This is a genomic window from Glutamicibacter sp. X7 (genome assembly GCF_054889245.1).
Map to the genome: position 1 here is coordinate 1 of NZ_CM142678.1, position 56,324 is coordinate 56,324.

The window sequence follows — 56,324 nt, forward strand, 5'->3', positions numbered from 1 at the left end:
GTGAGCAGCGATGAGACCAACAGCATCGGTAGCTCATGGCGCCAGGTGATTCGGCGCATCGAAGACAACGACCGGGTTTCGGCACGAAACCGGCCCTTTGTGTCCCTGGCTAAGCCCCAGGGGCTCATCGGAAAGACGCTCCTAGTTGCCGTTCCGAACGAGTTCACCCGAGACATTCTGCAAGGTCAGCTGCGCGAGCCTCTTGATGAAGCACTCCGTGAAGTGTTCCAGGATGAGATCTCCTGCGCAGTCAGCGTGGACTTGTCGTTAGCTTCCTCTGAGGACGAGCGAACTATCGAAGCGGCTCAGCCAAAGCAAAGTGCAGCTGAGGAAGAAATTGCCGAACCTGCACCCGGGCCGCGACTTCAGCCGGCACCTCAGCCGACTCCCCCGTCGAATTCACAAGAGTTCGGGCGTCTAAATCCGAAATACATCTTCGATACGTTCGTTATCGGCTCGTCGAACCGTTTTGCACATGCAGCAGCCGTAGCCGTTGCCGAAGCGCCGGCAAAGGCCTATAACCCTCTCTTCATTTATGGCGACTCCGGTCTCGGAAAAACTCACTTGTTGCATGCCATCGGCCACTACGCCCGCCACCTCTACAAGGGCATCCGTGTCCGATACGTCAACTCGGAAGAGTTCACCAACGACTTCATCAACTCAATTCGAGATGACGAAGGTGCGAGCTTCAAGCAGACCTATCGAAACGTTGACATCCTGCTCATTGACGATATTCAGTTCTTGGCTAACAAGGATGCGACGCAGGAAGAGTTCTTCCACACTTTCAATGCGTTGCACAACCACAACAAGCAAGTAGTCATCACCTCGGATCTGCCCCCGAAGCAATTGCAAGGATTTGAGGATCGTATGCGATCCCGCTTCGAATGGGGCCTGCTAACGGATATTCAGCCTCCCGAGCTCGAGACCCGCATTGCGATTTTGCGTAAGAAAGCTGATGCGGAGAATTTGTCCGCACCTAGCGACGTGATGGAGTACATCGCTTCCCGCATCTCAACGAATATTCGCGAGTTGGAGGGGGCGCTCATTCGTGTCACCGCTTTTGCGTCCCTCAATAATCAAAGCGTCGATCTCGCCCTAGCTGAGACTGTCCTCAAGGACCTGATCAGTGAGGATGGCGCCCAGGAAATCACCCCGTCGACCATCATCAAGCAAACCGCGGAATACTTTGGGCTGTCTATCGACGAACTGAATAGCAAGTCACGCACGCGCACGCTTGTTACTGCTCGGCAAATTGCGATGTATCTCCTGCGCGAGCTGACCGATATGTCACTGCCGAAAATTGGTGCCGAGCTCGGCGGACGTGATCACACCACGGTCATCCATGCAGATCGAAAGATTCGCGAGCTCATGGCAGAACGACGTGCGATCTTCAATCAGGTCACCGAGCTTACCAATCGCATCAAACAGAGCCAGCGCGAACTTTAATGCGATAACCACACCTGTGGATAATTTTGTGGATGATCTGGTGAGTACCTGCGGATAAACCTCAAACTCCGTGTGGATGGTCGTTAGGGTGAAACTGAGTATCAACACGCTCGTGAGACTCAGTCCCACTTTCGATCACAGATTGTTCACATGCACAATCGAGCTCGGATATGGGCTTTAACCGCTTCTCCACAGATTCCACAGGGGTTATTAACACTCCCACCTTTTAACCTTTTGCCTGCCAAATAACGAGACCACCACCTCGCGTGCCCGTTTCGAACGCCTCATGAGCTAACAACTCGTTAGCAAAACCACGTCTCGGCCACTTGCTGGAGCCATCAGGACAAAACACGAATCATCCAATGAGCCAATTGGCACACAGTTTGGGAACCAGAAGGATCAGCTACTCAACGCCCATGGCAAGATTGGATGAGTGGAGTCATTCGTATCTGCTCTATGCTTAAGAACTTGCCGGTGTGCTACTTATCGGCATTGACAACGACCAAAGGTTCCGAAAGGCGGATTGTTCGTGAAGTTCAGCGTTGAAAAGGATGTACTGGCCGATGCCGTATCCTGGACCGCTAAATCATTGGCACAGCGTCCGCCATCGCCCGTACTTGCTGGAATTCTGATTACGACCCATAACGGAGTCGTTCAGCTCGAAGGCTTTGATTACGAGATCTCATCTCATATTGAATTTGCAGCTGACATTGCCGAACAAGGTTCCATCTTGGTTTCGGGCAAGCTACTTGCAGAGATCACCCGCAGCTTGCCAAACTCCACAGTTACGTTGGAAACCGAAGGTGCCAAAGTCTTTCTGAGCTGTGGACGTTCACGCTTCAACTTGGCCACCATGCCCGTTGATGAATATCCTTCGCTACCTTCATTGCCCGAAGTATCTGGACGTGTCGATGGGCAAGTCTTTGCCGAGGCTGTAAGCCAAGTTATCGTTGCTGCGTCCAAGGATGACACGCTGCCCGTTCTCACCGGTATCAAGGTAGAGATCGAGAATGACCTCATTACCTTCCTGGCAACTGACCGCTATCGGCTAGCTATGCGCGAACTTCACTGGACTCCGAATAATCCAGAAATTTCTACCAGCTTCCTGATTAAAGCCAAGACGCTAAATGATGTTGCCAAGTCCTTGTCCAGCGCCGGTGATCTGGAGATCGCCATCAGCCAGAACGGTGAACTTGTCGGCTTCCAAAGCGCCAACCGCCGCACTACTTCCCTGTTGGTCAACGGAGATTACCCCAAGATCCGATCGTTGTTCCCCGATTCAACCCCAATCCACGCAACCGTTCGTACAAGCGAACTAATTGAAGCGGTCCGACGCGTTTCTGTTGTCGCTGAACGAAACACTCCAGTTCGATTGGCATTTGTCGACGGTCAAGTAACCCTCGATGCTGGCACCGGTGATGATGCCCAAGCTGAAGAGTCGATTGTTGCTGCCCTCCGCGGTGAAGACATCACTGTTGCTTTCAATCCGACCTACCTCAGCGAGGGTTTGGGAACCTTCAACACCGATTACGTTCGGTTCTCGTTCACTAGTGCACCGAAGCCTGCGATGTTGACCGGCCAGAAACAGATCGATGAAGACGATCAAAGCGAGTACCGCTATCTGGTCATGCCAGTTCGACTTCCAAACTCCAACTAACTAGTGGCCGCGGCAGTAATTGCGTACTGCCGCGGCACTTCAGGAATCTAAGGTGTTCATTTCTCAGCTGTCCTTGACGAGCTTCCGCTCTTATCAGCACGCCGAAGTGCAGCTAGTCGATGGCACAAACATTCTGATCGGGCCTAATGGAGTCGGTAAAACTAATATCGTCGAAGCCATTGGATATCTGGCGAATCTCTCTTCTCATCGCGTCAGCAATGATGCCCCACTGCTAAATTTCGGGGCACAGCGAGCACTTGTCCGCGGTACGGTTCACCGTGGTTCTCAACAAACGACGCTCGAGGTTGAGATCACCACAGGCAAGATCAATCGCGCACGGATCAACCGTGGTAACCCGGTCCGAGCCCGTGAAATTCTAGGGATTGTTCGCACAGTTCTGTTCGCACCCGAAGACCTAGCATTGGTTAAAGGAGACCCAGGTAATCGTCGACGCTTCCTTGACGAACTCTTAGTTTCTCTTCGCCCTGTCGAAGCAACAACCCGAAATGACTACGAGCGAATCGTGAAGCAGCGAAACGCCTTGCTCAAATCAGTTCGTGGGAAGTCGAAGCTCACTGCCTCGCAAGAAAATACCCTCACGGCTTGGGATCTGCAGCTAGCCTCCTGTGGCGCTCGGCTGATCCGAGGGAGGCTTGATGTTTTAGACAAGCTACAACCGTATCTCCAGGCGGCATATGCCGATCTTGCTGATGGCTCGAAACTAGCCAGCGCAAGCTATCGCAGTTCCTTGGTCGAGGAGAATTCAGAGAACTTGGCGCAAGATCTCAACACTCTCGATCAAAATCAGATCGAAGAGTTACTTCTTGAGGCACTCGAATCGAATCGATCCCGCGAACTGGACCGAGGCATCACCCTGTTCGGCCCACACCGTGATGATTTAGGTTTGCAGCTAGGGCTCACACCAGCCAAAGGTTATGCCTCACACGGCGAAACCTGGTCATTCGCTCTCGCCTTGCGTCTAGCTGCTTATCGGGTTTTCTGTGACGATGATCCGCGTCCCGGCTCGGGTCCAATTCTGATTCTCGACGACGTTTTTGCCGAACTCGATGCCACACGTCGAGCTCGACTGGCCCGAATCGTAGCCGGTGCTGAGCAGGTGATCGTCACCGCCGCGGTTCCCGAAGATGTTCCCGAAACACTTCAGGGACACTATTTCCAGGTCAGTCCGGGACAGGTCGCCGATGTTTGAGCAGGAACTTGATCCCGCGCAGGCATTGCTGAACCGGATGCGGAAACTAGCCGAAGAACGTGGTGAAACCCGTATGGACGCGGCGCGTTTAGCCCGGGTTCAAGCGCGGAAAAAACAGCGCGGCGGCCAACAATCAGGTTCGAGCAAAGATTCAAATGCTCCGGACCGGGATCCGCGAGCCATCGGTGATGTGGTGTCCCGCCTGTCCAAGTCTCGCGGGTGGAATACTCAGGTCGCGGTCGGATCCGTATTGGGTCGCTGGGCGGAACTTGTCGGAACCAACGTGGCCGAGCACTGCAAACCCGAATCCTTTGAGGATACGGTGGTTGTTGTCCGTTGTGATTCAACTTCGTGGGCTACGCAAATGCGCCTACTCAGCCACGAAATTCTCAAGAAATTTGATGCCGAGTTGGGACCGGGGATCGTGACGGTAATCCGGGTGCTTGGACCTAACGCTCCATCGTGGCGCCACGGTGGTCGTTCGGTTGCTGGCCGCGGCCCCCGCGATACCTACGGGTAGAAATCGCTGACGCTGCCTACGCCGCGTGAACGCCCCTGTCGGGTGCATCCCCCCTCAGCGACCAAGCGAGAAGCTCTCAGATCATGGTTTCTGTGCGTTCTATCCGGTGTTTTAGCTCGCCAGATCCGTGAAAAATACACATGACACGGTAGACTTAAGGTTACGTGTATTGTCGCAGCCTGAGCTCCGCTCGGGCGCATAGCACCCGATATTGGCAATCCTTAGGGGCCGCACTCTGGCACCGCGGGGATGTCGCGCGCAAATTTTGAGGAGTTCGTAGCACCAGTGTCTACTGAAAACACTTCGCCGCAGGAACCCGGGCAGCCCACAGAAACGGCCGACTCGATGACTTCAAAGGTCGAACATACCTATGGAGCCGAAGACATCACGGTGCTGGAAGGGCTCGAAGCCGTTCGCAAGCGTCCTGGCATGTACATCGGCTCTACCGGGCCGCGTGGTTTGCACCATCTGGTCTACGAGGTCGTAGATAACTCGGTTGACGAGGCGCTGGCAGGATACTGCGACACCATCGATGTGACCCTACAGGCCGACGGCGGCGTTCGCGTCGAAGATAACGGCCGAGGAATCCCCACCGATATGCACGCAACCGAAGGCAAGCCCGCGGTAGAGGTCGTGATGACGATCCTGCACGCCGGTGGTAAATTCGGCGGCGGCGGTTACGCCGTCTCCGGTGGCCTGCACGGCGTGGGTATTTCCGTGGTGAACGCGTTGTCGCGCCGTGTCGATACCGTGGTCCGACAAAAGGGGCATGCCTGGCGCATCTCGTTCGCCGACGGTGGCCGCACCACGATGCCGCTGACCAAGGGCGAGGAAACTCAGGCCACCGGCACCACGCAGACCTTCTATCCGGATCCGGAAATTTTCGAGACCGTCGAGTTCGATTTTGAGACGCTACGCGCGCGCTTCCAGCAGATGGCCTTCCTGAACAAGGGCCTACGCATTCGCCTGACCGATGAGCGTACTCATGAGCAGCCCGAGGTCGAGGTAGAGGACCAGGACGAGAAGGCAATTAAGCCTCGCGTTGTGGACTACCTCTACAAGGACGGTCTGCTCGACTACGTCAAGCACCTGAATGCTGCCAAGAAGGTCGAACTCGTCCACCCCGAGGTCATCGCGTTCGAATCCGAAGATAACGACCGCGGGATCAGCGTGGAAATCGCCATGCAGTGGACCACCGCTTACGCAGAGTCCGTGCATACCTACGCGAACACCATTAACACCCATGAGGGCGGTACCCACGAAGAAGGGTTCCGTGCCGCACTGACCGGCCTGCTCAACCGCTATGCCCGTGAGAACAAAATCCTGCGCGACAAGGACGATAACCTCACCGGCGACGACGTGCGCGAGGGTCTCACCGCCGTCATCTCGGTTAAGCTTTCCGAGCCGCAGTTCGAGGGCCAGACCAAGACCAAGCTTGGTAACTCCGTGGCGCGTGGCTTCGTGCAGGGCGTGGTCAACGACGAACTCGGTGACTGGCTCGGGCGTAATCCGATTCACGCCAAGGACATCATCCGCAAGGCACAGTTGGCCTCACAGGCACGCATGGCCGCGCGCAAGGCGCGAGACAACGCCCGCCGCAAGTCGCCGATGGAGTCCTTCGGCATGCCGGGCAAGCTCTCGGACTGCTCCTCGAAGAACCCCATCGAGTGCGAAATCTTCATGGTGGAGGGTGACTCCGCAGGTGGTTCGGCAAAGCGCGGACGCGATCCGCGCACCCAAGCGATCCTGCCGCTACGCGGCAAGATCCTGAACGTGGAACGTGCACGTTTGGACCGCGCGCTGGGTAACGCCGAAGTGCAGTCGATGATCACCGCCTTTGGCACGGGTATCGGCGAAGAGTTCGATATGTCCAAGCTGCGCTACCACAAGATCGTGTTGATGGCCGATGCCGACGTCGATGGACAGCACATCACCACGCTGCTGTTGACCCTGATCTTCCGCTTCATGCGGCCGTTGATCGAACATGGATACGTCTACTTGGCCTCGCCGCCGCTGTACCGCATCAAGTGGTCCAACGCAGCCCACGAATACGTCTTCACCGACCGCGAGCGCGATGAGGCTCTGGTTCGTGGGCAGGCAGCCAACAAGCGTCTTCCCAAGGAAAACGGCATCCAGCGTTACAAGGGTCTGGGCGAGATGGACTACTCGGAACTGTGGGACACCACCATGGATCCCTCGCACCGCACGCTGCGCCAGGTGGCGATGGACGATGCGGCCGCGGCCGACGAGGTCTTCTCGGTGCTCATGGGCGAGGATGTCGAATCCCGCCGCACCTTCATCCAGCAAAACGCCAAGGACGTCCGGTTCCTGGACATCTAGCCTCGACTTAGGGAAATAATGAGCGACGAGCAGAATCCGCAAGACAACCTAGAACCACAGGACGTAACCGCAGACGGGCCGGTGCTGGACCGCATCGATCAGGTGGACCTGCAGACCGAAATGCAGCGTTCCTACCTGGACTATGCAATGGCCGTGATCGTCGGCCGTGCACTGCCCGACGTGCGTGACGGCCTGAAGCCGGTGCACCGCCGCGTGATCTACGCAATGTACGACGGTGGCTACCGCCCGGACCGGTCCTACAACAAGTGCGCCCGCGTGGTCGGCGAAGTGATGGGTCAGTACCACCCGCACGGTGACTCGGCCATTTACGATGCGCTGGTCCGCCTCATCCAGGACTGGGTGATGCGCTACCCGCTGGCCCTGGGCCAGGGTAACTTCGGTTCGCCGGGTAACGACGGCGCGGCCGCACAGCGTTACACCGAGACCAAAATGGCCCCGCTGGCCATGGAAATGGTCCGCGACATCAACGAAGACACCGTTGATTTCCAGGACAACTACGACGGCAAGAACCAGGAACCGACGGTGCTGCCGGCGCGTTTCCCGAACCTCTTGGTCAACGGTTCCTCCGGTATCGCCGTGGGTATGGCCACCAACATTCCGCCGCATAACCTGCGCGAAGTGGCCGAGGGCGTGCAGTGGGCCCTCGAACACCCAGAGGCTAGCCGCGAAGAGCTGCTGGCCGCACTGATGCAGCGCATCAAGGGCCCCGATTTCCCGTCGGGCGCCATGATTCTGGGCACCAAGGGCATCGCCGACGCCTACCGGACCGGTCGCGGCTCGATCACCATGCGTGCGGTGGTCAACGTCGAGGAAATTCAAGGCCGCACCTGCCTCGTGGTGACCGAGCTACCGTACATGGCCAACCCGGATAACCTTGCGGTGAAGATTGCCGAACTTGTCCGCGACGGCAAGATCTCGGGCATCGCCGATATGCGCGATGAAACCTCGGGCCGTACCGGCCAGCGCCTGGTCATCGTGCTTAAGCGCGATGCCGTGGCCAAGGTCGTGCTGAACAACCTGTACAAGCACACGCAGCTGCAGGAGAACTTCTCGGCCAACATGTTGGCCATTGTGGACGGCGTGCCGCGCACCCTGCCGCTGGATGGGTTCATCCGTCACTGGATTACCCACCAGATCGAGGTCATTGTTCGGCGCACCAAGTTCCGCCTGAAGAAGGCCGAGGACGAGGCCCACATCCTCGAGGGCCTGCTCAAGGCACTCGATGCGTTGGATGAGGTCATCGCCTTGATTCGCGCCTCGGCCACGGTCGAAGATGCTCGCGAGGGACTGAAGAGCCTGCTGGAGATCGACGACGATCAGGCGCGCGCCATCCTCGATATGCAGCTGCGTAAGCTCGCCGCGCTGGAACGCCAGAAGATTCTCGACGATTACGACCGCCTGATGGCGATGATCACCGAGTTCAAGGCGATCCTGGCCTCCGAATCGCGACAGCGTGAGATCGTTTCCGAGGAACTGGCCGAGATCGTCGAGAAGCACGGGGACGAGCGCCGCACCAAGATTCTCATGGGCTTCGACGGTGACATGAGCGTCGAGGACCTCATTCCAGAAGAGGAAATGGTCGTCACCATTACCCGCGGCGGCTACGTGAAGCGCACCCGGATCGATAACTACCGCTCGCAAGCGCGCGGCGGTAAGGGCATCAAGGGCGCTTCCCTGCGCGGGGACGACGTGGTGGAGCACTTCTTCGTCACCTCAACGCACAACTGGCTGCTGTTCTTCACCAACCACGGCCGCGTCTACCGCGCCAAGTGCTACGAACTGGCCGAGGCCGGTCGCGACGCCAAGGGGCAACACGTGGCCAACGTGATGGCCTTCCAGCCGGATGAGCACATCGCCCAAGTGCTGGACCTGCGTACCTACCAGGACGCCGAGTACCTGATGCTGGCCACCCGCAATGGTCTGGTGAAGAAAACCCGCCTGGCGGATTACGATACGAACCGCACCGCCGGTTTGATCGCGATCAACCTGCGCGAGGACGATGAACTGGTCTCTGCGCAGCTGTTGCACCCTACCGATGATGTGATGCTTGTCTCGCGCAAGGGTCAGTCGGTGCGCTTTACGGCTACCGATACCGCGATGCGCCCGATGGGTCGTGCGACCTCCGGTGTGACGGGCATGAAATTCCGTGACGACGACACCCTGCTGGCCGCCGACGTGGTACGCGAAGACTCCTACGTTTTCACCGTCACCCACGAAGGCTACGCCAAGCGCACCGAGGTGGCCGAATACCGCGTTCAGTCCCGTGGTGGTCTGGGCATTAAGGTCGCCAAGCTGGCCGAAGAGCGCGGCGAATTGGTCGGTGCACTGATCGTCGAGGAGACCGACGAAGTGCTCGTGGTCATGGAGTCGGGCAAGGTTGTTCGCTCCTCGGTGAGCCAGGTTCCTTCCAAGGGCCGCGACACCATGGGCGTGATCTTCGCGAAGCCGGATAAGAAGGATCGCATCATCGCCGTCGCTAAGAATTCGGAGACGGGGCTCGAAGAGAACTCCGAGGAAGATGGCGTAACGTTAAACGAAGAAAATACGACCACTGAATCATCTGACGTACCGGCAACACCAGTTCAGACTGCGACGGATGAAACCAACGACGGAGGTAACGCATGAGTACGCCCTCGACGCCTCGCCCAAACGGTAATCCGCCCCAGGCAGGTGCCCCGCGCGCAACTCAGGTGAAGCGCCCAACCACCCCTGCGGGTAACAACCCGCGTCCGGCAGGCGCCTCGGGTGCACGTCCGGCCGGGGCACGTCCCGCCGGCGCGCAGCGCCCGGCCGGATCCTCCGCACGTCCGACCGGAAGCCAGCAGCGCCCGTCCGGCAACCAGGAGCGCCTGGTGCGCCCTGCCCCGAAGGCTAAGGTGCGTAAGGCACGCCTGCTGGTATCCAAGGTCGAGCCCTTCTCAGTGCTCAAGCTTGCCTTCCTGCTTTCGGTCGGCTTTGGTGTGCTGACCGTGGTGGCCGGCGTGGCGATCTGGGGCGTGCTGGATCTGACCGGCACCTTCGATGTGTTCAACCAGCTGATGCGTGACGCGATTGGTGCGGACAGTAGTTTCGATCTGCGCACCGCCATGTCGCTGGGTCAGGTTGCTTCGTACTCGACCATCATTGCCGTGGTGAACGTCGTGGTCATTTCCGTGCTTTCGATGCTCGGTGCGGTGCTATACAACATCGCAGCCTCGCTGGTCGGCGGTATCGGCGTGACCCTGACCGACGACTAATAGTCACTGGTCGAGCCCGGGAAAAGTGCTGTGACGCATGACACCCGGGCTCGATTTGTGTCTGTAGCCAATCACCGGTAAAGTTTTATTTCGTTCCAAAGAGAACGGAACAGGTAAGGGCGTATAGCTCAGGCGGTTAGAGCGCTTCGCTGATAACGAAGAGGTCCCAAGTTCAAGTCTTGGTACGCCCACGGAAACCTTGCCTAATGGAAGGGATGGAAGAATGAAAAAGCTTCTACTCCTGGGAACCCTAGCTGCGGTAGCGGCTGTGGTTTACAAGAAGGTCAAGGCTTCTTCGGAAACCAAGGTTACCTGGCAAAAGGTAACTGACACGGTATCCTAACCCTTACGGGGCCTTAGCTCAGTTGGTAGAGCGCCTGCTTTGCAAGCAGGATGTCAGGAGTTCGAATCTCCTAGGCTCCACAAGAAAGAAGAACCCCGGACATTGTCCGGGGTTCTTCTTTTTCTCCCTCCCTTTAGCGCGGTGCGCTAGCCGCCGCCTGGGAGATGTGCCGTGGGCCGATAGGTCAACTCCACGATTCGCCCGTCGAAAACCCGCTCGGAAACGAGCTCGAGGTCGAAATCTTGGACCGCAGTGAAGATCGGTCGGGTCCCGGTGCGACCGGTGAGCACCGGAAACATGGTGACCTGAACATAATCGACCAATCCGGCGTTTAACAGGGCGCTATTTAGCATCAAACTGCCATGGGAACGCAGCGGCCGCTCAGCGTGATGCTTGAGCTCGGTGACTATCTCGACGGCGTCACCGCGCGCCACCTGTACATCCGGCCAATCCAGCGGTTCGTCCAAGGTTGAAGATATGACGGTCGTGGGCTGAAATTTCATCCGAGTGTTCACCGGGTCGCTGGCCTCGGAGTCCCGGCTCAGTGCCCCAAGGAATTTTTGAAACATCCGAAAAGTCGCCGCTCCAAGTACCAGTTGCATTTCGGCCGCGTACTGCTCGGCTCGATGCGCGAGGAATTCCGGACCTTGCTTACCCCAATAGCCACCCCAGTCCCCTTCGGGACCGAAAGATCCGTAGCCATCGAGGCTACAGAGAACGTCGAATGTATAGCTGGCGGGCATGAGAACCTTCTCTCTGGCGTGGCGATGACATGGAGCCTACAGCCGCAGACCCCGAGATTGAAGAGCCCGAAGTATTGCCACCACTTCGCACGAGGTGCCACGATGGAGACAAACAGCGCCATCACATGGCGGTTCGTCGACTCGCGAGGGGATCCCAATGCACCTCGAACGTCGTGCCCGCAATGTGCAGTGGCAATCCGTCGCCCGCCGTCACCTCACGGAGCCTGGAACATGATTGAGCAGTGCAGGGCCGACGAAGTAGGCGAAGGCTACCGAGAAGATATCGCCGGCGTTCTCGCACACGGCTTCGCCGAGGATTTTGCCTTCTTCTCCCCCGATCCTGCGCGGGTGGCCGCTGCCTTCGCCCACATGCTGATCCTTGAACGCTTCTACGTGGCCCTCGTCGATGGGCACCCCGCGGCCGTGGCCTCGCTGACCACCGGTGAGCAAGAGTGCTTTGCACTGGTCGCCGCCGAGCTCCGGGCGCATCTGGGAGCGATTCGCGGATCGATCAGCTACCAGATCGTGCGCAGCCAATTTCTCGGGGCGTACCCCGAGCCCAGCCCGGATCTTGCGGAAATCGGCTTCGTTACCACGGCACCGGGCTTTCGACGTCGTGGCCTGGCTAGGGCGCTGATGCAGCATCTGGTGAGCGACACTGGCTTTCAACGCTTTGTGTTGCGAGACATCAAGGACACTAATCAGGCGGCACTGCAGCTGTACCGGGGTTTGGGATTTCGTGAGTACGAACGACGTCCGGTGCGTTTCGCCCGACGAGCGGGATTTCACGAGTACCTATCGCTGCGCCTCGAGACCGACAGCGCGGGCGATTCATGAACGTACTATTGACTGCCGGGAGATGAAATGAAGCTAACCCTGACACAGTTTGTGACCCTCGATGGCGTGAGCCAGGGCCCTGGCTCCCCTACGGAGGATCAGAGCGACGGATTCACCCGAGGCGGGTGGTTTGTGCCCTTCATTGATGACGACTTCCTGCAACAGGCCTCCCAGTGGCTCGACGCCGCGGATGGGTTACTCTTTGGGCGGCGTACCTACCTTGCCTTTGCCCGCGACTGGCCGCAGATTGAAGAACCAGATCCGTTCACGGTGCGCATGAATACGTTGCCAAAATACGTGGTCAGTAGCACCCTGAAGACGGGCGAGTGGAAACCGACGACGGTGCTTTATTCGAATGTCGTGGCGCAGATCAGTGCGTTGAAGGGAAAAGCCGGAGACGAACTACAAATCCACGGTAGCTCCGTTCTTGCAGCCTCGCTGCTGGATGCCGGGCTGATCGATTCCATCCGACTGGCTGTCGCCCCGGTAGTACTGGGCCAGGGCCGACGCCTATTTACCGGGCACCGTGATTCCTCCTTTGAGCTCACCAGCCAACGCGTCACCTCGACAGGCCTGACCCTCCTCGAATTTTCCTATGCCGGCGCGGTTCAGACTGAAGAATACTCGGGGGTTGTGCCCCGCGACTGAACGCTACGCTTAGCTGGCGGCGTATGAGCGGCACACGCTCCGGTAATGGGTCAAGAGCCGGTCCCCGATGGATTCCCACGAACGGCCTTGTACGGCCCTCTGAGCGGCCTGCCCGAAGGCCAAGCGTTTTGCATCGTCATAGGCCAGATCGACGACACGGGCGCGTAGATCATCGAGCGCACCGGGTTGGTACAGCCAGCCGGTCCGTGAAGAATCAACGAGGTCCAGTGGTCCCCCGCGTCCCACCGCCACGACGGGAACGGCACAGGCCATGGACTCCTGAATGGTTTGGCAGAATGTTTCGGACTCCCCGGTGTGGACGAAGACATCCAGCGAAGCCATCACGGACGCGAGCCGGGTCCCGGAGAGGAATCCGGTGAAGTGTGCTCCGGGAAGTGCCTGACGCAGGCTCGGTTCCATGGGGCCGGAGCCAACGATGACCAGCCGCGTATTCTCGAGATCGTTGAGCACACGCAGATCCTCGACCTGTTTTTCGGCGGCCAGACGGCCAACGAAACCGATCAGCCGCTCACCGTTCGGCGCGATGGCCTTGCGGAATGCGGCGTCTCTGCGTGTGGGCGTGAACTGCTCGGTGTCGACGCCGCGGCCCAGCAACGATAGGCGTTGTACACCGAGGGCGGACAACTGATCTCGGGAGAAGCTGCTGGGTACGAGGGTTAGATCCGCGCTGCTGTGCACCGTGCGCACGTGATCCCACAAGCGCTGGGTGAGCCACGGCATCTTGTACCGGTTGGCGTAGTTCGGTACTTCGGTTTGATACATCGCCACGGTGGGTATCCCCAACTGCTCTGCAGCGCACTGTGCCTTCCAGCCCAGAACAAACGGACTAGCTAAGTGGACGACATCTGGCCGGATATCGGCCAGCAACCTGCGCAAACGAAGCGTACTGACGGTGGCCAGACGCACTGCCGGATAGGTCGCCAGTGGCACAGAAGGAACCGTATGCACGGGGAAACCATGAGCAGACCCTGGCACTCCCTTGCCGCGTAGTTCGTCTAGCCGAGCGGCCGCCGGGCAAATGACAACCGCCTCGTGCCCTCGCGCCGCAAAATGCTCCAGTGCACGTAGCACCGAGTTCGTGACGCCGTTGAAGTGTGGAAGAAATGACTCTGCGATGATTGCGATCTTCACAGCACCAGCATGCTGGTCGAGGGTAACTTCCCCATGAACACGATTCTGGCAGTGGCTTAACAACATATGCCGATAGTTTTCGTCGGAAGGTCCGCGTGGCAGGATAATCAGGTGCCGGATAAAAACTCGAGCGTGGCGTCAGCTGACACCGAAACACGCAATTCCTATATCGCCGTACTGCTGTTCCCTGTACTGATTCTTGCCGGTGGCGCGCTCGGTGCTCTCATGCCAGAGCCTTTCCTCCCACTTTCGGGACTGATCAATCCCATGCTCATGGTGATCATGTTCGGCATGGGGCTAACTTTGACCTTCCCGGACTTTGCACTGGTCGCGAAGAATCCCTGGCCCGTCGCTGGCGGAGTTCTGGCACAATTTTTGGTCATGCCACTGCTGGGATGGGCGGTAGCCGTAGCGCTTCAGCTCGATCCGATGCTCGCCGCGGGCATCATCCTCGTTGGGTGCGCACCGGGCGGAACGGCCTCCAACGTGGTGTCTTATCTGGCCCGCGGGGATATCGCGCTGTCGGTGGCGATGACTAGCGTCTCCACCCTGCTGGCTCCGATCTTTACCCCACTGCTCACGCTCTGGCTTGCGGGCCAGTACCTACCGGTGGATGCCGGATCCATGGCCCTTAGCGTGGTGCAGATCGTGCTCATCCCAATCATCGGCGGTCTGGTGGTTCGGGCGCTGTTCCAGAAGCTTGTGCAACGACTGGTACCTGCGCTGCCATGGGTATCGGTGCTGGCCATCGCCTTTGTGGTCACGATCGTGGTGGCCGCCAGTGCGCAGACGCTGTTTGCCGCCGGGTGGCTTGTCCTACTGGCCGTAGTGATTCACAACGGACTTGGCCTATTGTTGGGTTATGGCATAGGTCGTGTGTTGCGGCTACCTGAAGCCTCACGACGAACTGTCTCCGTCGAGGTAGGAATGCAGAACTCTGGACTGGCCGCGGGCTTGGCAAAACAGTATTTCGCCCCCGAGGCTGCGCTGCCCGGAGCAGTATTCTCGGTTTGGCATAACTTGTCTGGCGCATTGGTTGCCGCCTACTGGCGCCGCAAAGGAATAACCAAGTAAAAGGTGTTTGACTTGGTTATATGCTCTAAATGAAATCTATTGTTAGTGCTGAGTTTGGCGCAGCGGAAGATCGGTCAATCGGTCCGTGAAAATACGGATAACCTTAGAGCGTGACCATTCTGTTGGCCATTGTCGGAGTACTGGGAATCTCCGCCTCGGGCCCCATTATTGCCGCTTTTCCCACCGTACCCGTGCTGTCCATGGCTCTCTGGCGCAATGGCTCAGCCGCCGTTCTGCTTGCAGCTCCCGCACTGCGGAAAAACCGCCGCATATTCCGTGAGATGACGCGACGCGAATGGAGCATCGTGGTGGCCTCTGGAGTGGCCCTGGCTCTGCATTTCGTGTGCTTCATGTATGCGGTTCGTATGACCAGTGTCGCGGCCGCCACGGCCTTAGTCTGTATTCAAGGCGTTTGGATCGCGCTGTTTCAGATGTATCGAGGCGTGCGCTACCAACCGATCGTACTGATTGGGATGGGTCTTGCGATCTGTGGGGTTGTAGCGATCACCGGACTCGATCTAGGCCTAGGACGCGAGGCGCTCATCGGTGATCTGCTGGCGATTATGGGCGGTATGTTGGCCGCGGCCTACACCTTGGCCGGTTCTGCGGCCAGGCGCACTCTGGGCACCGGTACCTATGCATCTACCTGCTATGCGGTAACCGCCGTCATATTGCTGGTGCTGTGCCTCGTTACGGGGCAACCGCTGTGGGGATTCGACGCCCTCGGATGGATTGGCATCATCCTACTCACGGTTTGCGCCCAACTACTTGGGCACACGGTAATGAACCATCTACTCAAGGTGCTGGGCGCTTTGACCGTATCGACACTGATCCTGCTAGAAATTCCAGGGGCCGCCCTGCTCGCTGCACTTTTCCTTGAGCAGGTTGTCCCATGGGGCACATTCGTCGGGCTGGGCGCAATCCTAATTGGGCTATGGTGTGTTGTCCGCGGACAATCACGCCTGGTTAGCGGCTAGTTTGCTTCCTCATCCCGAGCGAGCTCACGGATCTCGTCCACGCTGGCCTCTCGTGAAGAAACCGGTTCAATGGTGTCGGGTTGAGGACTCTCCGAGGACCAAGGATCGGGCACCGGCTTTGATGCCTTCCACAACGCCACCAACACGGCGACAACTCCCGCAATTGCTGCGATGAGCAAAAACTTCCCGCCAGTACTCTTGGTGCAGGCCATCTGGAACCTCCTGAAATTAGTCGTTAGCTGTCTCTTCCAGCCTAGGACGGATCCCGTGCGCACAGGTGCCGTTGGGCAGTATTCATGAATGTTTCACTGACCGCGTACCCGTAGCTTGGCGGTCAGTCATTGCAACATGGGAGAATAGCGCTATGACTGCAAACGCAACACACAAAGCAACGATTCACACCAGCTTGGGCGACATCGTTGTTGAACTGTTCGGTAACCACGCTCCGAAGACCGTGAAGAACTTCGTTGGTCTTTCGACCGGTGAGCAGGAGTGGGTACACCCAGAGACCGGCGATCAGAAGACCGGCACTCCCCTGTACAACGGGACGATTTTCCACCGCATCATTGCTGACTTCATGATTCAGGGCGGTGACCCGCTGGGCCAGGGCTTCGGTGGCCCGGGTTACCAGTTCGACGACGAAATCCACCCAGAACTGGACTTCACCGCTCCTTACAAGTTGGCCATGGCCAACGCCGGTATCCGCATGGGTCGCGGAACCAACGGTTCCCAGTTCTTCATCACCACCACCCCGACCACTTGGTTGCAGGGCAAGCACACCATCTTCGGTGAGGTCACCGACGCGGAATCCCGCAAGGTTGTCGACGCGCTCAACACTGTGGCCACCGACGGCCGTGACAAGCCGCTGGAGCCGGTGGTTATCAACTCCATCGATATCGAAACCCTGTAAGTTTCGACCTACTCAGTTGAAGGCTCCGGGAAGCGCATTGAGCGTTCTTTCCGGAGCCTTCGTGCATCCCCGTCCACTTTGAACAACCACATTTAAGGCGCAGGAACAGAATGTCATACGGGCAAGTATCCCCCTCAGGCCACGGCGAGCCGAGATGTTACCGGCATCCGGATCGAGTGTCGTACGTTAGCTGCGCGAGGTGCAACCGGCCGGTTTGCCCAGAATGTCAGGTCTCCGCCCCGGTGGGTGTGCAATGCCGCGAGTGCATCCAGGAAGCTAATCGTCAGATGCCAACCCAGCGCACACAGTATGGCGGTGCCGTGGCGACCAAGCCCCTGGCGACCTACACCATCATTGCGCTGAATATTCTTGCCTATCTCGCGCAGTGGGCGCTGCGCGGAACCACTCAGGCCATGATGCTGGTACCGGGGATTGCCATTTATGAACCGTGGCGATTGTTCACCAACGCCTTCGCCCACTCCACTGGATCGATCTTCCACATCCTGATGAACATGTACGGTATCTACATTTTTGGGACGCTGCTCGAACCACGTATGGGAAGACTTCGGTTTATCTGGCTCTACATGCTCTCACTCTTTGGTGGCACGGCCGGCATCATGTTGTTGAGTCCCCCATTAAGTGGAACGCTCGGAGCTTCCGGTGCCCTAGCCGGTCTCTTCATCGCTACACTCGTTGCACTCCGGGGAAACCGTGGAGTCCTCAGTCAGCTGGGCATTGTGCTGGTACTCAACATCGTGCTGAGCTTCACGGTGCCAAACATCTCGTGGCAAGGCCACCTTGGTGGCGCCATTGTCGGCGGCCTTGCAGCCCTGTGTATAACTTTGGTGCCGCGTGGCCCGAAGCGCAACATAACCCAACTCGGGTTGTTGGGTGCCTTGAGTGCCGTGCTAGCCATTGTGCTTTTCATCAGCACCACAAGCGCTGCCATGCCCCTGGTGTAAATCGAAGATGTGGGCCGTGGATATCCACACGCGTTATCCACACTGTTAATAACTTATGCACCGGCTGCATAAAGGGCGTGGATCGACTCAAGATCGATCCACGCCCTTGTTTATGGGCATTGGTAGACACGGCAGTGCATTTTGCACAGAGTTCCCCACAGTTGTGGATAACTTTTTAACAGTCCCTGTAGATAGCTGGATCTGCGAGTGAGTGGGGCCGGCTAACTCGGTCTTCGAATAAACTTGCGAAAAGCGGCCGCCATCTGGCGGTTTGTGAACAAGTCGCGTTATCCACATCTACTATCCACAGTGTTAATAACTTACAAGCGTGTGATTCCAGGTATGTAATTCCGGGGTTGATCTGGGCATTCCACTAGGGCCTCCTCATTGAGGGCCATTTACCCACAGTTGTGGATAGAGTTGTGAACAAGAGTGCGAGCATTTGATGCACACCCCTGTGGAAACGCCTGTTTAAATGTGGATAGCTCGACCTTCTGTTATCAACGGGAGAAGCAGCAGCACGGCGAAATAGCTCATCAACAACGCAATGAGCCCATCCAGAATGCGCCATGCCAGGGGTCTAGCAAAGATAGTGGATAGGTAGCGTGCCGCAAAGCCCAAGGCACTAAACCAAAGAATGGAACCCAAGACGGCGCCAAAGCCAAAGGCCCATCGTCCACTTTCTCCCTGCGCAGCTCCCAAAGAACCTAGAAGTAGAACGGTATCCAAGTAGACATGTGGATTTAGCCAGGTGAGTGCCAGCGTCGTCAGCACCACAGCCTTGCGCGAGGTTCCTCCTGATCCGGCCGACGCGTCGAGTGATCCCGGCGCTATGGCGCGACGCAGTGCGAGTACCGCGTAGCCGACAAGGAACGCTGCTCCCCCAAGGCGCGCAACGATAAGTGCCACGGGCGCGCGTTCGATGAGATATCCGATGCCGCTAACGCCGGCCGTGATCAAGACCGCATCTGACAGCGAGCAAATCAGCACGGTGGTCAACACATGCTCTTTGCGTATTCCTTGGCGTAGCACGAATGCGTTTTGTGCGCCGATGGCAATGATGAGACTTAGGCCAGTAGTGAGTCCAAGAAGGGCGGTATGAAGCATGAAATAAAGCTAGGTGGACGCTCTCTATGGAGTCCAACTTAATATTCTTAGTCTCCATTAGAGTTCCTAATGTGAATGTAGATCTGGCCCAACTGCAGACCCTCTTGGCGATTGTCGATGCAGGAAGCTTCGATGATGCCGCGATTGATCTCGGTGTTACCGCTTCGGCAGTATCGCAACGCATGAAATCTCTCGAATCGGCGGTCGGAGCAGTCCTGCTAGTTCGTGCGCGACCGGTTAAGCCCACGGAACATGGGCGACGCCTTCTGCGCTACGCGCGGCAAATTTCACAGTTGGGTGCCGAAGCCGAGCGGGAACTTCGGGCCGATACGAAAGGCGCCGAGCGGATGACCCTGACTATTGGAGTCAACGCGGACTCGTTGGCGTATTGGTTTGCGCCGGTATTCCGGGAGCTAGCCCGCTGGCCCGAGCTCTCCTGCGAATTCGTGCGGAGCGACGAGAATCTATCGTTGAGCCTGCTTCGATCCGGGCGGGCGAGCGGTGTGATCACCACCAGCGCAGAAGTAGCTCAAGGTTGCACGAGCACGCGGTTAGGAAACCTGCGCTACCACGCCGTTTGTTCAGAATCGATGTATCACGCGGTATTCGAAACGGCAGACAAGAGCACGGCTATAATCACCGCACCCATGGTGGCCTACGACCGGGATGACTCATTGCAGCATGTCTTCCGCGAAACGCTCACCGGGGAATCCTCGTCCCCGCCGAGCATTTCCTACATTCCGGAATCTGAACAATTTGCTGTTGCCATCGCAGCCGGATTGGGCTGGGGGCTAGTTCCCGTTGCGCAGATGCGCTCGTTACCTCAACTACGCACCATCGATGCGAACTGGCACGTTGATGTTCCGCTGTACTGGCAACGCTGGTCAATACAGTCACCGGCCCTTGATCGACTGGGTGCAATTCTTGCCACAGCGGCCAGCGAATCGGGGCTAACCTTGCTATCCTCAAAATAGGTAGTGTACAAGATCTACCTCCGGACGAGGGAGCCGTACCCGGATCGCACGACAAGACGGCCAGAAGGAATCTGGCATGCATTGGATCGTGTTGATCATTTCAGGGCTGTTCGAAGCCGTATGGGCCGTCGCACTTGGTCGTAGCGAAGGCTTCTCCCGCCTCGTACCAACGCTAATTTTTATCGGTGGAATGCTCGTCTCCATGGCGGGGCTCGCCTATGCAATGCGCGAAATCCCCACCGGTACCGCCTATGCGATATGGGTGGGGATCGGAGCGTCACTGACGGTTATCTATTCGATTATCACCGGAGACGAGCCATTCTCCGTGCTCAAGGTGGTGTTCATTCTCGGCCTGATTGGCTGTGTCATCGGTTTGAAGGCGGTCAGCCACTAAACGTGACTGGCGCTATTTCCAGCCTGTTGTCATGAAGAAGCCAACCATGGCAATACCGAAGCCAACGACAATGTTCCAACCTCCGATATTCGGGATCGGGAACAGCGTCTGCGAAACGTAGTAGACGATAATCCACAGCAGACCCAGTAGCATCAGGCCAAACATGACCGGCTTGTACCAAACTGGCATGGGCTTATCAATGGCGTGGCTTCCCTGCTGCTGGGACTCGGACACCTTGTTCTTGCGACGTGACTTCGATTCAGGCACTGTTTTCTCCCTCGGCTTCGTCCAATAGCTGGAATCAACGGGAGACTGAAGGATCTTCCCGGTAACCTTATGTTAGGGATTAGACGTATTTCACGTTCTTATCCCGTGTTGTTTCCATTTTAGCCATAACGCCGCAGTGAGATGGGTACCCATGGAACCGCGCGCCGAAGGAGTAAATCCACCGTGAACCGAGTCGCAACTGCGCCTGGGCGCAGAATGACCAGGCAGAAACCGAGCGCCGGTAACCGGATTTTGGGCGTTTTGGGTGAAATCCTGATTACTCTCGGCATCCTGCTCATGCTCTATGTGGCGTGGGAACTGTGGTGGACGAACATCGACTCAGCTAATGCACAAAAGCAGGTCACCCAAAACCTGGTGCAGAACATCGGTGACGTCAAAATCGGTGATGATAGCGAGGAAGATATCGACTATGGCCCAGCGCCCGTCGCGGAAGTCAATCCGGGGGAAACCTTTGGCATCATGTACTTCCCGCGGTTTGGATCTAATGGTTCGCACCACCCGGTGACCTACGGTGTCGGGCGTGACGTCATCGACAACCTCGGCATCGGCTACTACCCGAGCACCCAATTACCGGGCGAAAAGGGAAACTTTGCTGTGGCCGCTCATCGCCAGACGCACGGCCAGGTTTTCTGGGATATCGACAAGCTCCAGAAGGGCGACAAGATCTATCTGCAAACCAAGGAAGGCTATTACACCTACACCTGGTACGAGACAGAGATTGTTCAACCCTCCAACGGTGACGTGCTCTTGCCGGTCCCCCACGAACCCGACGCGGAGCCGAAACGTTCGATTCTGACGATGACCAGCTGTCACCCACCCTTCACTACGCGGTTACGTATCATCGCCTACTCGGAATTGACGGACTGGCGGCCGCTTGAAGCCGGGCCACCCAAGGAAATTCGCGAGATGGTCAAGGACGCTACGAGCTAGGAGGCTTGAATGTACGCATGGATATTCCGGAATCTGCCCGGACCCATTTGGTTACGAATCATTGAAGCATTGATCCTGATCGCAGCGATCGTGCTATTACTGATGATGTATGTTTTCCCGTGGCTGAGTCAGTTCAGCCCATTCACCGAATCAACGATTGGTCTCAACACACCGTGAGCACGTGCAAGATCCTCGTCATCGACAACTATGACAGTTTTGTCTATACCCTCGTTGGTTATCTGCAGGAGCTTGGCGCCGAAACCACGGTGATTCGCAACGATGCACTTAGCCTTGAAGAGGCTACTGAGCTCGCTCAGGGATTCGACGGGGTACTGGTCTCCCCCGGGCCTGGAGACCCGCAGGGGGCCGGCGTCAGCATTGGTTTGATTCATTGGTGTGGAGAGCACGCCAAACCCATGCTCGGCGTCTGCCTAGGACACCAGGCGCTCGCCGAGGCTTACGGCGGAACGGTCACCCACGCCGAAGAGCTCATGCACGGCAAGACCTCATTGGTCAACCATGAAGAGCATCCACTCTTTGCGAACGTCGCCAATCCTTTTACGGCGACGCGCTACCACTCGCTGGCCGCCGTGCGGGAGACCATCCCGGACGAGCTGGAGATCACCGCACAGACCGCTGGAGGCGTGATCATGGGGCTCGCACACCGAGAGAAGCCTCTATGGGGCGTGCAGTACCACCCAGAATCCGTGCTCACCCAGGACGGTTATCTTATGCTGGGCAACTGGCTAGAATCGCTAGGGATGGGCGGCGCTGCCGCGCGTTCAGCCCGGCTCAGCCCGCTTTTCAGCGGCGAATAGCCGAGCGCCCCGGCCGCGCTATCAGTTGGCGCGGCCAGGGGTCGTTGGATTCAAAACCGGCGGTTTCGATGACCCCTGAGGGCTTTCGGAAGGCTCGTTAGGTTCTTTAGACTCTTCGGGTTCTTCGCTAGGCGTCGGTTCCTCGGGCGCTTTTGCCACGGTCAGCGTAATTAGTTGACCCGGAGTGACTTCCTGCTTGGGCTCGGGATCCTGCTTGAAAACCTTTCCTTCGGTGTACTCCGATGTCTCTTCATCAATGAACTGGACCTTGAGGCCTAGATCTTCGGCCGTGAGGGTCTTCTCAGCTTCTTCCTTCGACATCCCTGTTACGGAGGGGACGACTACCTTTCCGGTGGAAAGAACCAAGTCAACAGTGCTTCCAGCTTTCACGTTATCGCCGAGGTTTGGGGAGGTTGAAATGACCCATCCTTCCGGAATTGTGGCGCTGTGTTCGTGGGTTACTTCGCCCACTTCAAGCCCGACGTCCTGCAATGTCGCGCGAGCCGTTGCTTCGGAGGTATTGGCTAGAGATTGCGGAATGGTGCGCTGTTCAGAACCCTGAGATATGAAGAGCTTAACGGTCGATTCCTTGGCGATACTCTCTCCGGCGCCAGGGTCGGTGCCGATGGCTTTGCCTTCTTCGACGTTATCGTCGAATTTAGGCTCGACATTCACGTTGAACGTAGCATCACGCAACAGGGTGGTAGCCGTTCCTTCGTCCATATTCGTCACCTCGGGAACCGAAACAGGAGCTCGTCGCTCCTGATCGGCCTGGTACCACGTGTAGACGAAGTAGCTGGCGATGGCGACTGCCGCTACGGCAATGATGGAGAGCAGCCATAGCATCCCCGCGTTTGTCCCCGTTTTCTGGGCCGCGGCGCGAGAATATTCCTGCGGGGCAAAGAGCGGGTGCTGGTCGGTCGCGGGGTGTTCTTCTCGTCGCGTGGGCGTTGACTCTTGGGCATAGATCGCCAGAGCCGGGACCGTTGCGTCAGCTTCGTCCTCGACGAAAGGAATGCCGTTTTCGGCATCCCGTAGTGCCGCGGCGAACTGTCCGGCTGTGGCGAAACGTTGTTCACGATCTTTATTCAGCGCCTTGAGCAGTACGGCGTCAAAGAGGTCGGGCAGGGCGGAATCAACCTGACTGGGAACCTCGGGTTCCTCACCGACGTGCTGGTACGCCACGGATACCGGAGAGTCACCCATAAACGGCGGGCGTCCGGTCAGCAACTCATAGGCTAAACATCCGGTTGAGTAGATGTCTGAGCGGGAGTCCACGGCTTCTCCGCGCGCCTGTTCGGGGGAGAAATACTGTGCGGTGCCCACTACCGCGGCTGTCTGTGTCATGGTGGCCGAGGCATCGACGGCTCGAGCGATGCCGAAGTCCATGAGCTTGACGTGGCCATCATTGGTGACCATCACGTTGGCCGGTTTAATGTCGCGGTGCACCACGTTCTTCGCGTGCGAATGATCCAGAGCGGCGCACACACCGGAGATAATCTCGATGCTGGTGCCTATATCCAGTCGTTCTTCGCGCACAATCTGGCGCAGCGAATGGCCCTCAACGTACTCCATGACGATGTAGGGTAGCGGCTCCTGTCCCTGTTGCACGGGCAGATCGCCAGTGTCATAGACGGCCACGATATTCGGGTGGCTCAGTCCCGCGACGCTACGCGCTTCCCGGCGGAATCGATTGAGCACCATTGGGTCATTGGCTGTGTCCGCGCGTAGAAGCTTTACAGCTACCGGACGGTCCAGTACATGGTCGGTTGCAAGATAGACATCGGCCATGCCTCCCCTGCCGATTAGCGACAGCATTTCATAACGGTCGCTAATCAGCGTGGGCACGCCCGGCGGAAGTTGCGTCTCATTCATCGCCCTGCGCCGTTTCCTTAGGGATGCTGGAGGTCGTCGGAGTACTCGATTCGGTAGGAGTTTGCGACGGCGTGGTTGGCTCCGGACCGTTGGATACGACGATATCTACCTCATCACCGGGTTCGAGCATGGCACCGGCATTTGGGCTTTGGCTGATGACCGAACCCTTGGCCACCGAATTCGAGTACTCGGTGTCGACATCGCCCACCTTAAAGCCAGCCGATTTCAGCGTGGACTCGGCCTGGCTGCGGCTAGCTCCAGTCACCGAGGGCACCGGCTGTTGTTCCGGAAGCTTGGTGTAGGTTACGGTCACTGTTGAACCTCGGGCGACATCGCCGTACGGCTGGATGTCGGTCACCGTATCCGGAGCAACGTCGGGGTCTTCAACGACCTTCTCGGAAACGGTGAGTCCTAGGCCTTCCAACTGCCCGCGCACGTAGTCAAAGGATTGCCCCACGAGCGCTTCGGGATTGACGTTTACCGTCGATTCGCTCTCGCTTGGCGACTCGCTGGTCGGGGTTTCCGACTCCGACTCGGACTCACTAGGGCTTGACGACTCGCTCTCGCTTTCCGAGGGTGACTCGGACTCCGTGACTTGCGTGCTCGGCGGGTTGGACGGTGTTTCCTGAGGTTCGCTTGCGCCGGTAAATTTCGGAATCAACCATGCGCCGAGGGCGACCAACAGCGCAATTGCAATGATCGCGATCAAGGGGATCAGCCACGGGTTGCGCTTTTCCTCTTCGTCCTCTGGATGATCGCTCCCATCGGCATCGAAGCCTCCGGGGGCTTCTGCGCCGCTCGAGCTAGCCGAGAAACTCTCGTCCGCCGGGGCCACCACGGTGGGCATGGCATTGGTCATCGGAGCCGAGGGGTTCGCCGTAGTGCGGGGTACAACCTGCGTGGCATCTGAATCATCAACATTCAGCGCCTGCGTGGCGGCATCCTGAACACCGGTGGCCAGCATGCCAGGAACGGCGATGACTGCAGTGTTCGTATCGCCGGCCCGCAGGGCATCGGCGGCCTCGGCTAGCGCCGTGGCATCCTTGGGACGGTCTGCGGCCTCCTTGGCGAGCATAGACATGATCAGCTGACGGACCGGAGCGGGCAGACTTTCAGGCAGCGGCGGCGGTGCGTCGTTGACCTGAGCCAATGCAATAGCAATCTGAGACTCGCCGGTGAATGGACGTCGTCCCGCAAGGCATTCGTAGCCGATAACGCCGAGGGCATAGATATCCGAACTACCGGTTGCCTGCTGGCCGGTGGCCTGTTCCGGGGCCAGGTACTGGGCGGTGCCCATAACCTGTCCGGTAGCGGTCAGCGGGACCTGGTCGGCGGCGCGGGCGATACCGAAATCGGTAATCTTCACGGTGCCCGAGGGCATGACCAAGATATTTCCCGGCTTCACGTCTCGGTGCACTAAGCCGTGGGCATGGGCCGCGGCCAAGGCCCGGGCGGTTTGCGCAATGAGCGAGAGGGTACGGTCCACGTCGAGCTTGCGTTCCCGCTCGATTATGCTGGACAGCGGCTGGCCGGGGACCAGCTCCATGACGAGGTAGGCAGAGCCGCCCTCTTCGCCGTAGTCGAAGACGCCGGCAATGCCTGGGTGGTTCAGCAGGGCGGTATGGCGCGCCTCGACGCGGAAGCGCTTGAGGAAGGCTTCGTTGTTGGTGTATTCCTCTTTGAGGATTTTGATGGCCACGAGACGACCAAGTACTTGGTCGCGGGCCTTCCACACTTCGCCCATGCCGCCGATCGCGATGCGTTCGGTCAGCTTGTAGCGACCTCCCATGGTGGTACCGATTACTGGCCTCACTGGGTGAACACCGCCTTCGTCATTTCTTTCATAAGTGCTCCGGCCAGATTATGGCCCTTGTTGTAGGGAACGCGTTCTACATTTACTGTGATGGCGTACTGTGGGTCGTCCCCTGGTGCGAAACCGGTGATCCACGAATTAACGAGGCCGGTATTGCCGATCTGTGCCGTTCCGGTCTTAACCCGCAGATCCACCCCAGGAACTCGAGTATTCATGGCGGTTCCGGATTCCACCGGCCCCTTCATCAGTTCGGCAACCTGTGCGGCCACCTCAGGCGTGGTCGCGGTCGAGAATGCTTTCGGTTTTGGTTCATCGACGATCCGTAGGTCCGGGGCGATCACCTTTTTGATCAGGTTCGGTTGCATGATCACACCCTTGTTCGCAATGCCCATGGCGACCATGTTCATCTGTAGTGGTGTGGCCTTAGTATCAAACTGACCGATGACTGCCATTGCCAATTGCGAAGGTTCCATATCACGTGGAAATTCCGATGGAGTCACGCGCAATGGGATATTAAGCTGTTGTCCGAAACCGAAACGCTCGGTCACGTCTACGAAGGCACCTTCGCCAAGATCCTGGCTCATATTCACGAACGGTGTATTGCAACTTTGAGTGAAGATGAACTCCAAGGTGGCGTTCGGGCGGCTGGAACAAATGCCCGCGTCGAAGTTACCCAATTGCGTGTTGGTGCCGGGCAATTTGATCTTCGATGGGTTCTCAAGTTTGGTGTCTTTGTTGTACTTTCCAGACTCGATGCCCGCCACGGTGTCTAGGATCTTGAATGAAGAACCGGGGGACACAAGATCGTTGATCGCCGGGTTTCGATAAACGCTGAGACCATCTGTCGCATTGATTTTCTTCAGGTTATCGGCAGCCTTCTTCGTGGAGTGCACGGCCAATTGATTCGGATCATAGCTGGGCTTGCTCACCATGGTCTTGATGGCGCCGGTCTTCACGTCGGTTACGACGATCGTTGCCTTGGTTCCATCGTTAGGGATTAAGTCATAGGCGGTCTGCTGCAGCTTTCCATCGATGGTCAGCTCAACCGAGGCACCTTCGGATTCTTGGCCGGTGAACATGGCAGCCAGACGATCGAAGAGCAAGTCGGAACTTGAACCGGTGAGCCATCCGTTGAGTTGCGACTCGAGGTGCGTGCTCCCGTTGGCCAACGAATAGAATCCGGTCAGGTGCGCATACACCTCTGGGTTGTTGTACTTGCGCTGGTAGGTGAACTGACCCTCGTCGGTGGCGACCGATTCGGCAATCGACTTACCGTCGACCAGAATCGCCCCACGCGGCAAATCGAACTCACGGTACAACTGCCGTTTGTTCATCGGGTTGTCGGCAAGGGTCTGCGAGGCAAAGAACTGAATATAGGTGAGTCCGCCGATGCAGATGAGGAACAGGGCGGTTAGCGCGATCCATACGCGTCGAATTGCGTGATTCATGAGGATTTCACCGCCTTATGAGTAGCTGAGGGAGTGGCAACGACATCGGTTGGGGTTGCTGTCTCGTCCATTGGGCGTCGAGCGTTGTGGGAGATCAGCAGGAGAATGACCACGATGATCCAGTTCGCCAGCAGGGACGAACCACCGGCTGCCATAAAGGGCGTGGCGAGACCCGTGAGAGGGATCAGTCGGGTGACTCCTCCGATAATGACCACGCATTGCAATGCCAAGGTCACCGACAGGCCGGTTGCCAGTAGCTTTCCAAAGGCATCGCGTGAACCTAGCGCGGTACGCAGCCCACGGCTGATCAACAGCATGAACAGCAATACGATGGCGACAACACCGATCAGCCCGATTTCTTCACCGAACGAGGCAATGATCATGTCGGAGTTGGCCAGTGGTACCCGGTAGGGGGAACCAGCGCCCAAGCCGGTGCCAAAGAGTCCACCATCGGCCATGCCGAACAGTCCTTCGACGATCTGCATACTGCCGCCGGCGGCCTGATACACCTCGGGGTCGAACGCGTTGAGCCAGGTGTTCAGGCGACGGGTCACGTGACCCATGGTCGACCCGGCGAAAACGCCGCCAACGATCACCAATAGGAAGCCGATCAGTACCCACGAAATTCTGGCAGTTGCCACGTAAACCATGACGATGAACATGCCGAAGAACAGGATCGAGGATCCGAGGTCACGTTGGACCACGAGCACGCCTATAGACATGAGCCAGGCCAACACCATGGGGGCCATATCCCGCATACGCGGCAACTGGAGCGGGCCGACCTTGCGACCGGCCATGAGGATCAAGTCGCGATTCGATGAGAGGTAGGCGGCAAAGAAGATCGCCAAGGTAATCTTGGCCAGCTCGCCGGGCTGCATCGAGTAGCTACCTACGTGGATCCAAATGCGTGCACCGTTGATCGTGACGCCTAGCCCAGGAATCATCGGTAGAACGAGCAGAATTAAAGATGCCGCAAGCGATATGTAGGTGAAGCGTCGCAGGGTTCTGTGATCTCGAATAACCCACAGAGCCACCGCCGCAACGAGCACGGCAATGACCGTCCAGAGCAGCTGACGGCTTGCCTGGTCGGTAGATTTTGCCATGTCAATTCGGTAAATCATGGCCAAGCCCAGGGCATTGAGAGCCACCGTGATCGGAAGTATTACCGGATCGGCATATTTGGCGAAGATGCGCAGGAGCACGTGAATAATCAGCCCCAGAACGCCTAGGACGCCGATCTGCTTCACGATCACCATAACGTCGGTGGCCTCCGTGGTGACGCCGACCAGATAGAAGGCCGAGGCACCTACGGCGAGGGCCAAGAGCAACAGGAGCAGTTCGAGATTACGGCGTGAAACCGGTGCCGTTTGCACTTCGGTCATCGCAGAATCTCCTTGCAGTAGTCTGGCAGGTCTCGTTGCTCATTTTCCTTGTCATCGTCGCCGGGAGCCTGCACGGGGCAGTTCTGTTTGGCGGTGACCAGAAGTTCTTGAACCATTGCCCGGGCGTGGTCCAGATCCTTGGCATGAATGCTCGATTGCACGCGCTGGCGTGAATATTCCGGTAACGCGTCCAGCGGCACATTACTGACCGAATCGACCTCGGAGAGTGAAATCGGCCCCAGTTCTTGCGGAACGCCCTTGAATATCGCGACCCTGTTATCCACCGACCCAACGTAGTACTGGGTTTGTGTCCACAGGTAGCCCCACGCACCCACGACCACGATCAAGATGGTCATCATGGTCAACAGGGCGGAGAGGAACCAGCGGCGACGTGGTCGCTCCGGCTCCACGGCCGGATCGAGAATCTCGCTGGCCTCGGGGGAGCGGTGGGTCAGTAGGGCCGCCGCGCGGCGTTCGCCCGTGCTCTGCGTGACCACGGGTATCTGCCCGGTTTGAGTGGCCAGTTGGGCGGCACCAACCAGTAGATGCGGGCGCTGTGAAATCTCATGGCGCAGCAAGACCGCGCTGGCTTCAACATCGCCTTCGGCGGCAATGGTCAGCTGTTCGGTATTCGGCGCCGGCTCGTAGGGGTCGGTGACATCGGCGTTTACGTCGTCGGATTCGACAACCTCGAAAATCACCACGGTAACGTTATCGGGTGCCCCGTTTTGCAGGGTGGTTGCGACCAGGTCATTGACCGCTTGATCCAGATCCTTGGTTCCGCGCAGGGTCTGTTCGATAACCGGCTCCGGGACAACGTCGGTCAATCCGTCGGAGCAGAGCAACCAGCGTTCGCCGGGTGCTGCCTCGTGTTGCTGGATATCAAGTTCGGGAGAGGCGTCTGAATCGCCCAGAACGCGCAAGAGCACGTTCTTATGAGGGTGACTTTCGGCGTCGGTAGGGGAGATGCGCCCCTCTTCGACGAGTCGCTGCACGAAGGTGTGATCCTTCGAGACTTGCTCAAAGACCCCGTCCTTGAGCCGGTAGGCCCGAGAGTCGCCAATATGGGCCATGTACAGCGTGCTGCCGGAGAGTAATAGCGAGGTGACGGTGGTGCCCATACCCGAAAGCTTCGGATTGGAGGCGACAAGCTCATTGAGCACAAGATTGGCCGCCTGAATCTCATCGGGTAGCGCATTTTCCGGCTCGGGGGTATGTGGGTTATCCAGATGGATTAGATCGAGGACGGTCGAGGCACTGGCGACGTCGCCGCCAACATGACCACCCATGCCATCTGCCAGCACGGCGAGATTCTGCCCAACATAGGCAGAATCGTCATTCTTTTTTCGGACCCGTCCAACATCAGACTTGGCCGCGAATTCAAGCTTTAGAGCCATAGGCTAGGCCTTCAATTCCAGAACGGTCTTCCCGATGCGAATCCGCTGACCGGGTTCGACAGCCTGCGCCCGAGTCAATTGCGTATCGCCCACAAAGGTGCCATTGGTAGACCCAAGATCCTCGATGAACCAGCGTGAACCCTGCGGGAAGAGTCGGGCGTGTCGGCCCGAGGCATAGTCGTCCTCCAAGACGACGGTGGCGTCCTGGGCCCGTCCGAAAAGGATCGGCTGGCCCTGGAGCTCAATAACGCGTCCGGCCAGTGGGCCGTCGGTGATTTCCAACGTGCTGGCGGCCTTGCGCGAGGTTGGCTCCGGCTCGGCCAGCTCGGGATGCTTGCGAAGCGTGCGGGCACTGGGGGTGCCGGTGCGGGCTTTGCGACCGATCGAGAGGTCAAGGCGCATTGAACCTACGATGCCAAGCACCAGTAGCCAAATCAAGGCTAAGAACGCGAGCCGGAAGATGTTTAGTACTAGGTCGTTCATGCAGCACCTCCCTGCTTGGGGGTGATTAATCTGAAGATGATTTTGGTTTGCCCGATGGTGATCACCGTGCCGTCAAAGATTTGCGTGGCTGAGGAGATCTTCTTGCCGTCGATGTAGGTGCCATTGGTTGAACCCAGATCGGTGGCGGTGAATTCTTCGTTGGCGTGCGTTTCGATGCGCACGTGCTGGCGTGAGACGCCCGCATCGTCCACGGGGATGTCGCTGCTATTCGAACGTCCCAGCACGATCGAGTGGTGGTGTACCGCGTAGCGTTCACCGGCGACTTCTACGATGGCTTGTTTAGCGACCGGGGCTGCCGGGGGATGCGGCACCGGCCGCGGCTGAGCGACGGTCTGTGTCGCCGGATGCGCCGATGGTTGCGGTGCTGGCTTGGCGGCCGGGCGCGGTGCCGGAGCTGGGTTGCCCGCAGGTTTCGCGGCGTCCTGGAAGTCGGCGGAGATTTCTCGTTCACCCGGGCGCAACTCATCGTCGAGCGTGAAACGAATACGCACCTCGCCCTGAAGGTTGTAGCCCTGGCTCGAGGCGTGGTCGGCGGTCACCGTCGCGATTTCCTGAACGATAACCGAGCTCCAGCTCTTGGCCGTGTCAAAGTCGCGTTGGTTCAACGCCACGGTGAACGAGTTCGGTGCCAGGCTTCGGCCCTCGCTAATGGCGAGGATCGAACGATCCATCTGATTGCGTAGCGCGGTGGTGAGCTCGACCGGCTTGATTTCGGCGGTGCTGTTGCCACGGAAGAAGCCGGTGACGACCTTTTCGAGACCACGTTCGACGTTGTCGAAAAAACCCATAGCGCGTGCTCCTTCCCTTGGTGGTTATGCCCGATACATTGCAATGAAATCCGCACCCAAACGGCGTCGGGTACGGAAGCTCAAAGTCGATCTTACTGTCACCAGCTGTGGAATCACCGGAAATAGGTGGCCGCAGAAGGTGCCAGAAAGGCAACGATTTGGACTCAAAACTGGTTCCGTTGGTGTTTGTCGTCACAACCATCCCATTCGATTAGGCGATCGCAAAAAGTGTGTGTAAGCTATTTCTTGTTGCCGCGAGAGTGGTGACCAAAAAATGAATATGCGCGAGTGGCGGAATTGGTAGACGCGCTGGCTTCAGGTGCCAGTGATCGCAAGGTCGTGGGGGTTCAAGTCCCCCCTCGCGCACAAAACAAAAATGGCCCTTGACCGGGAGAAGATCTCTGGTCAAGGGTCATTTTCGTATTTCTGGGCGTCGTATGAACCCCGGACGACGCATACTCCTTATATATAGGAACAGTTGCCACTCGCGGCACACCGGCCGAAGGCCCTGTGCTTGGCCAACGCCCCAGCGTAGGATCGCCGTGTTAAGGAGTGTGGACGATATGCAGGTCATAACCCCCGGCGGTTGCGGGAATTCTCCGCGATCGCAGTTAACGGTTGAACTTTTTGAGCAGTGGGTGCTGGGAAACGTGGCTCCATGGTTGCCGTGGCTCGCCAAGGACTTCGAGTGGTGGCGCGCGGGAGAGGGGATCGCGCAGGGTCCCGAGAACGTCACGCGAATGTTTCCGGGATTCGAAGCGGAACATGCCGAAATCAGCTCGGTGATCACCCACGGTCGTTTCGCCTCCTGTGACGGATTCCTCCTCGGTGCGGGGGTGCGTCTGGATTTTAGTCATGTTCTTCGCTTCACCGGGGCCGGTAAGACTGCAAACATCGCCCAGGTGCGAAGCTATCTCATTGAATCGAGTGCCGAACGACCGGCGCCTCGCTAGCCGTGGGTGCTGCCGCTAGGATGCCCCTATGGCAGTCGAATCACATAGCTTTGAGCTCCACGGAACCGTTGACGAGGTCGCGGGCCGTGCGATTATCCGTTTTGACGAAGTGTCCAGCGCGAAATTGCCAAGTCGAGGGCAGGTGGCGGTGGATACCGAGATCAAGGGCGAACCGACGACCCTGGTGATCGAACCGGATGGGCGTCGCGGGCACTGGTTGCCGGTCCCCGCGGCGTTGCGCGGGTCGGTGAAATCCGGCGATTCCGTGTCTTTGCCGGCGTCGGTAAGCAAGGTCTGGCCCGAGGTGGAGGTGCCGGAGGATCTCTCCGATGCGTTGAAGCAGGCCGACGATCTAGCGGAGACCTGGACTTCGCTGACACCCATGGCGCGTTGGGAATGGGTGCGCTGGGTTGGCGCGACGAAGAACGAGCAAACGCGCGAGCGCCGCGTCGAAGTCAGCATTTCGAAACTACGCGATGGCAAGCGACGCCCCTGCTGCTTTGATCTGTCGTCGTGCACCGATCCCGAAGTGGCCAAGAGCGGAAAACTCATCGAGTAGCCACCGCTGGGTGCGCGATAGTCTCGTGACCTTCGAGAATCTTTAATGTTAGTCTGTGCGCATGGATGCACATAACAAGCGATGCGGACTGGATCCCGAGTCCGAATACATCGAACTCGCGGCCGAGGTCATGGGCATACTCTCCGATGCCACGCGCATCAGAATCATCCTTGCGTTGCGCAAGGCCGGGGAACTCTCGGTCAACGCCCTGGCCGAAATCGTCGAGAAAAAGCGCGCCGGGGTGTCCCAACACCTAGCGCGCCTGCGCATGGCGCGCATGGTCACCACACGACAGGAGGGCACCAGTGTGCTCTACCGGCTCACCGATGAGCATGCCGCCAAGCTGGTCATTGAGGCGGTAAAACAGGCCGAGCACGCGGTGGCCAATGGCCAGGCGCCGCCACACCACCACGCCTGAGGGTGATCACGATGTTGCGCGTTCTCAGTAACCGGCAGTACGCAAAGCTTTTCACGGCCCAAATCGTCGCCCTGCTAGGTACCGGCCTACTGACCGTGGCCCTAGGGCTTCTGGCCTACGACCTGGCCGGCGCCCAGGCCGGGTCGGTGCTCGGCGTGGCCCTGAGCATTAAGATGCTCGCCTACGTGTTCTGTGCTCCGCTCATCGCAGCCTGGATCGCCCGCTTACCGCGCAAGGCGGTCATGATTACCGCGGATCTGCTGCGGGCCGCTGTGGCGCTCTGCCTGCCCTTCGTGGGTGAGGTGTGGCAGATCTACGTGCTGATCTTTGTCCTGCAAAGCGCATCGGCCACCTTTACCCCGACCTTTCAGGCCCTGATACCGTCTATCCTGCCCGAAGAGCAGGACTACACACGGGCGCTGTCGCTTTCGCGCTTGGCCTACGATCTCGAGGCGCTACTAAGCCCGTTGCTCGCCGCCGCGCTGCTGTCGGTGCTCAGTTACAGCAACCTATTTCTGGGGACCGTTGCCGGGTTCCTGCTTTCGGCGATCCTCGTGACCGCCACCAACTTCCCGCTCCAGCCTGCTACGCCGCCCGGCGGATTTGTGCACCGGCTGACCCGCGGAATTCACCGCTTCGGGCGCAGCAAGGAACTGCGCGGACTTCTCGGCCTTAACTTAACCGTCGCCGCGGCCTCCTCCATGGTGCTGATCAACACCGTGGTACTCGTACGTGGCAACCTAGCGCTGGGGCAGGTGGATGTCGCACTGCTACTGGCTGCCTATGGTGCCGGATCCATGTGCATCGCCTTGAGCATGCCCGGATTGTTGGGGAGGTTCACGGACCGGCGGGTCATGCTGCTCTGTGCTGGCGCGCTTCCGGTGTTGCTGCTCGCGGCGGCCGCCGTCATCGGTTGGGGCCGAGGTAGCGAGCAGTGGCTCATTCTCGTCGTGCTCTGGGTTTTGTTCGGTGCGGCGACCTCTGGGGTGTTGACCCCCTCGGCTCGGCTCTTGCGCCGCAATGCCTCAAGTGATGAGCACCCAGCGGTGTTCGCGGCGCAGTTCTCGCTGTCTCATGCGTGTTTCTTGCTGTGCTATCCACTGGCCGGGGTGCTGGGAGCGCGCATCGGGCTGTCGCAGGGCGCGCTGGTACTGGCGGTGTGTGCGCTACTCGGGGTCGGATTTACGGTTTTCGCCTGGGCATCGCTTAGTCGATCGCGACCGCCAGTAGCGTCTGATTCAACGCAGGGTCTGCGTCCGGGTGAGGCTCGGTAAGATACTGCTCCCAAGCGAGACCCGAGGGCGTGAGCGAGCGCTCGCCGATCCACCGAAAGAGGTAGCCATAGGCATCGGCCAGTTGCGAATAGTCCCCGGTCACCAGCAGGGTCGCGGTGCGGCCGGCCGGGAGGGTTTCACCGATGACCTCGCCGGTGGAGGTAAATGGGTCGGCCACCGGAATGGCGGCCGAAAGGTCGAGTAGTTCTCCGGGTTCCCCGTGCGTAATTCCCATAGGTGCCGCCGAAGGGCTTACTCCCGCTGCGGCAAGGGTGCGCGAAATCAACGGGTAGGCCCGGTCGTAAAAGGCGGGAATGTTGGCCAGGGCCACCGTATCGCGCACCGCAGCGGTGTGGATGGCGGGTCGTTGAATAATCTCTGGTTCGGCGTGGGGCATGATCATTCGCCTTCCGGGCGCGGGGCTAGTGCACGTCAGTATAGTTTCGTTCGGCCCAAGGCGCACGCCTCTTACCGGCGGTGAGTTGGGTTAGTCCACGGCGCTTGAGCCACGTACGACCAGACGGCTTGGCCAGATTAGCTGGCTTTGCTCGATGCTCGTATCGCTTAGCAGGTTGCGCAGCATCGTTGCCGCCTGCACGCCCACCGCGTCCGCGGCAAGGTTGATACTGGTCAACCCGGGGTTCATCGATGCGGAGAACGGTAGGTCATCGAAGCCTGTCACCGCTAGGTCGCGTGGAACCTCCAATCCGGCGGCGCGGGCCTCCTGTAAGACACCATAGGCTTGAGTATCCGTAGCGCAGACCACCGCGCTGGCCTGTGCCGCGTGCATTTGCGGCCAGGCGGCGGTAAAACTAGCGCCCGCGGCCGCAATGTCGATGGTGGTGGCCACGGGCAGATGCTGCAGCACCGTCATCCCCAGGCTTGTCGCGGCGGCCATAAAGGCCTCACGGCGTACGCGCAGCGTTGCGGTGCCCGTGGCGGCATCGAGGTAGGCAATGGTGCGGTGGCCGCGGGAGTGCAGATGCTCGGCAATGAGCCGGGCGCCCTGACTAACGTCGAAGTTCACCGCCGGTACCGTCTCGGGCGCATCGGGGGCATCGACGGCCACCACGGGCACATGCGCGGGCACGCCAGCTAAGAATTTGGGGTCCGGGGCATGGAGGATCAGTCCGGCCGGACGCTGGCCAAAGAGCCGTGAAACCTCGGTGAGGCTCGGACGTTGCCCGGGATCGCTGACCGAGAGCAACAGGTGGTAATCCGAGGCCAACACCTGACGCACCCCGGAGATGAGCTGGGCGAAGAACGGGTTTGAGATATCCGGGGCCACCAGAATGATGGTGGAGCTCACGCCGCGGGCCAACGAGCTGCCCACCGAGTCCAATACGTAGCCGAGCCGATCGATGGCCTCGCGGACGCGCTGCTCATTGGCGGCCGAGACTCGTCCGGCCGTTTTGCCGTTGACCACCAGTGACACCGTTGCGGTGGAAACCCCGGCCTCGGCCGCAACCATGGCGGCGGTCACCCGCCGGGTCGGCGAGTCGCTGCGCGGGTGTGGTGCGTTGCTCATGCCATTCATCCTAGCGAAGGGTGGCCGCGATAAATTCGCCCAGATGTGACTGTAATCAATGACGAAGTCACCGCCGTGTGCCTACACTGAGAGCGCAGTTAATCGTTACCTGAATAGGGAAGTCAATGGCTGAAAAAACCCCGCACCAGAATGTCTCTTTCGCCTCCGGCGAGCAGAGCGCTCACGGCTATTTAGCGATCCCGGAGTCGGGCCGTGGACCGGGGGTCATTGTTGTTCAGGAATGGTGGGGCCTGACCGACCACATCCGCGACGTGGCCGATCGCTTGGCCGCCGAAGGCTTTGTGGCGCTGGCCCCGGATCTGTTCGGCGGATGGATTACCCACGACGGCGATGAAGCAGCCGAAATGATGTCCAAGCTTCCCGAAGCAACCGGCGCCCGGCTCCTGGCAGGTGCCGTGGACTACCTCTTGGGGCGCGAGGAAGTGACAAGTCAGCGCGTGGGCGCCATCGGATTCTGCATGGGCGGCGGCTTTGTGCTGAACCTCGCCGCGCAGCAGGGGGAACGCATCAGCGCCGCGGTGCCCTTCTACGGTGTGGGCCAGGGCGTGCCGGAGGATTACAGTTCGGTGCGCGCTGCGGTACAGGGCCACTACGCCAACTTCGATGACTTTTACCCGGTTCAGCAGGCCAAGGCGCAGGAGCAGCAGATCCGGGAGCAGTCCGGCGCCGAGGTGCAGTTCTACTACTACGACGCCGCACATGCCTTCCACAACGACGAAAACCCGGCCGGCAATTACAACGCCGAACTCGCCGCGCAGGCTTGGGGGAGAGCGGTCGCTTTCCTGCGCGAGCACGCAAACTAACGCAAACTGTGACCTCGGTCACCAATGGATGTAAGCTACCAAACGAACTCACTACTGACATAGAGGAGAAAACATGTCTGAAACCATCATCGTTGGAGTCGACGGTTCGGAAACCGCCCAGCGCGCCGCCGTTCGTGCCGCTAGCCTGGCCGTGAAGCTGGAGGCCGAGCTGGTCGTCGTGACCGCTCACGCTTCGGATAACACCGAGGTTGTCTCCATCGGCTCCGACACCTGGATCTTGGACGACGCCGAGCAGGCCCGCAAGCTGGCTCAGCGTGTGGCCAACGACGTCAAGGAGAAGGTGGCTGGCGTGAACATCACCGCAGCTGCCGGTCACGGCAAGCCGGGAGATGTGCTGATCTCCGAGGCCGAGAGCCGCAAGGCCTCGATGCTCGTCGTCGGCAACGTAGGCATGAAGGGCCTGGGCCGCGTGCTCGGCTCGGTTGCCTCCTCGGTGGCACACTCCGCCCCGTGCGATGTGCTGGTTGTGAAGACCGACAAGTAGGTCCCAGCGGCCTACCAGGGCACCGCTTCCCCTCGGGAGGCGGTGCCCTGTTGTATCCGTGGGCGCGTAGGCTTAACGCGTGCTGCGAATTTTCTACACCGCCGGGGTCACCCCGGGTAAATGGTTGACCCGGTTTGCCGAACGCTATCCGCAGGTCGAACTGCACGCCGAACGCTACGATGCGGACAATATCCTCAGCCTGCTCGGCGATGACCTGGCCGACGCGGTGTTCCTGCGCTTTGTCCCGGGCCAGTCGCCCAAGGATGACACCCGGCATGTCATTCCGCTCTATGAAGAGCTCGAGGTGGTCTGCGCAGCACGCGATCACGACGTGGAGTATTACGACGAGAGCATCCCCGTCGCGGAACTCGAGCAGTACCCTCAACTGGATTTGGCGGACTTCCCGCCGGAGGCCGGGGGAGTGGACGCGGCCATGGAGCTGGTAGCCACCGGCGCCTTCATTGCGCGCATGCCGATGAGCCTGGCTCGCCTCTTTGGCCGCAAGGACGTGATTTCCCGCGAAATTGCGGGCGGGGAGCCGAGCATGATCGGCATCTGCTGGCCGGTGGACTCCCCGGTGGCCGAAGCCCTCGAAGAGTTTATTGGCGTGGTGCGCGGGCGCGGGGCTAGTTCCTCGCGGCAGGCCTCGGTGCGCCAGGCGCAGCAACAGCAGTCCAAGCCCGCCGCGCGCCCGGCCAAACGCGGCGGTGGACCCGCCCGCGGCGGCTCCCAACGGCCGCGGCGCCAAGGCAAGGGGCCGAAGAAACGCCGTTAAGCCACGACAGTGGCCCGGGCCACAGTCGTGAGAAAGTGGGAGCATGGAGCACTTTGAGACCCTGACCCTAGAGACCCGCGAGAACGCCCTGATCGTCACCATCGATCGGCCCGAATCGCTCAACGCGCTAGCCCTCGAGGTCGTTGCGGACCTTGAACGACTGGTGAACTGGCTAAGCGACAGTGGCTTTAGCTACCGCGGCGTCGTCCTGACCGGCGCCGGCAGCAAGGCCTTTGTGGCCGGTGCCAACATCGTGCAGATGAACGAGATGAGCCCCGAGGAGGCCCAGGCCTACGGGCAGCGCATGCACGCGGTCACTCTGGCCCTCGAAGAACTGCAGATCCCGGTGATCGCCGCGGTCAATGGTTTCGCCCTCGGCGGTGGCTGCGAATTGGCGTTGGCCTGCGACTTCATCTACGCCGCCCAGAACGCCAGTTTTGGGCAGCCGGAGGTCAACCTGGGCCTGGTGCCCGGCTTTGGCGGATCGGTGCGTCTGCCGCGCCGAATTGGCGCCGGGATGGCCCGCGAATTGATCTTCACCGGCCGCCGCATCGACGCCGCCGAGGCACTTCGCATCGGACTAGTCAACCGCGTCGTCCCGGCCGAAGAACTGCTCGATAACGCGGTGCAGACCATCACCGACATCGCCAAGGTGGCGCCCACCGCGGTGGCCAACGCGAAACGGGCCATGGTGCGCATGGAGGGCCAGGACACCGCCTCGGCGCTCCAGATCGAGGCCGAATCCTTCCGTGAGGCCTTCACCACCGCCGATTCGGTGGAGGGACGTGCCGCCTTCGTGCAGAAGCGCACCGCACAATTCGAAGGCAAATGATCGTGCACTACGGGGAACACCCCGACCAGCAGCTGCAGTACTTCGCCCCGGCACACCCTTCCCTGCCCGGGGCCGCCCTGATCATTCACGGCGGCTACTGGCGGCAGAAGTACACCGCCGAGCTTGGCGTCCCGCTGGCCAAGGACCTGGCGGCCCGCGGCGTGCCGGCCTACAACCTCGAGTACCGGCGGGGACCCGGTAGCGCACAGCTGATGCTGGACGACGCCCGGGCGGCGCTGGCGTTGATCGAGCAGCCGGGACCGATCAGCGTCATCGGCCACTCCGCCGGTGGCCAGCTGGCCTGCCTGCTGGCCGCCCATGAGCCGCGCGTCAGCCAGGTCATCTCGCAGGCCGGGGTGCTGGATCTGAGGCTGGCCCGCGAGCTGGGGCTAAGCCACGATGCGGTCAACGAGCTGCTCGGCCCGTTGGATCTGGCGTCCTACGACCCGGTGCAATTATGGCCCGTCGCGGCCCGTGTCATACTCTTTCATGGACGCACCGATCAGGATGTTCCGGAGCAGCTACTGAGCAGCGCCGTAACCCGTGCCCAGGCCGTCGGCCAGGAGCACCGGTGGGAAATGTTTGAGGGGGACCACTACACGTGGATCGACCCGACGAGTGCGCAATGGGCCGCCTGCGTACGCGAGGTGGTCAGTTTGCATGGGGGATAGAGGAGCATGATGAACCCGACCGTGATCGGCGAGGCGCTAGTGGACGTACTGGCCTCCGGCATTGCACCGGCTCAGGAATTCGTCGGCGGCAGCCCGCTGAATGTGGCGGTATCGCTCTCCCGGCTCGGTTACCCCGGCACCCTGATTTCCCGGTGGGGCGACGACGAACACGGTGCGAAGATCGAGTCCTATCTGGCCGCGAATCAGGTCAAGGTGCTCGGGGGACGCGACGAGGAACCCACCGTGATTGCCCATGGCATTCTCGACCCGGCCGGTGGTGCGGCCTTCGCCTTCAATGCCTACTGGAAGCTGCCGCATATCGGCGCGGCCCTGCCGGAAGACAGCGAGCTGGTGCACACCGGCTCCATTGCCACGCTCTTCGGGCCCGACGAGCTGCTCCCGCTGCTCCAAAAGGCCCGGGCACACGCCACCATCAGCTACGACCCGAATCTGCGCCCCTCGCTGGTAACCAGCCACGCGCAAACCGTCGCCCACGTGGAGCAGTTCGTCTCCCATTCCGACGTGGTGCGCGTATCCGGTATCGACCTGCGCTGGCTCTACCCGATGCGTTCGGTGCAGGACTCGGCGCGGGCCTGGCTCGATATGGGCCCGGGCATCGTGGTGACCTCCTCCGGCTCACGCGGCTGCTGGGGCGTGGTGCGTGCCGGGGACGCCGAACACGCCTCGCCGGTGGTCGAGGTCGTCGACACCGTCGGCGCCGGCGACACCTTCACCGCCGCGCTATTGTGCTGGTTGGCCGAGCACCAGATGCTCGGGGCCGAGAACCGGCAGGCCCTGCATGAACTAAGCGTTCCCGAGCTGCGCCAGGCGCTGGACTTCGCCTCGCAGGCGGCAGCGGTCACCGTATCTCGCGCCGGGGCCAATCCGCCGCATCGGACGGAGCTTGCATGATTCGGCTGATCGCTTCCGATCTCGACGGCACGATCATCACCCCCGGCGGTACGATTTCCCAGCGCACCCGCGAGGCCTTCCTCGCCGCACGGGACGCGGGCATCGAAATCGTCTTCGTCACCGGACGGCCCTACCGCTGGCTGGACCCGGTGATCGAGGCCTTCGGCGGCCTGGGCTCGGTGATTTGCTCCAACGGCGCCGTGCTCTATGACCTGGCCAGCGGCGAGATTCTCTTCTCGCGCACGTTGAGCGCCGCCACCGCGCGCACCGCAGCACAGATCATCCTCGAGCACGAACCGCAGGCCAGCTTCGCGGCGGAAACCACTAAGGGCCTGCATCTGGGCCCGGGCTTCACCGATCCGCACCGCCCCATGGAATGCCTCGGTGAGCTGGACTTGAACGGGCCGGTGCTAGACAGCGAGGGGATCGTGAAATTTCTGGCCCGCTCCCCGCACCTGCCGATCGACGATTTTTATGGGCTGGTCGCCGAGCAGCTGGGACAGATGCTCTCGGTCACCCATTCGGCCTTCGACATGTCGCTTTTGGAGATGGCCCATGTGGAGATCGATAAGGCGCAGACCCTACGGGTCTATGCCGAACGCCTGGGTATCGCCCCGGAAGAAGTTATGGCCTTCGGGGACATGCCCAATGACCTGCAGATGCTTAGCTACGCCGGACACGGCTACGCCATGGCCTCCGGGCACGCGCTGGTCCGCCAAACCGCCGAGTATCTTGCCCCGCCGTTGCTCGAGGACGGGGTGGCCCAGGTGATCGAGGGGATCCTGAAATGACCTACGCCTTCTCCCACCGCGGGGTGCGCACCGGCAGCGAGGAAAACACCCTGCTGGCCTTCGAACGCGCCTGGCAGGCCGGCATCCGGCATTTCGAAACCGATGTTCGCGCCAGCAAGGACGGTACGGTCTACGCCTTTCACGACGACACCCTCGACCGGGTAACCGACGCGCGCGGCCCCATCGCCGAATACACCGACGCTCAGCTCGCCGAGGTGCGGGCCAACGGCCAGCCGTTGTGCCGGCTCGAGGAGCTGCTGGATGCCTTTCCCGAGGCCATGCTGAATATCGACGTCAAGGACGAGGCGGTCATCGCCCCGTTGGCCTGCCTCATCGACCGTCGCTCGGTGCACGAACGCATCGCGCTGGCCTCCTTCGACGACAGGCGATCGGCCGCCGTGGCGCATCTGCTCGGGCGCCCTGTGCGGCGCTCGCCGGGTCAGCGCCAGATGGCCCAGATCTACGCCTGCGCCCAGCTCTTGGGCCGGGTGCCGCGCGGGCTGCTCAGACCCTACTGGGCGGTGCAGATCCCCGCCACCTATAAGGGCCTGCCCGTGGCAACCAGGCGGTTGGTGCGCGCGGTGCAAGGTGCGGGCACCGAGGTGCACGTTTGGGTGGTCAACGACGAGGCGCAGATGCGCCAGTTGGTCGAGCGTGGGGTCGACGCGCTGATGACCGACCGGGCCCCGACCCTTATGCGGGTGCTACGCGGCTAACTTGCCCGCCAAAGCGCCGGCGGTAGTCGGTGGGCGAGATCCCGAAGCGGGACGCAAAGAGCTTACGCAGGTTTTCTGCGCTGCCCACACCGGACTGCTCGGCCACCCGCCCCACGGTTAGATCGGTATTTTCAAGCAGTTGCCGGGCGACCTCGAGCCGTTCGCGCTGGATCCACGCCGCGGGCGTGCACCCGAGCCGGGCGTGGAAGAGACGGTGGCACGAGCGTTCCGAGACGGCCAAGGCTCGGGCCAGTGCGCGAACCGACCAATCTCGACGTGGATCATGACGTACGCGCTCGGCGAGTTCGGACAGGGGCGAGGCCGTTTGGCCGGCGAGCGTGTGATCAACGAACTGTGACTGGTTTCCCGCTCGATGCAGCGGCAACACCATGGACTTGGCGATTTGAGCGGCCACGGACCGCCCGTGGAATTCGTCGACTAGATGCAACAGCAGATCCGCCCCGGCGCTGACCCCCGCCGAGGTCCAGAACTCGCCGCTCGCTACGTAAATCTGGGAACTTTGCACCGAGATCTGTCGGTACCGCTGCGCCAGGAGGTCGGTGTAGCGCCAATGTGTGGTGGCTTGCCCGCCATTTAGCACCCCGGCTTCGGCCAGCGCGAAGGCACCGGTGCATAGGCCAGCCACCGCTTTAGTCGGGTGCGTGGCGCGTGCAATGAGCTCGAGGTCGGGCTCCACTAGCCGACCCAGGAGCTGCTCCGAACCGGGCACGACCAGGAGATCATAGGCGCGCGAGTGGTGGACCGGGGCGATCTGCAGTCCGGTGTCCAACCGAACCGATTCCCTCGGTGCGCCGGAGCAAAACTCGACGTGCATCGCCGGTAGGCCATGGGCGGAACGGTCTGCGAAGATTTCGGTCGCCGTAACCACGTCATAACTGCGCGCCTGATCAAACACCAAAATACCGACACGGAAATTAGGCATGGCAGAATCCTACCGGTTACTGGCGTATCTGCCACTGGTGGGCGGCTGCGAACGACGATGCAATAGAACCATGAACGAAATGATGCCCCTGAACCCGAGCAATACCGCCCTCATCCTCATCGACATGCAACGCGGCTTCGAAGACCCCTTCTGGGGTGAACCGGTGGACCTGCCGGGCTGCCGCGCCGCGGTAGGCACGTTGCTGCGGGACTGCGAACGAAACGGGGTTCCTGTGGTCATCGTGCAACATGACAGTGTCCACGTCGATTCGCCGCTGCACCCGGCCAACCCCGGAAATCGGCTCTTCGCGGAGGTAGCAGCGGTGACGCCGGAGCTCATGATCCGGAAACACGTGAACTCGGCCTTTTTGGGCGAACCCGACCTAGCGGCTTGGCTCCGGGCCCGTGGCATAACCACGCTCATTGTGGCCGGCATCCAGACGAATATGTGCGTAGAAACCACCTCGCGCATGGGGAGCAACCTAGGGTTCCAGATCGTTCTGCCGCTAGATGCCACCACGACCTTCCCCGTGGCCTTGCCCAGCGACGCCGAGGTGCACGCGATCCTTGGAGGAGGTGCGCAGGTGCTGAGCGGGGAAGAACTCATGCGCGCTACCGCCGCCAACCTATCCGGCGGAGGCTTTGCCGAGGTGACGACCGTGCGCTCGGTCAGTACCCGGCTCAGCGCGCATTAGCCGATGTACAGGGTTTCGAGCACGTGTTCGGCGTGCTCGGCCACATCCTTGTCGTCGGCCTCCAGCAACAGCCGCAGCCAGGTCTCATGCTGCGCCAACGGGGCGATCATGCAGGCCGGACCGATCAAATCGAAGAGCTCGTCGGGCGTCCCGTAGTCGGAGAATTGGCCCAGGTAGGCGAAGAGCACCCGCATAACGCGTTCGTCGTCGACGGTGCAATCCCACTGCTCCTGCATAAGCGCCAAGGGGCGGGCCAGCGAGGAGAAGGGGTGCGCCCAGTGCGCCGAACCGAAGTGCACAATGCGGCCCTGCTGGCCGACCTCGGCCGGGGTGATGACCTTGTGCAGATCGAAGGCCCCGTGCTCCAGCGAGAGCGGCACCGGCCCGGCGTGCAGCGCAGTGCAAGCCGCACGCAGTTCGCCCAAGCGGGAATGGAGCTTGTCGGCACGCGCCGGGGGAAGATGCAGCGGGTGGTTGGCGTCCATGGAGACATGGAGGGTCAGCGCCTGCTCATACTGCTCCGGCAAGAACTGCGGATCGACCACGGTCAGGCCGGCGTCGAAGAAGGCATCTTGCTGGCCCATCAGGGAGACCTGGAGCGCCGCCAGCGAGGCCATGGCCAGTTCCCAGCTCTCCACGCTGTCGCTCACCTCGCCCAGCGCGTGCCCGAAGTCGGGGCTGAGCATATAGCCGGCGACGCGGTCGATGGCTAGCGGCATCACCACGCGGTCCGGTACGAGCTGGCCTGCGGTCACCGTCACCGCCGGCTCGGCCGCCAGACCCGGCGCATTGGCGGTAAACACCAGATGGGCGGCGTCGGTTTCCACCGCGGCGCCCACGCTACCGAGGTGGGTGGGCCAAAACTCCGGCTCGGCGGTGCGTTCGATGCCATACGCATCGCAGGCGGCATCGATCCATCCAGCCGTTTCGGCGCGCCAGTCGTCGCTGTTCCATAAATCTATCCACTGAGCCACAAGTCCATCGTAGTATGTCGTCGCAAGGGCGCTAGCTTGCTACCGTTGGTGGAAATTGCACCTCGAGATAGGACACCGCTCGTGACATCCTCCCGACCTGCATATCGCCACCGCGACTTTAAGGCCGTGCTGTTCGACCTTGACGGTGTGCTGACGCCGACGGCGCTGGTGCACCGCACCGCATGGCGCGAACTATTTACGGACTTCCTCGCCGGGTATCCCGGCGTTGCCCCATACACCGAAGAGGACTATTTCGCCCTCATCGATGGACGGCCACGCTACGAGGGGGTGGCCGCCCTGCTGGCCTCCCGCGGCATCGAGCTACCCGAGGGGACACCCGGTGATTTACCGGGCGACTCGACTATATGCGCCCTCGGGAATAAAAAGAACGCCTTGTTCACCGCGATTTTGGAGCGCGACGGGATCGAGCCGTACGCCGGGTCGCTGAACTATGTGCGACAAGTGATCGACGCCGGACTCGACGTGGCAGTGGTCTCCTCCTCGCGCAACGCCCACCAGGTGCTCGAACGCGCCGGGCTTGCCACCTACTTCGCGACCGTTATTTCCGGAACCGAGGCTGCGGCACGCTCGCTAGCGGGCAAGCCAGCACCCGATACCTTCCTCGCCGCGGCCGCGGATCTCGGCTGGCGCCCCGAAGAATGCGTGGTCGTCGAGGACGCCACGAGTGGGGTAGCGGCCGCCGTCAGCGGCGGCTTCAAGGTCGTTGCCATCGACCGGGAAGATAACGCGGACCAACTTTCCGCGGCAGGAGCCCACGTGCTGGTCACGGATCTGCAGGAGCTGATCACCGAGCAGGCCAGTGACGCGCTGAATTATGACCCGTGGTCGATCGCCCGCGAGGCGCAACGCGACGAGAGTGGCGCCCAAGACACCGTCTTCTCGCTCGGCAATGGTTTCCTCGGATGCCGCGCCGCACAGGTGGGCGTCGCCGAACACACCGCCGGCACCTTCCTCAACGGTTTGCATGAGACCTGGCAGATCCGCCATGCGGAAAGCGCCTTTGGTCTAGCCGAGACTGGGCAGACAATGATCAGCGCTCCGGACTTCCGCACCCTGCGCGTATTCATCAACGACGAGGCACTGGAAATCGGTCGTACCGAATTATTGCGCGACGACCTGCGCCTCGACTTCCGCGACGGAACGCTGAATGCCACCACGCTGTGGCGCACCGCGGAGGGCAACCGGGTGGCCGTCACCGCCCGCACCATGGTTTCCTTCAGCGACCGTCACCTGGCCGTGCAGGATCTGCATGTGCGTCTGCTCGATGCCCCAGCCCATGTGTTGGTGCAATCCTCGCTGATTGGCGAACCCACCGAGCGGGCCGTGCCAAGCCCGATGGAAATGGACTCCGGGGTGAAGGCCGACGACCCGCGAAAGTCGGAATCCGCGTCGCAGAACCCACTGATTGCCGCCGGGAATACCCAAGACGGCTCCCGCCTCGGGCTGAGCTACTACGTGAAGGGCTCGGGCATGTCGGTGGCGGCCTCCGTCGAACATCAGGTGACGCTGACCGGCGGTAGCAAGCAACCGGTGCGCACCACGCGCCAGGTCAACGCCTCGCGCGCCGACGAGGTCAGCTCGGTGAACCTGGGCAAAGGCCAGGGGCTGCGTCTCTCGAAGTTCGCGGTCTACCATGCCTCGCGGCGGCACAGCGCCGAGGAGATGCTCACCCGTTCGAGCCGCGCCCTGGATCATCTGGTGCCGTTCGGGATCGATGAGCATTTCCGTGCCCAGCGCGCCTTCATGATCGACTACTGGCGCCGCAGTGACGTCGTGGTCGACAGCGACGACAAGCAACTGCAGCGCGCCATCCGCTGGAACCTGTTCCAGTTGGCTCAGGCCTCGGCACGTTCCGATGGTTTGGGGATTAGCGCGAAGGGTGTGTCGGGTAACGGGTACTCGGGGCATTACTTCTGGGACACCGAAATCTATGTGCTTCCGTTCTTGACCTACACGAACCCGCAGTGGGCCCGAAACGCGCTACGCGCGCGTGTCTCCATGTTGCCCGCGGCCACGCGCCGGGCGCAGGTGATGAACGAGGACGGCATTCTCTTCCCGTGGCGCACCATCAACGGCGAGGAAGCCAGCGCCTACTATCCAGCGGGTACCGCGCAGTACCACATCAACGCGGACGTGGCCTATGGTCTGAACCGCTACCTCAATGCCTCCGGGGACGAGGAGTTCCTCACCGCCGGCGGTGCGGAGATCATGGTCGGCACCGCCCGCATGTGGACGTCGCTGGGCTTCTGGCGGCATAGCGGAGAGCAGGAAACCTTCCACATCCACGGGGTCACCGGACCGGATGAGTACACGGCCGTGGTGAATGACAACCTCTACACCAATGTGATGGCGCGCTTTAATCTGCGCCGTGCGGCCGAAATTATCACCCGCCTGGCCGATGAGTACCCAGATTACTACCAGCAGCTGGTCCAGCGCCTCGACCTGCAGCCCGAGGAACCCGCGATGTGGGTGCGTGCCGCGCACTGCATGCACATTCCCTACTCGGAATCCGTGGAGATTAACCCGCAGGATGACCACTTCTTGAACCGCGAGATTTGGGATGTGGCCAACACCGATCCGGCGAAGTTCCCGCTGCTATTGCACTACCACCCGCTGGTGATCTACCGCTTCCAGGTGATCAAGCAGGCCGACACGGTGCTGGCCATGTGGTTGCGTTCCTCGGACTTCTCGGCCGAACGCAAGCTCGCGAACTTCAACTACTACGACCCGCTGACCACCGGCGACTCGACGTTGTCGGCCACCGTGCAGTCGATTCTGGCTGCCGAGGTGGGGTACCGGGATTTGGCCTATGACTACTTTGAGCATGCGCTGAACGTGGATCTGCACAACTCCCACGGCAATACCGCCGACGGGGTGCACGTGGCCTCAACCGGAGGGGTCTGGGCCGGATTGGTCTACGGCTTCGGCGGGCTGAGGGATGATGAGCAGGTCCTGCGTTTCGATCCGCGGCTGCCGCGCGGGTGGCGTTCGATGAAGTTCCGGTTGACCTGGCAAGGCGCCCAAATCACCGTCTGCCTACGCCCGGAGTCGATTTCTTTTGATCTCTGCGGCGCCCCGGCGCTGTCGGTGCAGGTGCGCGGGGAGACCATTCAGTTGATCGAAAACGAGACCTATACGGTGCCGTTGGCCGACCAGGGTCCGGTGCGCGAGGGGCGGCCAAGTATCGAGCACGTCCTGGACCGGCAACGCGAGAATAACCGCGATCAACTTCGTCAGGCGTGGCGTCGCAACGTGTAAGACGCCAAATTGCTAAAACGAAATATCAGCGTATGACATGGCCTTATGCGCTGATATTTCTTTTAACTATTGACGGGTAATTCACATCACATCTAGGATCTGTCAAGTGAACCTGACACGTGTTAGGAGATGTGGATATGAGTTCAGGAATAACCCGGCGTGCGCTGGTGACAGCGGCGGCTCTCGGGATCGCAGGGGTGAGTGTTGGGGCGTGGCCTCGCCTGTCCGGCGCCGATATACCCGGGCGTCACGCAAAAGGACTGCGTGTAGCCATTTTGGGTAACTCTGCGGACGCAGAGGCCAGACGCGGAATCGCCGAGGCTTTCATGCGAGAGCATCCGAATATTCCGGTGCACCTGCAGGCCATTCAGGGTGCAGATTGGAAGGATTTCTTCGCCAAGATTCTGACCATGGTGGCCGCAGGTAATGCTCCAGATGTGGTCTATGTGGCTACCGAAGGGACGCAGCTATTCGCGGAGAAGCTCGCCGAGCCCCTCGATAGCTATGTGCAACGCGACGCGCAACAGGTAGCGGAGTATTTTGCCGACGTGCACCCGTCACTGATCGAGGCGTTTATGTACCGCGGCAGTCTCTATCAGATGCCGCTGGACTTTAACGCCGCGAATATGTACTTGAACTCGTCGACCTTGAGAAGGGCGGGGCTTGAGTATCCTCCCGCAGAGTGGACGTGGGACGACTTCGAGTCCATGATGCGCGGAATGAAAAAGCGCGAGGGCAGGGGCTTCACTCCGTACTACTGGACCAACCGCTTATTCGGCGGTGTTGTGCCATGGCTTTACACCAATGACACATCTTTCCTTACGGAAACTAGGGCTCAGGGCGGTTCGTGGCTATGGGATGGCTTTTACCCGGGTGAAGCGACGAAAACTCCTAGGAGTGGCGGCTACCTGTGGGAAAACCCGAATGCCGAAGATCCGAAGGTACTGGAGACCTTCGAATTTCTCCGCGACCTCGTTGGCCAAGGTCTGGCTGTACGTCCCGAGGGTGGAGGAGGGAATTCGCTGGTGGGACTCTTCGCGAATGGAAAGATCGGTGCGGCACCTGCCGGAGGCTACTGGGTCGACGGATTGGTTCAAGGTGGGATGGGCCCCAAGGATTTCGATGTGCAGTTCTTTCCCGGACAGCGCAGTCAACGCCACCAATTCGGGGCGGCAGGTTACGCCATCATGCGTGATTCCAAGCTGAAGGACGAGGCCTGGGAGTGGGTCAAGTTCACCGCGCGGCGCGATCAAATGCTCACCATGTTTGATAGGCCCAACACCACCCCGACGCGCCGTTCGATGGTCAATGAAGCCTTCTACGCAAAGACCGGGCCGCAGCACTGGAAAGTCTTCTATGACACCTTGGATCGTTTTCCAACCTCCGGGCCCATTCCGGCACCGCCGCAACAAGCCGCCATCGAAACTGCACTGATGAAGAACGTCACCAACGCCGTAGGCGGAAGTAGAGCTCAAACACGACAAACATTAGGAGCTCTCCAACGTGACCTGGAACTTGCGATGAGGAGCGTGTAATGGCGCGTGTTACCAACCTTGCGACCATGACGCCAGCCGGGCGAACCCGATCATGGCGCACCTTTGCCTGGATTTTGATTGCGCCCACGGTGCTTGGCATGTTGCTGTTCACGGTGGTGCCTATTATCGGGTCATTGCTCCTAGCGTTTTTTCGCTGGGACATCATTTCCGCGCCAGAGTTCGTTGGTTTGCAAAACTTTGCCGAGGCGGTCAGTAGCCCTACGGTGCGAGTCAGCTTTCTGAACACCATCGCGTTTGTCGTGGTTGCTGCGACCCTTCAACTGGGCATCGCCTTGATGCTTGCTGTCCTTGTGCAAGAGAAAATGCCGAACTGGTTACGAGTGTTCTTCCGCTCAGTCTTCTTCTTTCCGTTAATCCTTTCGGCTGCCAGCGTCTCCATCTTCATGAGTTACCTGTTCAACGAGCAGTTCGGAGTCGTGAATTGGTTACTGTCACTGGTCAACATTCCTGCGGTGCCGTGGCTTACCACCTCTTCGGGTTCCGCGGCCGTGATCATCTTGGTCTACGTGTGGCAGAATTTCGGCTTCTCGTTCCTATTGTTCCTCGGCGGGCTTTCGTCCATCCCCAAGGACATGTACGAAGCTGCTGAACTTGATGGTGCCGGAGGATGGGGCAAATTTGTTCACGTAACCATGCCGCTTCTGAGCCCCACCACACTGGTGGCCTCCGTGATGGCCGTGATCAATGCCCTGCAGGTGTTCGACCAACCCTATGTGCTTACCCGCGGAGGTCCGGGAGACAGCACACGCACCGCCGTGATGGTCATTTTCGAGTCAGCTTTCCAAAAACTGGAGTTCGGACTTGCATCCGCCATCGGGCTGATCCTGATGATTCTGATCATGTTCGTTACTTATATTCAATTCCGGCTCAGCCGCCGCTTCGTCTTCTATCAGTGAGGTTGGAAATGACAACCCTAGTTACTTCCAGAAAGCAACGCCGTGAACGTCATTCGGGATCGATCGGCCGTGTCATCTTCCTGTTAGCGTGCGCGCTGTTAACGCTTGGACCGGTGCTGTGGACTCTGTCCACATCGCTGCGGCCACCAGGAGAGGCCTTTGATCTACCTCCGCAGTTCCTTCCGTTGAACCCGGACTTCAGTTCTTATACGGGTGTGTTTGAACAGATCGACATGCTTCGGTTGGTGATCAACTCGGCTCTAGTTACAGGCCTTATCGCAGTGGGTCAGATGGTGTCCGCGGCAATGGCCGGGTATGCCTTCGCTCGGCTAGAGTTCCGCGGGAAGAAGTGGATATTCGCGTTGATCCTAGCAACAATGATGATTCCGGTTCAGGTAACGATTGTTCCGGTGTTCATGCTTGTTCGCGGAATGGGTCTGGCCGACACACTGCTGGCCCTAATCATTCCCGCGATCCCCACCGCGTTCGGCACCTTTCTAATGCGCCAGTACTTTATGGGTATCCCGGCCGAGCTCGCTGAAGCCGCCCAGATCGACGGGGCCAGTCCGTGGCAGACGTTCCGCAGTATCTACCTCCCCTTGGCCATGCCGGGCATGGCCATCGTCGGAGTGCTTGCCTTCAACTACCACTGGAATGAATTCTTCCGGCCGCTGATCATGACCATCTCGGAAGAAAACTTCACGCTGCCTCTTGGCTTGGTGACACTGCAGGGCAACATGGGAACAGGTTCGATATCGGTGGTGCTCGCCGGCGTGATCCTCTCGATGATCCCGGCCTTTATCGTCTTCCTTTTCGGGCAGCGTTCGCTGCGCGAGGGCTTGACCGCGGGCGTCAGCAAGTAGACAGCATTCAAGGTGACTGCCCCGCTGGGTTCCGCGATTCCCTCGTTCAGTTTTAACGGGCCGTGCCTGGCCCCACCTCGTTGGACTCATATGCGCACAGACTGCAAGAGATCACCGTGAAGTGATCACTAGCTGAACCCGGCGGGGGCGGGGCCTGTCGAATCTCGGAGGGTCAAATGGCAATGGATCATGGCACCGTTGGTTGTCGATTCTTGGCCATCGAGCAGGTTGAGAACATATTCTGCGGCCTGACGGCCCATTTCGAAATGGGGTAGTCCCATCGTGCTCAGCCCGGGAACGGTAGCTTCAGCTAGGTGCGGTTGATCATCGAAGCCGAGGATGGAGAGATCTTGCGGTACACGTAATCCAAGCCCTCCCGCGGCTAGCAGTACGCCGGTAGCGACGCGGTCATTTGCCGCGAAGACGGCGGTCGGTCGTTCGGTGCCTGTCAGGACAACTTGCGCGGCGGTAAACCCGTCGTTGATTTCCCATCCTGCCGCAACGCGGGGCAACGGTTCGAGCCCAGCGGTGGTCATCGCGGCGTGGTAGCCGGCGAGTCGGGCTGGGATCGCATCTTCGTCGTCGCCTCCGCCGATAAAGAGAATACGGCGATGTCCCAGTGCTGTCAGATGTTCAGTGGCTCGCTGGGCTCCTTCACGCTCGTCGGCGATAAAAGCCGCGAGTAACCCTTCGGCATCACGGCAATTGGCCATTGCTGCTGGCAGTGTGAGTAACGGTTTGGGAACACGAAGAGTCCGTAGGCCATTGGTAGCCAGAATAAGCGCGTCCACTCGTCGGCGAATCAACTGACGGATGGCGTGTTCTTCACGGACGGTTCCCGGACCGGCGAATGCGGTCTGGCCGATATCGGAGATGATGCTCAGATAGCCGCGATCGGCCGCGGCACTATTTACCCCACTTATGAGTTTGCCGGCGAAGGGAGACGACGCGATTTCATCGGTGACGATGCCGATGATGCCGGTTCTCTGCTGCCGCAGCGACACGCCCAAAGGGTCAGGACGGTAGTCAAGTGCCCGGGCCGCTTCGCGGATGCGCTTCTGAGCGGCCGCCGAAACGTTACCGGCCGCGGTCCCGTTCATCACCATTGAAACGGCGCTTCGGGAAACGCCTGCACGTTGTGCCACATCACGGGCCGTGGGACGAGAAGTGGACATAAATCGATACTAGACGCTGTGGTGGCGCAACCGGGTGATCGTCGTCATCACATGGAAGACCACGAGCGTAGCGATCGTGCCCATGGCAATACCGCCAAGCTGAATTGGGCCGTAGCTAATCTCTTCGGTTACCGCGATGGCGATGATCAGACCGGAGCCCGCGGTCATCAGGTTGATCGGGTTCTGGAAGTCGACTTTGTTCTCGATCCACAGGCGTGCGCCGATGATGCCGATCATTCCGTAGAGCACGATGCCGGCGCCGCCGATCACACCGGCCGGGATGGTGGAGATCAGGGCGCCGAACTTGGGGAGGAAGGCCAGAGCCATGGCCGCGATCGCTGCCACGAAGTAGGCGGCGGTGGAGTACACCCGGGAGGCGGCCATGACGCCAATGTTTTCCGCGTAGGTGGTGGTCGCCGAGCCGCCACCGAAGCCGGCGATCACGGTGGCCGCGCCATCGGCCATCAGCGCCCGACCGTTGTAGCCGCTGAGATCGGTTTTGGTCATCAGGCCCACGGTGCTCACATGACCGATATTCTCGGCCACGAGCACGAAGACCGCCGGTAGGAACATCAAGGCCACGGAGAAGTCGAAGACCGGGGTGGCGAATTGCGGCAGGCCGATCCACGGGGCCTCGCCCACGGCGGAGAAATCCACCTGGCCTTGGACCATGGCCAGCAGGTAGCCGGCGACCAGCCCGACCAGGATCGAGAGGCGCCCGAGCAGGCCCTTGAAGGCGACGGTGGCGATCACAATGGCCAGCACCGTGCCGAAGGTGGTCAGCGGCACTGTTTTCATCGGGGTCAGGGTGGCCGAGGCCAAGTTCAGCCCGATTAGCGCGACGATGGTGCCCATCACCACCGGTGGCATGAGGGCGTGGATCCAGCCGGTGCCAGATTTCTGCACGATGGCACCGACGAGCAACAGCAGGGCACCAGTCATCACGATCCCACCCAGTGCCGGCCCCATGCCCCCGCCGGTGGTCATGGTGGCACCCACCGGTGCCAGTAAGGCGAAGGAACTGCCGAGGTAGCTGGGTACCTTGCCGGCCGTGATCAGCAGGAACAGGATCGTGGCGAGCCCGGTGAAAAACAGGGTTGTGGTCACCGGGAAGCCGGTCAGGGTGGGGACCAAGATGGTTGACCCGAACATCGCCAAGATGTGCTGGGTGCCAATCGAGATGGTCTGCGGCCAGTGCAACCGCTCATTCGGGGCGACAACTTCGCCCGGGGTGATCGATTTGCCGTCGCCGTGTACTGTCCAGCCCACCTATGTTCCTTCCGCCATGGCCGGAATTGGCCTCGCCTATTCTACGCGGGCGGCCGCCTGGGCGAAGAAGTACAGTTCATGGCGGCTTGAACGTTCGAAGGCGAGCCACATGCGCTGACGGGTGGCCGCATCGGCGCGTCGCCATGCCGCGCGGACCAGATTAATCGCCTTGGTGGTGGCCGCGTCGAATTCCGGGGAGGAGTACTCGGCCAGCCACGCCGCATAGGGGTGCTCCGGATGGCTGGCGGCCGCCAGACGTTGGCCCACGTCCTGGTAGATCCAGTAGCAGGGAAGGATGGCGGCGATCAGCTCGGAATAGTTGGCGGTGCAGCTGCTGAGGTGGTTGACGTAGTTCAGCGTGGTTTCCGACGGCGTATCGCTGAAGTGCGGCAGGAAGCCACGGTGCAGTTCCATTTCCCCGTCCAGGATTCCCGTGCAACCGATGGCCCAGAAGCGTTGGGCCTCGATATCGCTGGAGATCTCACTGGCGCGGGCCAGTACCTTGGCGTAGGTGCGTAAGTAGAGGGCATCTTGGTTGATGTAGTAGTCGAAGTCCGCGCGCGGTAACGTGCCATTGGCGAGCTGGCGGATGAACTCAAGGTCGTCAATCTGCGCCCGAATATCCGCGATACGCTCCCACCATTCGAGCATCGGATCGCCCGGCTGCGAACCGGCCGCGCGGTGCAGCGCGCCGAGGTGATCCACCGGGCCGTGCCCGGAGCCGACCTGCAGGCTCGCCGCCCCTGAGATGGCTTCGGCGAGGTAGCTTTTGGCCATCTCCAACGCCTGCGACCAGTCGGATGTCGCGGCGTAGTAGGTGGCCAGCGCGGAGGAAAGTGTACACCCGGTTCCATGCGTGTGAGTTGTATCTATGCGCGGAGAAGAATATTCGGCGAGAACGCCATAGGCCCCTACAAGGGCATCCGGGCAGCTACTGGAGTTCAGATGGCCACCCTTGGCCACGACGAGCACATCGTGGCGATCGGCCAGCTGCCGCGCAAGCTCAATAACTTCTTCCCACCGCTCTGGGACGGGTTGGCCGCTGAGAGCGGCCAGCTCGTCGATATTCGGGGTCAGCACCGTGGCGCGGGGAAGCAATTGTTGCAATGCCGCCGTGGCGTCCGCGTCGAGTAGCGAGTCTCCGCTGGTGGCGATCATGACCGGGTCGAGCACCACCGGCACCTCGATGTGAGCCAGCCAGTCGGCAACCTGCGCGATGACTGCGGCATTGGAGAGCATCCCGATTTTCACCGCATCGATCCGCACGTCCTCGCTGACCGCACGGAGCTGCTCACCGACGAACTCTGGCTCGATGGCATGGACAGACCGTACACCTTGGGTGTTCTGGGCGGTCAGTGCGGTAATGACGCTCATGCCGTAGCCGCCGCAGGCGGCGATGGTTTTCAGGTCGGCTTGGATCCCGGCGCCGCCCGAGGGGTCGGATCCGGCAACAGAGAGAATATTCAGGCTCATCGGGCGGACTCCCAAGCGTCGATCAGTTCACGGGTTGCGGTTTCGGGGCTTTGTGCGGCGCAGATTGCGCGAACCACGGCCATGCCGGCGGCTCCGCCTTGACGCAGGGCGCTGGCGTCCTGCGCGGTCAGGGCGCCGATGGCGACGCAGGGAAGATCTACCCGACCGGCAGCACGCAGGAAGCCATCGATCCCAATAGGTGTTGGGTGGTCTTTTTTGGTTGGTGTGGCTCGGATGGCTCCGACGCCCAGATAGTCGATGGCCTGCGCATCACGCGCGGCTTGGGCCAGCTGATCGTCGGAGGAGGCGCTGAGCCCGATAATGCCTTCGCCAATCAGCGTGCGGGCCACCCGAACCGGAAGATCCTTCTGCCCGATGTGGATACCGGTGACCGCGGCACCCGCCGCACGGGCGGCCAAATAGACGTCGATCCGGTCGTTGATCAGCAGTTCGGCTTTGCCCTCGGTCAGTTCGGCGGCCGCGATGGCCAGCTCATAGAATTCCCGCGCGGTTTCCTCTTTCGCGCGCAATTGCACCCACTGAATGCCACCGGCGACCGCCTGCGCGATCACTTCAAGGGTGCTATGCGGGGTGCAGCTTGCCGTATTTGCCACTAAGTAGGGGCCAAGTTCACGCATTCAACAGTCCTC

General features: G+C 60.2%; 56 protein-coding genes, 3 tRNA genes and 1 riboswitch (1 of these 60 running past the window's edge). Of the genes, 38 read left to right on the top strand and 21 right to left on the bottom strand.

Annotated features, from left to right (window positions below):
• From dnaA to ACYU0X_RS00050, 10 genes are all read left to right on the top strand, one after another.
• Positions 1–1,446 (top strand): chromosomal replication initiator protein DnaA, encoded by a 1,446-nt coding sequence (gene dnaA, locus ACYU0X_RS00005; RefSeq protein WP_418907939.1) that lies wholly within the window; start codon positions 1–3, stop codon positions 1,444–1,446.
• 529 nt (positions 1,447–1,975) lie between these two features.
• Complete coding sequence (gene dnaN, locus ACYU0X_RS00010) at positions 1,976–3,103, top strand: DNA polymerase III subunit beta (protein WP_418907940.1); 1,128 nt, start codon at positions 1,976–1,978, stop codon at positions 3,101–3,103.
• A gap of 52 nt (positions 3,104–3,155) precedes the next feature.
• Entirely contained in the window at positions 3,156–4,313 is a 1,158-nt protein-coding gene (recF, locus tag ACYU0X_RS00015) for a DNA replication/repair protein RecF (RefSeq protein ID WP_418907941.1), read from the top strand.
• Positions 4,306–4,833: a DciA family protein gene (locus ACYU0X_RS00020; RefSeq protein ID WP_418907942.1), complete on the top strand. Its 528-nt coding sequence runs from the start codon at positions 4,306–4,308 to the stop codon at positions 4,831–4,833. Before recF ends, ACYU0X_RS00020 begins: the two co-directional genes overlap by 8 nt.
• A gap of 345 nt (positions 4,834–5,178) precedes the next feature.
• Complete coding sequence (gene gyrB / locus ACYU0X_RS00025; RefSeq protein ID WP_418909350.1) at positions 5,179–7,173, top strand: DNA topoisomerase (ATP-hydrolyzing) subunit B; 1,995 nt, start codon at positions 5,179–5,181, stop codon at positions 7,171–7,173.
• 18 nt (positions 7,174–7,191) lie between these two features.
• Positions 7,192–9,819: a DNA gyrase subunit A gene (gyrA, locus tag ACYU0X_RS00030; protein WP_418907943.1), complete on the top strand. Its 2,628-nt coding sequence runs from the start codon at positions 7,192–7,194 to the stop codon at positions 9,817–9,819.
• The gene (locus ACYU0X_RS00035; RefSeq protein WP_418907944.1) at positions 9,816–10,430 is read left to right on the top strand and encodes a DUF3566 domain-containing protein; all 615 of its coding nucleotides are present in this window, start codon (positions 9,816–9,818) and stop codon (positions 10,428–10,430) included. The genes gyrA and ACYU0X_RS00035 overlap by 4 nt, the downstream gene beginning before the upstream one ends.
• A 117-nt stretch (positions 10,431–10,547) precedes the next feature.
• Positions 10,548–10,621 (top strand) — tRNA-Ile (locus ACYU0X_RS00040).
• A 32-nt stretch (positions 10,622–10,653) separates the two neighbouring features.
• Positions 10,654–10,773: a DLW-39 family protein gene (locus ACYU0X_RS00045; protein WP_309410328.1), complete on the top strand. Its 120-nt coding sequence runs from the start codon at positions 10,654–10,656 to the stop codon at positions 10,771–10,773.
• A 7-nt stretch (positions 10,774–10,780) separates the two neighbouring features.
• Positions 10,781–10,853, top strand: a tRNA-Ala gene (locus ACYU0X_RS00050).
• 66 nt (positions 10,854–10,919) lie between these two features.
• Here the strand turns inward: ACYU0X_RS00050 and ACYU0X_RS00055 are convergent.
• On the bottom strand, positions 10,920–11,516 hold the full coding sequence (locus tag ACYU0X_RS00055) for a dihydrofolate reductase family protein (RefSeq protein ID WP_418907945.1): 597 nt from the start codon (positions 11,514–11,516) through the stop codon (positions 10,920–10,922).
• 231 nt (positions 11,517–11,747) lie between these two features.
• On the opposite strand from ACYU0X_RS00055, the gene ACYU0X_RS00060 reads away from it, so the two are divergent.
• Positions 11,748–12,353, top strand: coding sequence for a GNAT family N-acetyltransferase (locus ACYU0X_RS00060; RefSeq protein WP_418907946.1), 606 nt, complete (start codon positions 11,748–11,750; stop codon positions 12,351–12,353).
• 27 nt (positions 12,354–12,380) lie between these two features.
• The gene (locus ACYU0X_RS00065; RefSeq protein WP_418907947.1) at positions 12,381–13,001 is read left to right on the top strand and encodes a dihydrofolate reductase family protein; all 621 of its coding nucleotides are present in this window, start codon (positions 12,381–12,383) and stop codon (positions 12,999–13,001) included.
• A 9-nt stretch (positions 13,002–13,010) separates the two neighbouring features.
• On the opposite strand, the gene ACYU0X_RS00070 is transcribed toward ACYU0X_RS00065, so the two are convergent.
• On the bottom strand, positions 13,011–14,153 hold the full coding sequence (locus tag ACYU0X_RS00070; RefSeq protein WP_461901764.1) for a glycosyltransferase family 4 protein: 1,143 nt from the start codon (positions 14,151–14,153) through the stop codon (positions 13,011–13,013).
• A 132-nt stretch (positions 14,154–14,285) separates the two neighbouring features.
• Between ACYU0X_RS00070 and ACYU0X_RS00075 the strand changes: the two genes are divergently transcribed.
• Together ACYU0X_RS00075 and ACYU0X_RS00080 are read left to right on the top strand one after the other, a co-directional pair.
• On the top strand, positions 14,286–15,227 hold the full coding sequence (locus ACYU0X_RS00075; protein ID WP_461901765.1) for a bile acid:sodium symporter family protein: 942 nt from the start codon (positions 14,286–14,288) through the stop codon (positions 15,225–15,227).
• Between the two features lie 110 nt (positions 15,228–15,337).
• The gene (locus tag ACYU0X_RS00080; RefSeq protein ID WP_461901766.1) at positions 15,338–16,204 is read left to right on the top strand and encodes a DMT family transporter; all 867 of its coding nucleotides are present in this window, start codon (positions 15,338–15,340) and stop codon (positions 16,202–16,204) included.
• Here the strand turns inward: ACYU0X_RS00080 and ACYU0X_RS00085 are convergent.
• Positions 16,201–16,416 carry a hypothetical protein gene (locus ACYU0X_RS00085; protein ID WP_461901767.1) on the bottom strand — a complete coding sequence of 72 codons (216 nt, stop codon included), beginning with the start codon at positions 16,414–16,416 and terminating at the stop codon, positions 16,201–16,203. The genes ACYU0X_RS00080 and ACYU0X_RS00085 overlap by 4 nt on opposite strands.
• Positions 16,417–16,568: 152 nt before the next feature.
• Here ACYU0X_RS00085 and ACYU0X_RS00090 point away from each other — a divergent pair, with 152 nt between their 5' ends.
• Together ACYU0X_RS00090 and ACYU0X_RS00095 are read left to right on the top strand one after the other, a co-directional pair.
• Positions 16,569–17,114, top strand: coding sequence for a peptidylprolyl isomerase (locus ACYU0X_RS00090; RefSeq protein WP_309410320.1), 546 nt, complete (start codon positions 16,569–16,571; stop codon positions 17,112–17,114).
• Between the two features lie 287 nt (positions 17,115–17,401).
• The gene (locus ACYU0X_RS00095) at positions 17,402–18,076 is read left to right on the top strand and encodes a rhomboid family intramembrane serine protease (RefSeq protein ID WP_461901768.1); all 675 of its coding nucleotides are present in this window, start codon (positions 17,402–17,404) and stop codon (positions 18,074–18,076) included.
• A gap of 471 nt (positions 18,077–18,547) precedes the next feature.
• On the opposite strand, the gene ACYU0X_RS00100 is transcribed toward ACYU0X_RS00095, so the two are convergent.
• The gene (locus ACYU0X_RS00100; protein WP_461901769.1) at positions 18,548–19,183 is read right to left on the bottom strand and encodes a LysE/ArgO family amino acid transporter; all 636 of its coding nucleotides are present in this window, start codon (positions 19,181–19,183) and stop codon (positions 18,548–18,550) included.
• Positions 19,184–19,254: 71 nt separating this feature from the next.
• Here ACYU0X_RS00100 and ACYU0X_RS00105 point away from each other — a divergent pair, with 71 nt between their 5' ends.
• Positions 19,255–20,157 carry an ArgP/LysG family DNA-binding transcriptional regulator gene (locus ACYU0X_RS00105; protein ID WP_461901770.1) on the top strand — a complete coding sequence of 301 codons (903 nt, stop codon included), beginning with the start codon at positions 19,255–19,257 and terminating at the stop codon, positions 20,155–20,157.
• Positions 20,152–20,222: riboswitch (guanidine-III (ykkC-III) riboswitch) on the top strand. Its footprint overlaps the gene before it by 6 nt.
• An 11-nt stretch (positions 20,223–20,233) precedes the next feature.
• Positions 20,234–20,551, top strand: a complete 318-nt coding sequence (locus ACYU0X_RS00110) for a DMT family transporter (protein WP_461901771.1) — start codon at positions 20,234–20,236, stop codon at positions 20,549–20,551.
• A 12-nt stretch (positions 20,552–20,563) separates the two neighbouring features.
• On the opposite strand, the gene ACYU0X_RS00115 is transcribed toward ACYU0X_RS00110, so the two are convergent.
• A complete protein-coding gene (locus tag ACYU0X_RS00115; protein WP_309410315.1) occupies positions 20,564–20,818 on the bottom strand; it encodes a cell division protein CrgA in 255 nt (84 codons plus the stop codon).
• Positions 20,819–21,001: 183 nt separating this feature from the next.
• On the opposite strand from ACYU0X_RS00115, the gene ACYU0X_RS00120 reads away from it, so the two are divergent.
• Positions 21,002–21,769 carry a class E sortase gene (locus tag ACYU0X_RS00120; protein WP_461901772.1) on the top strand — a complete coding sequence of 256 codons (768 nt, stop codon included), beginning with the start codon at positions 21,002–21,004 and terminating at the stop codon, positions 21,767–21,769.
• A gap of 173 nt (positions 21,770–21,942) precedes the next feature.
• Positions 21,943–22,587 (top strand): anthranilate synthase component II, encoded by a 645-nt coding sequence (locus ACYU0X_RS00125; RefSeq protein WP_461901773.1) that lies wholly within the window; start codon positions 21,943–21,945, stop codon positions 22,585–22,587.
• A gap of 21 nt (positions 22,588–22,608) precedes the next feature.
• Here ACYU0X_RS00125 and pknB read toward each other — a convergent pair whose 3' ends face one another.
• The 7 genes from pknB to ACYU0X_RS00160 are packed head-to-tail and all read right to left on the bottom strand — an operon-like array spanning position 22,609 to position 31,794.
• On the bottom strand, positions 22,609–24,462 hold the full coding sequence (gene pknB, locus ACYU0X_RS00130) for a Stk1 family PASTA domain-containing Ser/Thr kinase (protein WP_461901774.1): 1,854 nt from the start codon (positions 24,460–24,462) through the stop codon (positions 22,609–22,611).
• A complete protein-coding gene (locus ACYU0X_RS00135) occupies positions 24,455–26,275 on the bottom strand; it encodes a protein kinase domain-containing protein (protein WP_461901775.1) in 1,821 nt (606 codons plus the stop codon). The genes pknB and ACYU0X_RS00135 overlap by 8 nt, the downstream gene beginning before the upstream one ends.
• Positions 26,272–27,723, bottom strand: coding sequence for a penicillin-binding transpeptidase domain-containing protein (locus ACYU0X_RS00140; RefSeq protein WP_461901776.1), 1,452 nt, complete (start codon positions 27,721–27,723; stop codon positions 26,272–26,274). The genes ACYU0X_RS00135 and ACYU0X_RS00140 overlap by 4 nt, the downstream gene beginning before the upstream one ends.
• On the bottom strand, positions 27,720–29,105 hold the full coding sequence (locus tag ACYU0X_RS00145) for an FtsW/RodA/SpoVE family cell cycle protein (protein WP_461901777.1): 1,386 nt from the start codon (positions 29,103–29,105) through the stop codon (positions 27,720–27,722). Before ACYU0X_RS00145 ends, ACYU0X_RS00140 begins: the two co-directional genes overlap by 4 nt.
• Entirely contained in the window at positions 29,102–30,502 is a 1,401-nt protein-coding gene (locus ACYU0X_RS00150; protein WP_459275658.1) for a PP2C family protein-serine/threonine phosphatase, read from the bottom strand. Before ACYU0X_RS00150 ends, ACYU0X_RS00145 begins: the two co-directional genes overlap by 4 nt.
• Positions 30,503–30,505: 3 nt before the next feature.
• Positions 30,506–30,985 carry an FHA domain-containing protein FhaB/FipA gene (locus ACYU0X_RS00155; RefSeq protein ID WP_309410307.1) on the bottom strand — a complete coding sequence of 160 codons (480 nt, stop codon included), beginning with the start codon at positions 30,983–30,985 and terminating at the stop codon, positions 30,506–30,508.
• On the bottom strand, positions 30,982–31,794 hold the full coding sequence (locus ACYU0X_RS00160; RefSeq protein ID WP_461901778.1) for an FhaA domain-containing protein: 813 nt from the start codon (positions 31,792–31,794) through the stop codon (positions 30,982–30,984). The genes ACYU0X_RS00155 and ACYU0X_RS00160 overlap by 4 nt, the downstream gene beginning before the upstream one ends.
• A 282-nt stretch (positions 31,795–32,076) precedes the next feature.
• Here ACYU0X_RS00160 and ACYU0X_RS00165 point away from each other — a divergent pair.
• The 5 genes from ACYU0X_RS00165 (at position 32,077) to ACYU0X_RS00185 (ending at position 34,998) form a co-directional block, all read left to right on the top strand.
• Positions 32,077–32,160, top strand: a tRNA-Leu gene (locus tag ACYU0X_RS00165).
• Positions 32,161–32,357: 197 nt separating this feature from the next.
• Positions 32,358–32,747 carry a nuclear transport factor 2 family protein gene (locus ACYU0X_RS00170; protein WP_461901779.1) on the top strand — a complete coding sequence of 130 codons (390 nt, stop codon included), beginning with the start codon at positions 32,358–32,360 and terminating at the stop codon, positions 32,745–32,747.
• A 28-nt stretch (positions 32,748–32,775) separates the two neighbouring features.
• Entirely contained in the window at positions 32,776–33,306 is a 531-nt protein-coding gene (locus tag ACYU0X_RS00175; protein ID WP_418907966.1) for a YdeI/OmpD-associated family protein, read from the top strand.
• 61 nt (positions 33,307–33,367) lie between these two features.
• Positions 33,368–33,724 carry an ArsR/SmtB family transcription factor gene (locus ACYU0X_RS00180; RefSeq protein WP_418907967.1) on the top strand — a complete coding sequence of 119 codons (357 nt, stop codon included), beginning with the start codon at positions 33,368–33,370 and terminating at the stop codon, positions 33,722–33,724.
• A gap of 11 nt (positions 33,725–33,735) precedes the next feature.
• A complete protein-coding gene (locus ACYU0X_RS00185) occupies positions 33,736–34,998 on the top strand; it encodes an MFS transporter (protein WP_461901780.1) in 1,263 nt (420 codons plus the stop codon).
• Here the strand turns inward: ACYU0X_RS00185 and ACYU0X_RS00190 are convergent.
• Positions 34,931–35,395 carry a GyrI-like domain-containing protein gene (locus ACYU0X_RS00190; RefSeq protein ID WP_461901781.1) on the bottom strand — a complete coding sequence of 155 codons (465 nt, stop codon included), beginning with the start codon at positions 35,393–35,395 and terminating at the stop codon, positions 34,931–34,933. The two genes, ACYU0X_RS00185 and ACYU0X_RS00190, sit on opposite strands and share 68 nt — an antisense overlap.
• Before the next feature lie 90 nt (positions 35,396–35,485).
• Positions 35,486–36,526, bottom strand: coding sequence for a LacI family DNA-binding transcriptional regulator (locus tag ACYU0X_RS00195; protein WP_461901782.1), 1,041 nt, complete (start codon positions 36,524–36,526; stop codon positions 35,486–35,488).
• Positions 36,527–36,651: 125 nt separating this feature from the next.
• Here ACYU0X_RS00195 and ACYU0X_RS00200 point away from each other — a divergent pair, with 125 nt between their 5' ends.
• From ACYU0X_RS00200 to ACYU0X_RS00235, 8 genes are all read left to right on the top strand, one after another.
• Positions 36,652–37,350 carry a dienelactone hydrolase family protein gene (locus ACYU0X_RS00200; protein WP_309410299.1) on the top strand — a complete coding sequence of 233 codons (699 nt, stop codon included), beginning with the start codon at positions 36,652–36,654 and terminating at the stop codon, positions 37,348–37,350.
• A gap of 73 nt (positions 37,351–37,423) precedes the next feature.
• Positions 37,424–37,855: a universal stress protein gene (locus ACYU0X_RS00205; protein ID WP_461901783.1), complete on the top strand. Its 432-nt coding sequence runs from the start codon at positions 37,424–37,426 to the stop codon at positions 37,853–37,855.
• Positions 37,856–37,934: 79 nt separating this feature from the next.
• Entirely contained in the window at positions 37,935–38,630 is a 696-nt protein-coding gene (locus tag ACYU0X_RS00210; RefSeq protein WP_461901784.1) for a LysR family transcriptional regulator substrate-binding protein, read from the top strand.
• A 43-nt stretch (positions 38,631–38,673) separates the two neighbouring features.
• Positions 38,674–39,462 (top strand): enoyl-CoA hydratase/isomerase family protein, encoded by a 789-nt coding sequence (locus ACYU0X_RS00215; protein WP_461901785.1) that lies wholly within the window; start codon positions 38,674–38,676, stop codon positions 39,460–39,462.
• A complete protein-coding gene (locus tag ACYU0X_RS00220; protein ID WP_461901786.1) occupies positions 39,459–40,133 on the top strand; it encodes an alpha/beta hydrolase in 675 nt (224 codons plus the stop codon). The genes ACYU0X_RS00215 and ACYU0X_RS00220 overlap by 4 nt, the downstream gene beginning before the upstream one ends.
• Before the next feature lie 6 nt (positions 40,134–40,139).
• Complete coding sequence (locus ACYU0X_RS00225) at positions 40,140–41,045, top strand: carbohydrate kinase family protein (RefSeq protein ID WP_418907976.1); 906 nt, start codon at positions 40,140–40,142, stop codon at positions 41,043–41,045.
• Positions 41,042–41,836, top strand: a complete 795-nt coding sequence (locus ACYU0X_RS00230; RefSeq protein WP_418907977.1) for an HAD family hydrolase — start codon at positions 41,042–41,044, stop codon at positions 41,834–41,836. The genes ACYU0X_RS00225 and ACYU0X_RS00230 overlap by 4 nt, the downstream gene beginning before the upstream one ends.
• Positions 41,833–42,552: a glycerophosphodiester phosphodiesterase family protein gene (locus ACYU0X_RS00235; protein WP_418907978.1), complete on the top strand. Its 720-nt coding sequence runs from the start codon at positions 41,833–41,835 to the stop codon at positions 42,550–42,552. Before ACYU0X_RS00230 ends, ACYU0X_RS00235 begins: the two co-directional genes overlap by 4 nt.
• Here ACYU0X_RS00235 and ACYU0X_RS00240 read toward each other — a convergent pair.
• A complete protein-coding gene (locus tag ACYU0X_RS00240; RefSeq protein ID WP_418907979.1) occupies positions 42,530–43,495 on the bottom strand; it encodes a GlxA family transcriptional regulator in 966 nt (321 codons plus the stop codon). The genes ACYU0X_RS00235 and ACYU0X_RS00240 overlap by 23 nt on opposite strands.
• Between ACYU0X_RS00240 and ACYU0X_RS00245 the strand changes: the two genes are divergently transcribed.
• The gene (locus tag ACYU0X_RS00245) at positions 43,494–44,189 is read left to right on the top strand and encodes an isochorismatase family protein (protein WP_418907980.1); all 696 of its coding nucleotides are present in this window, start codon (positions 43,494–43,496) and stop codon (positions 44,187–44,189) included. The two genes, ACYU0X_RS00240 and ACYU0X_RS00245, sit on opposite strands and share 2 nt — an antisense overlap.
• On the opposite strand, the gene ACYU0X_RS00250 is transcribed toward ACYU0X_RS00245, so the two are convergent.
• Positions 44,186–45,163 (bottom strand): hypothetical protein, encoded by a 978-nt coding sequence (locus ACYU0X_RS00250; protein WP_418907981.1) that lies wholly within the window; start codon positions 45,161–45,163, stop codon positions 44,186–44,188. The two genes, ACYU0X_RS00245 and ACYU0X_RS00250, sit on opposite strands and share 4 nt — an antisense overlap.
• Before the next feature lie 81 nt (positions 45,164–45,244).
• On the opposite strand from ACYU0X_RS00250, the gene ACYU0X_RS00255 reads away from it, so the two are divergent.
• The 4 genes from ACYU0X_RS00255 to ACYU0X_RS00270 all read left to right on the top strand — a co-directional run bounded on the left by ACYU0X_RS00255 (position 45,245) and on the right by ACYU0X_RS00270 (position 51,757).
• Positions 45,245–48,442 carry a beta-phosphoglucomutase family hydrolase gene (locus tag ACYU0X_RS00255; RefSeq protein WP_418907982.1) on the top strand — a complete coding sequence of 1,066 codons (3,198 nt, stop codon included), beginning with the start codon at positions 45,245–45,247 and terminating at the stop codon, positions 48,440–48,442.
• Positions 48,443–48,579: 137 nt separating this feature from the next.
• On the top strand, positions 48,580–49,977 hold the full coding sequence (locus ACYU0X_RS00260) for an extracellular solute-binding protein (protein WP_418907983.1): 1,398 nt from the start codon (positions 48,580–48,582) through the stop codon (positions 49,975–49,977).
• A gap of 26 nt (positions 49,978–50,003) precedes the next feature.
• On the top strand, positions 50,004–50,894 hold the full coding sequence (locus ACYU0X_RS00265) for a carbohydrate ABC transporter permease (RefSeq protein WP_461902831.1): 891 nt from the start codon (positions 50,004–50,006) through the stop codon (positions 50,892–50,894).
• Between the two features lie 8 nt (positions 50,895–50,902).
• Positions 50,903–51,757, top strand: a complete 855-nt coding sequence (locus tag ACYU0X_RS00270; protein ID WP_418907984.1) for a carbohydrate ABC transporter permease — start codon at positions 50,903–50,905, stop codon at positions 51,755–51,757.
• A 128-nt stretch (positions 51,758–51,885) separates the two neighbouring features.
• Here ACYU0X_RS00270 and ACYU0X_RS00275 read toward each other — a convergent pair whose 3' ends face one another.
• The 5 genes in view from ACYU0X_RS00275 to thiM are tightly spaced (at most 36 nt apart) and all read right to left on the bottom strand, a layout consistent with a single transcriptional unit that may run on beyond the window.
• Positions 51,886–52,932, bottom strand: a complete 1,047-nt coding sequence (locus ACYU0X_RS00275) for a LacI family DNA-binding transcriptional regulator (RefSeq protein ID WP_461901787.1) — start codon at positions 52,930–52,932, stop codon at positions 51,886–51,888.
• Between the two features lie 9 nt (positions 52,933–52,941).
• Positions 52,942–54,201, bottom strand: a complete 1,260-nt coding sequence (locus ACYU0X_RS00280; RefSeq protein ID WP_461901788.1) for a uracil-xanthine permease family protein — start codon at positions 54,199–54,201, stop codon at positions 52,942–52,944.
• Between the two features lie 36 nt (positions 54,202–54,237).
• Positions 54,238–55,674 carry a bifunctional hydroxymethylpyrimidine kinase/phosphomethylpyrimidine kinase gene (gene thiD / locus ACYU0X_RS00285; protein ID WP_461901789.1) on the bottom strand — a complete coding sequence of 479 codons (1,437 nt, stop codon included), beginning with the start codon at positions 55,672–55,674 and terminating at the stop codon, positions 54,238–54,240.
• A complete protein-coding gene (gene thiE, locus ACYU0X_RS00290) occupies positions 55,671–56,312 on the bottom strand; it encodes a thiamine phosphate synthase (RefSeq protein WP_418907988.1) in 642 nt (213 codons plus the stop codon). The genes thiD and thiE overlap by 4 nt, the downstream gene beginning before the upstream one ends.
• Positions 56,313–56,323: 11 nt before the next feature.
• Position 56,324, bottom strand: partial view of a hydroxyethylthiazole kinase gene (gene thiM / locus ACYU0X_RS00295; RefSeq protein WP_418907989.1) — a 1-nt sliver only. The gene runs 785 nt beyond the window's last position; only 1 of the gene's 786 nt is visible here; its start codon lies beyond the right edge, outside the window; its stop codon straddles the right edge of the window (only 1 of its three bases is visible, at position 56,324).

Coding starts and splice junctions, on each gene's coding strand:
- thiE (WP_418907988.1), bottom strand. CDS start 56,312: ATGCGTGAACTTGGCCCCTACTTAGTGGCAAATACGGCAAGCTGCACC.
- ACYU0X_RS00150 (WP_459275658.1), bottom strand. CDS start 30,502: ATGGCTCTAAAGCTTGAATTCGCGGCCAAGTCTGATGTTGGACGGGTC.
- ACYU0X_RS00055 (WP_418907945.1), bottom strand. CDS start 11,516: ATGCCCGCCAGCTATACATTCGACGTTCTCTGTAGCCTCGATGGCTAC.
- ACYU0X_RS00190 (WP_461901781.1), bottom strand. CDS start 35,395: ATGCCCCACGCCGAACCAGAGATTATTCAACGACCCGCCATCCACACC.
- ACYU0X_RS00270 (WP_418907984.1), top strand. CDS start 50,903: ATGACAACCCTAGTTACTTCCAGAAAGCAACGCCGTGAACGTCATTCG.
- ACYU0X_RS00240 (WP_418907979.1), bottom strand. CDS start 43,495: ATGCCTAATTTCCGTGTCGGTATTTTGGTGTTTGATCAGGCGCGCAGT.
- ACYU0X_RS00195 (WP_461901782.1), bottom strand. CDS start 36,526: ATGAGCAACGCACCACACCCGCGCAGCGACTCGCCGACCCGGCGGGTG.
- ACYU0X_RS00110 (WP_461901771.1), top strand. CDS start 20,234: ATGCATTGGATCGTGTTGATCATTTCAGGGCTGTTCGAAGCCGTATGG.
- ACYU0X_RS00215 (WP_461901785.1), top strand. CDS start 38,674: ATGGAGCACTTTGAGACCCTGACCCTAGAGACCCGCGAGAACGCCCTG.
- ACYU0X_RS00205 (WP_461901783.1), top strand. CDS start 37,424: ATGTCTGAAACCATCATCGTTGGAGTCGACGGTTCGGAAACCGCCCAG.
- ACYU0X_RS00235 (WP_418907978.1), top strand. CDS start 41,833: ATGACCTACGCCTTCTCCCACCGCGGGGTGCGCACCGGCAGCGAGGAA.
- ACYU0X_RS00095 (WP_461901768.1), top strand. CDS start 17,402: ATGCCAACCCAGCGCACACAGTATGGCGGTGCCGTGGCGACCAAGCCC.
- thiD (WP_461901789.1), bottom strand. CDS start 55,674: ATGAGCCTGAATATTCTCTCTGTTGCCGGATCCGACCCCTCGGGCGGC.
- ACYU0X_RS00100 (WP_461901769.1), bottom strand. CDS start 19,183: ATGCTTCATACCGCCCTTCTTGGACTCACTACTGGCCTAAGTCTCATC.
- ACYU0X_RS00045 (WP_309410328.1), top strand. CDS start 10,654: ATGAAAAAGCTTCTACTCCTGGGAACCCTAGCTGCGGTAGCGGCTGTG.
- ACYU0X_RS00245 (WP_418907980.1), top strand. CDS start 43,494: ATGGCAGAATCCTACCGGTTACTGGCGTATCTGCCACTGGTGGGCGGC.
- ACYU0X_RS00035 (WP_418907944.1), top strand. CDS start 9,816: ATGAGTACGCCCTCGACGCCTCGCCCAAACGGTAATCCGCCCCAGGCA.
- ACYU0X_RS00275 (WP_461901787.1), bottom strand. CDS start 52,932: ATGTCCACTTCTCGTCCCACGGCCCGTGATGTGGCACAACGTGCAGGC.
- ACYU0X_RS00065 (WP_418907947.1), top strand. CDS start 12,381: ATGAAGCTAACCCTGACACAGTTTGTGACCCTCGATGGCGTGAGCCAG.
- ACYU0X_RS00225 (WP_418907976.1), top strand. CDS start 40,140: ATGATGAACCCGACCGTGATCGGCGAGGCGCTAGTGGACGTACTGGCC.
- ACYU0X_RS00145 (WP_461901777.1), bottom strand. CDS start 29,105: ATGACCGAAGTGCAAACGGCACCGGTTTCACGCCGTAATCTCGAACTG.
- ACYU0X_RS00155 (WP_309410307.1), bottom strand. CDS start 30,985: ATGAACGACCTAGTACTAAACATCTTCCGGCTCGCGTTCTTAGCCTTG.
- ACYU0X_RS00180 (WP_418907967.1), top strand. CDS start 33,368: ATGGATGCACATAACAAGCGATGCGGACTGGATCCCGAGTCCGAATAC.
- ACYU0X_RS00200 (WP_309410299.1), top strand. CDS start 36,652: ATGGCTGAAAAAACCCCGCACCAGAATGTCTCTTTCGCCTCCGGCGAG.
- ACYU0X_RS00140 (WP_461901776.1), bottom strand. CDS start 27,723: ATGAATCACGCAATTCGACGCGTATGGATCGCGCTAACCGCCCTGTTC.
- ACYU0X_RS00265 (WP_461902831.1), top strand. CDS start 50,004: ATGACGCCAGCCGGGCGAACCCGATCATGGCGCACCTTTGCCTGGATT.
- ACYU0X_RS00090 (WP_309410320.1), top strand. CDS start 16,569: ATGACTGCAAACGCAACACACAAAGCAACGATTCACACCAGCTTGGGC.
- ACYU0X_RS00220 (WP_461901786.1), top strand. CDS start 39,459: ATGATCGTGCACTACGGGGAACACCCCGACCAGCAGCTGCAGTACTTC.
- gyrA (WP_418907943.1), top strand. CDS start 7,192: ATGAGCGACGAGCAGAATCCGCAAGACAACCTAGAACCACAGGACGTA.
- ACYU0X_RS00020 (WP_418907942.1), top strand. CDS start 4,306: ATGTTTGAGCAGGAACTTGATCCCGCGCAGGCATTGCTGAACCGGATG.
- ACYU0X_RS00260 (WP_418907983.1), top strand. CDS start 48,580: ATGAGTTCAGGAATAACCCGGCGTGCGCTGGTGACAGCGGCGGCTCTC.
- ACYU0X_RS00060 (WP_418907946.1), top strand. CDS start 11,748: ATGATTGAGCAGTGCAGGGCCGACGAAGTAGGCGAAGGCTACCGAGAA.
- ACYU0X_RS00175 (WP_418907966.1), top strand. CDS start 32,776: ATGGCAGTCGAATCACATAGCTTTGAGCTCCACGGAACCGTTGACGAG.
- ACYU0X_RS00085 (WP_461901767.1), bottom strand. CDS start 16,416: ATGGCCTGCACCAAGAGTACTGGCGGGAAGTTTTTGCTCATCGCAGCA.
- gyrB (WP_418909350.1), top strand. CDS start 5,179: ATGACTTCAAAGGTCGAACATACCTATGGAGCCGAAGACATCACGGTG.
- ACYU0X_RS00230 (WP_418907977.1), top strand. CDS start 41,042: ATGATTCGGCTGATCGCTTCCGATCTCGACGGCACGATCATCACCCCC.
- pknB (WP_461901774.1), bottom strand. CDS start 24,462: ATGAATGAGACGCAACTTCCGCCGGGCGTGCCCACGCTGATTAGCGAC.
- ACYU0X_RS00160 (WP_461901778.1), bottom strand. CDS start 31,794: ATGGGTTTTTTCGACAACGTCGAACGTGGTCTCGAAAAGGTCGTCACC.
- ACYU0X_RS00185 (WP_461901780.1), top strand. CDS start 33,736: ATGTTGCGCGTTCTCAGTAACCGGCAGTACGCAAAGCTTTTCACGGCC.
- ACYU0X_RS00170 (WP_461901779.1), top strand. CDS start 32,358: ATGCAGGTCATAACCCCCGGCGGTTGCGGGAATTCTCCGCGATCGCAG.